This window comes from Candidatus Hydrogenedentota bacterium, from assembly GCA_013359265.1.
Classification (GTDB): Bacteria; Hydrogenedentota; Hydrogenedentia; order Hydrogenedentales; family SLHB01; genus JABWCD01.
On record JABWCD010000010.1, the window covers coordinates 1 to 57,671 of the forward strand.

The following is a 57,671-nucleotide window of genomic DNA, read 5'->3' on the forward strand; positions in this document are numbered from 1 at the left end:
GGGCCGCAGGAGCCGCCGGCGCAGCGGGTGCCGGGTCCTGTGCCCAAGCCGCGCCCGCGAGCAACAGCAACGCCGTTATGGTTCTGCCTGCGTTCATTTTTTCCTCGGGCTGCCACCCAGTTCGGACTCGATCCCCCTGCCGTCCGGTCCTTCCCCGATCTCGGCAATACCTTCAGGAATGCTGGTGATGCCGCCGATGACATTCTCGATTATGTCAGTTGGACGCATCCCCTTCTTTTCGAGTTCCTCGTCCTCCTGCCCTTCTTCTTCGCGTACGGTGTACGCGGGCCGCCATCCCTCGACCTTCACGAAGAACACCAACTCGCGCCGTTGTTCCTCGTTGCTCTTGTTGCCAAGAACCGACGTCGCGCGCCCCCCGAGCAGATTGCCGGGTATCACGCGTTCCGCGAGGCCGACCGTCATGTCCTCGAGTTTTGAAAGCCCCGGCACCGAATCGATGCTCTTCAGCGTTCGATTGCGAAACAATCCGCCGAGAACGAGCACTTGCCCGTGCCGAATCCAGACCTGCGTGTCAACGCTTCGCGTTACGAAGGTGGGGGCAGTAATCTGATTCGCTCCGATCAATTGCTGCTGTTCGGCGACTACGATTTCTTCGCCGAGTTCCTTCACCTCCGCGCGGATGACGCAGTTGAAATAGGTGTCCTCTGTGGTCTGGTAATTCCCGTCGTCGTCGATGACATCGACTATCTGCACCTGCATGATCACGCCGGTCTTGCGGAACTCCGTCGCCGCGACAACCGTAGTACCCACAACCGTCGGGCTCTCGTACGGATTTTCCTCGACGGTTTCGATCGAGGTGGGCGTGGCCCCGCGGACAGGGACCATCGCGCCAGGCCGCGACAGGATGAACGCCTGGTTTTCCGTCTCCAACGCCTGCAGGACCAGTTCGAGTTCTCCGTCGCTCAAGTGCAATCGGTCAAGGAATACCGTAATCGTTCCTTCCGCATCCAACGGAAACGTGAGGTCAGCCGTGCTGATTGCGCCGTCACCGTCGGACACGCGCCCGTACGGTTTCGGGTTTCTGTTGCGCGCGTAGAATGCGTTCAAGCCAGTATCGCGGCCTTTGGTCGCCTGGAATTCAACCACCTTCACGGTGACGTTCGCTTGCTGCGGTGCGTCGGCAGTCAGTGGCGCGGTGCCCGGCGGCACGGGGGGGCGGGCGAATGGCGTCGGGGGTTTGTCTTGGGCCAAAGCAATCGCCGCCATCGACATCCCGATGGCGAGTGCCAATGCTGTCCGTGCTCCGCGCATTACTTTGGACCCTTACTTGCTCGCCGCCACGCACTCGTAGCGTTGTACTTCTTCGATATTGTCAAAGTTGCTGAATCGCGAACTGAACGCCCGGATTTCGCCCGGGTTCATTCGCCCGATGTGAACGGTGTTCGTGTCATACACCATATTGCCGAATCCATAGACGGTAATAATCACTTCCACGCCGTATAAGACGCTTGAACTCTGGTTCACAACCTGGCCCGTCACGGCGTAGTAGAGCGGTTCTCTCGTAAACAGGTCCTTTCCACTCTTGAAGGATGCCGTATTGAACACGAACAACGGCTGACGCTCCGTCTCGCGCCGTTGAATCTCGGACGGCGTCAGCACCACATATCCACCCTGGGGCAGCCGCGCAATGCGGTCGCGCAGCTCCACGTCATCGGCCCGCTCGGGGTGCGCCCTCAGCACGTCGTTGTAAATCCTCGCGGCGCTCTCGTAGTCGCCGCGCGTCCATAAGACGTTTGCGAGTTTCATCAGAAGCGCAACGTCCTGCGGGTTTTGCTGTAGCTGGGCGGACAATTCCTTCACGACAGCGTCCATCTCCTCGGCGGTCTGGTACTTTTCCCGGTACTCCCTTTCGAGCGCATCCATCTCGTTTCTGGCATTTGCCGCGTACCGCCCTTCGGGCGCGAGACGGAGGTACTCCTCGTACATTTCCAACGACTCGGGGTAGCTGCCGACCTTGGCATATGCCACAGCCAGCCAGTACCGCGCATCGAAGGCGGGCTTCGACGTGGGTGCACTGCTGATCACGTGCAACAACTGGGGAATAGCCGCGGTCGTATCGCCGGCTTGGATGCGTCTACGGGCCTGGTCAACGTTTCCGGCGTTTGAGCTGGTGCCGGTCGTGGGACCATTAAGGCCGTGATTGTTGGGTTTGCCCCCGGTGTAGCCCGGCGTCGACTGGCACCCGGAGAAGACCAAGACCATCGCTCCCATCGCGCCGACTAGACCCAGTTGGAGCACCCGCCAGCCCTGTGGCGTTGCGTAAGGCATTCGCTTCCCCCGGATCTGGCTAATTGCCGGCCGAATCAGACTTGGGCTGCTTCTCGGCCTTCTTTTCGGCCTTTGGTTCGGCCTTCGCCGTGCGGCTGTCGCCTTCATCCGACTTTTCGTTCTTGCCGGACTTCTTGGCCTTGGCGATCTTGGATCCGCCTTCAATCTTGGAAACGACCAAAGGAGTGACGTCGTCCGCCGGAATAGCAGGTGTAAGCGACGCCAAGTAACCACGTTGCGCAATCAGGTCATACTCGGTGTCCTGGCCTACTTCCGTAATTGCGCGCGTAGACCGGTCCGTCGCCTGGTTCAAAAGAATCCAGTACTTGCCCGTGCCGCGCTCGACACGGTCCTTCTTCATCTGCCTGTATTCGGGCGTGACCTTGAGTACGGCGTCGTAATCGACTTCCGCCGGTTTCTCAAAGCCCGCGGTGGATCCCCAAAAGACCTTCTTCGAGTCCACCTGGTCTGCCGGAATGGAGCAGAGCTGGGCAAACGCCGCGGTGGCAGTCATGACAACTACCAACGCCACCCTCGCGTTAATCGTGCTCTTCATGGCTCAGTACCTCATGGCGCTACCGACGAGTGATACGCCTGACTGCCGGAAAACTTTCCCATCCCTTCCGGATAGCCTAACGTTCTGGATGTGACCTTGTCAACCCTTGTCAAGAGTTGACTCGGCGTCTCCCTACTTCCGCATCACGGGTCGGAGTGGCGCGTTCCGTACGCCTTTTTCGTCCCTTTTCCCCTGCAAATGGCCCATAAACCCAATGGTTTATTGCCAAGTCTTAAAGGCTGTATACCTCGTTCCGCGGCAGAGTTTCACGATTTCTGAAATAAAACTTGGCATTCGGCTGCGTCGCGCCGTATGTATGTACCGACAAAAGACATAGGCATCACACGGGCGATATGCGAAAATTGCTAATGAGCGGACTTTTTTTCCTATTCGGTTCATTCTCCGGCCAGTCGAAAGCAGTCAATCGTAACTAATTATAAACAATTAACTTACAAAGATTTGCGCGTACGATGCAATATCGGCGACCTCGTCAGTAGCGCTTGTTCAGTCAACAACTTATGCAAGTCAACCGTTATGGCTTTGACAGCAGTCGAACTTCACTCTACAATGCGGGGTACTATGCATCCCTTGCGGGGAAGGATACTCAAGATGGTGCGCAGTTCGGTCTCCATGGCACTGCTGCTGGTGTATCCGGGCCTTCTCGCTGCAAACGAGGCAACGCTCAGGACCGACCAACAGCGGCTCTGGATAGCGCGAAAGCCGACCCCGGAATCGCGTCACGCGAACCTCCAGTGCAGTTTCGCGCCGCAGCACGAGTTGCCGGCCGAAATCTCATTCGAGTGCCAGATCTCTGCGCCGCAAGCCATCGACGAAACGCATCTGGTACTCACGATTCGTGACCCCGCGGGAAAACCCATCCACATTGGGGAGATTCGTCGTGACTTGGCCAAGAAGACGGCCCTGGCAAAATTCACTTGGGAGCCAACGGGGCTGCCGGATGGCGAATATACAGCGGAATTCGATCTCCATACGCGTCCGGGCGGCGAACTGGCGAAAGCTGCGCTTTCCTTGTCATTTCTGACGGGTTCGAGTATTCAATCCCGGATCGGCGCCGTGAAAGCTGAAGCGCACAAGGTCCGTCAGGCCCTGGACGCCCTCGCGAGGACCGGCACGCGCCCGGCATATGCGACGCTGCATACCACCATTTTGGAGGATTACGTAGCGCATGCCGAATCCGCGTTGGCAGCGGGCGACTGGCCGCGCGCTCACGAGTTTGCCGCATACCTAGGCGAGTTGGGCACGACCGCGCGACTGGAATTGAGCTTGGTTACGCCGAGTACAGCGGCGACATGGCCGGGCGGGTCTTCCCCCGCGTCGAGAATGAGCCTGGCAGAGGGAGCGCTGCTCTCGAATGGTATGCCGGAGTACTTGTTTGGTGCGTCCGCGCGCGACAAGGCATCGAATGCGCCAGCACTGTTGGAGCGATATGGACTCGGTCTGTCGGTACTTCCCGTTTCCCCCGCTGACACCCTGGCCGATTCGTCGGAGCTGACTGCATTTGCGGGCGCGTTGAGTGAGTACTTGGACGAGGCCGAACGGCGTGGCATCCGGGTAATTTTGGATTTGGCGCTCGAGAATCTGCCGGCATGGGCCCAATCGCCCGCAATGGATGCGCCGGAGAATAGCAGTTTCAGCTACGACCTGATGGCCGACGAGGCCCGTGCGCTGCTGTCCCGACATATCCGAGCAGCGTTGGCGGCGGCCCAGGACCATCCTAACGTGCTGAGCGTGTTGCTCGCGCGGGACCCCGCGTTACGGCTTCGCGAAACTACGCTGCGCGAGGGACTGATTGACCTCGCCCGGGCGCGGTACCGCGAGTACGATTTGATGAATCGCCGTTGGCGCACCAGGTACATGAGCTTTGACGAGATTCAGATCGATTGGGCGTCGCGCCACACCGCGTATCTGTACGATCTGCAGACGTATCACCAGGAGTTGGGGACGCAGTTTTTTGCCTGGCTCGCCGCGCAAGCGCGCGACGCCGCTCCCGGGCTGCCGGTCGAAGTGCGATTTGCCGATACGGTGTTCGAACCGGGCGAGTCTACGCGCGGCATCGACCGCGAATCGATACTCCAACTGCTCGACATCGGCGGCAGCTCTCCGTCCCAGGATCTTGCGGGGAACGGACTGGCGCTCGGGCCGCCGCGCCAAGCGGCCTGCTACGCGCTGCTGCGCTCATTGCGGCCGGCGGCGCCGATCGTCAACAGCGACGATCGCTTCACGTTACCCGATGGCGTTGTCGGACGGTCGGCTTACGGCCGTGTCCGCGCCATGATGTGGGAAGCAATAATCGCGGGCCTTGACGCATCCGCGATCCAGTTGGGCACGCCAGGCCAGGGTCGTGACGGCATATTGGCCCGCCCCGAATTGCTGGACGCATATGCAACCACGAATTTGGACATCAACCGGCTCGCGCCAATTGTCAGGGCGCTTCAAGACGCGCAGGCCCCCGTCCGAATTTTATGGAGTACCTCGTCGAAGATGTTCGCGCAGGGCGAGCCGTACGTCGCGTCCGCGTTGCGGGCATACGAGGGCTGTTCGAATTTTGGCGCGCACACGCTGTTTATCAGCGAGCGCGAGTGTGAGCGCAACGGGTTGGACGGCGTACAAGTACTGGTCGTCCCGAAGGCGCTTGCGTTGTCGGATGACGCCTTCCACGCAATAGACCGCTATATCGAGCGCGGGGGCGTCATCGTTCGCCAGGGAAACCCCTTCCCGTACGACCAACAGGGTATTTCCCGGACAGATACGGTGACCGTTTCCAAGCGCACAATCCTGATGCGCAGCGAAGATACAGCGCGCGCCTATCTCGATGCGCTTGATGCGGCATACGCGTTGGACGGGATGGGATCGCCGCCGCGGCCCGTGAACGATTTCGGTTATCCCATCGACGGCATGAAGTCGCGCTTCGCGGTGTACGAACGCGTACCGTACCTGTATCTGATTAACCTGCGCGAAACGCCCGTGCGCGTGAAACTGCACGGTCCGTATGCCGCCGGCGCCGATCTCGTTTCAGGCAATCGCGTTGAGTTTCCCGACGCCATCGAACCGTTGACGCCGATGCTCATTCAATTGGATGGAGATACGGCGCCCGCCAAAGTCGCCAGTAATGAGGCCGACGAAACCACGCCGTCCGTCGAACTGAAACCAGTCGTCGACGAATCCGAACGCGAAGTCGTTACGGTGCGTCCCGCGATGCGGCACGGGCGCTGATACGACTTTTCCCTCAGCCTGAACAGGCCCGCAGAACCCGGTTCCGAGCCGTCATGGGCTGACCTCAATCGCCGTTTGCTTGTTGCCGTTGTTGTGCGGGCGCCGAGCATTGTGCTTTCCTACTCGATAGCCACCTTCGAGGAAACCATGACCAAGAAAGCTGTTGCTGCCGTCTTAGAAGAGATTGCGGTCCTACTCGAGTTGTCCGGGGAGAATCCGTTCAAGGCTCGGTCGTATACGAATGTCGCGCGGGCGCTCGAGCAACACGAGGAGGATATCGACACACTCGTGCGCGAGAAGCGATTGCGCCAGATTAAGGGAGTTGGCGACGCGCTGGAGCAGAAGATTGAGGAGTTGGTCACGACCGGGAAACTTGGTTACCACGAGGAACTGCGCGCGCGGTTTCCCGAGTCCTTATTCGAATTGTTCAAGATTCCCGGGCTGGGCGCGAAGCGAATCAAGACGCTTTACGAGGACATGAAGATTGAGACGCTCGTCCAACTTGAAAACGCCTGCACGCGCGGGACCATCGCCGAATTGAAAGGGTTCGGCGACAAGATGCAGCAGAAGATCCTCGATGGCATCACGTTTGCCCGGCGGCATCAGGGAATGTTTCACGTGCACAAAGCCCTTGCCGAAGCGACCCGGTTGCGCGATTGGCTCACGAAAGAAACATCGGTAATCCGAATCGAAATCGCCGGGAGCCTGCGCCGGCGCAAGGAAGTGATCAAGGACATTGATATTGTCGCGTCTTCAAAGAAGCCGGAAGCATTAATGAAGCGGTTCGTCGAGGCGGAGGGCGTCGACCATATCACTGGCCACGGCGAAACGAAATCGAGCGTAGTCCTTAAATCGGGGATTGCCGCCGATCTGCGCGTGGTGACCGACGAGGAATTTCCGTACGCGCTGCACCACTTCACCGGCAGCAAGGACCACAACGTGGCAATGCGTCAACGCGCGAAAGACCGCCACCTCAAGATGAACGAGTACGGGCTGTTTAGCGGCGACACGCTGGTCAAGTGCAAAGACGAAACGGCCATTTTCAAAAAGCTCGGATTGCCGTACATACCACCCGAGCTGCGTGAGGATTTGGGCGAACTGGAACTGGAGCAGACACCGCGCCTAGTGGAGCAGGGCGATCTAGTCGGCCTGATCCATTGCCACTCGACGTACAGCGACGGGACGGCGACGATCGAGCAAATGGCCCGCGCCGCAAAGGACCGCGGATATAAATACATGGTGCTGGCGGACCACAGTCAAACGGCTGCGTACGCGGGCGGGCTTGTTCCGGCGGCCGTGAGGAAGCAGCACAAGGAAATCGATTCGATCAACGACAAACTGAAAGGGTTTCGCGTTTTCAAATGCATTGAGTCGGATATTCGCGCGGACGGATCGCTTGACTACGACGATGACCTGCTCAAGAGTTTTGAGTTGATCATCGCCTCCGTGCACAGCGGGTTGACGATGACCGAGGCCGAAGCGACGAAGCGCGTGGTCAAGGCCATCGAGAATCCGTACTCGGCAATCTTGGGCCATTTGACGGGCCGACTGCTGCTCGCGCGCGAAGGGTATCCGCTCGACATGGAGAAGGTCGTTGACGCATGCGTGCGAAACCGCGTTGCCATAGAAATCAACGCCAATCCGCACCGGCTCGATATGGACTGGCGGCACATCAGGCGCGCGCGCGACCAGGGCGCGATGTTCAGCATCGGTCCGGACGCGCACAGCATCGAAGGGATCGACGACGTGCAGTACGGTGTTGGAATTGCCCGGAAGGGATGGCTAGGTCCGGAACATCTCATCAACTGTATGAGCGCGGAAAGGCTCATCGCTTGGCGCAAAGGAAACTAGCGTGCCGTCGTTCAAGCAGACACAATCCGCCAATCGCGAACGCGCCGCGCAAGTGCTCGAACGATTGCGCCTGCAATACCCCGATGCGACGTGCTCGCTCGACTTCAAGGAACCTCTACAACTGATGATCGCGACCATCCTGGCCGCGCAATGCACCGACGAACGTGTCAACATCGTCACCAAATCGCTCTTCAAACGGTTCAAGAAACCGCAAGACTACCTGAACGCGAACGACGGCGAATTGGAGGAGGCGATTCATTCGTGCGGGTTCTATCGCCAAAAGGCGAAAAGCATACGCAGCGCGTGCGCGAAGATCATCGAGAATTACGGGGGGAAAGTCCCGGGCACGATGGAAGAATTGCTTACACTGGACGGCGTGGGACGCAAGACCGCAAACGTGATTCTCGGCGAATGTTTCGGTGTCCCCGGCGTCATCGTTGATACCCACTGCACGCGCTTGACGAACCGCCTGGGCTTTACCAAGAGCGACGATCCGAAAGTGATCGAACAAGACATTATGAAGATCGTTCCGCGGGACGAGTGGAACACATTCTCCCACTGCATGGTATTCCACGGCCGCGCCATCTGCAGCGCTCGCGCGCCCCTCTGTTCGCAATGCCCTGTGAAGGACCTCTGCCCGTTCCCGAGCACCGCGCAAGGGAAGAAGATTGCGAGATAGGCGGCAATGGCCGGGCCAAGTACAAACAAGAAAATCGCGGGGGTTGGCGCGTACGTCTTCGTCGTGCTGCTCGTCGACGCGCTCGCGGCGACTGGGGCGCGCTGGCGACTGGATGTCGGCGTTGTGGACTTTACCGTCAACTGGTCAGTCTTCTTGTGGCGCGGCGATGGATCATTGTCACAGTTTGATTTCTTCAAGTTTGTTTTTTGGCTTGTGATTCCGGCCACGTTCAGTTTTCGCACGCTGGATTGGGGCTATTTCGGGTTCGCGCGATGGAAGCGTGCCGACGTGCCCCTCCTCATCGCAATGGGTGCGGTGGGCTTAGCATGCGTACTCGCCATTCTATTCATTCCGCAATTGCGTGAATACTATCACTCACGCGCTGACGCATCGTGGAGCGAAAAACTCGCCGCACTGCGCCAGATGGCGCTGTGGAACATCTCGTGGCTGCCGGGTTGGGAGTTCTTGCATCGGTACTTCCTGTTGCGACCGTTCGTAGAGCGTTGGCCGAAATGGGGGTGGGTTGTCGTCCCGGTTTCGGAAGCGCTCTACCATCTTCAGAAGGACCCCATCGAAATGGCGGCCATGTTTGTCGCGGGCATCGTATTCACGCTGTGGACCGTTGCGCGCAAGAACCTCATGCTTCCGTTGATCGTGCACGCCGCGGTGGAGGTGGGGCTTGCGGTGTTCCTTGTGTTGGTCTAACCTTCCGCCTCTGCCGTTTCGGCATTTCGCACGTGCACATTGTCCGGTAACGGGAACCCGGCCGGGCCTTTGACGGATATCAGGATCGCATGGAGAAGCGAGGCTGCCCAAGCGAAGGTAATCGCGTGGATGCTGATGTATTCCATGACAACCCTCGCCTCCGGTATGCTTATCGCGATCATTCCGGACACACCAGCAAGCGCGTACGCGGCGGGTATCAAGAGCGTCGGAATGCGCCGGAAATACGACGCGTATCCGGCGCTCAGCATGATGCACACGGCGAAGATTGCCCCCCATTTCACGCGCGTCCAGTAGATAAGGCTCGACATCGTCGATTCCTGGATGTCGTCTGCGTTTGCGACCCTGGTGAGTTCGAGCAACTGCACATTCTCGACAATGTCGCCAACCAGCATTGCGATCGAAAGCAGAATGCCCAAGGCCAGGAAAACGCGAAGTTTGAGCAACGACCTGAGCCGGTAAACGTTGAGATGCGTGACGAGATAAACCAGAGATGCGTTGTACATGCTGTAGCACACCATGAACGCAAAGTCGTACTTGTTTGTAATGTCCAGTTGCAGGCGGCGCGCTCGACCCTCCTCGGAGTTGGTGGGGCCCAGGTTTTCAAAGATTTCCCTGGGTGTGAGCGCCAACTCGAACCACAGCATCGTTGACGAGAAACCACCGGAGTTCGGCTTCGTATGCGGCGCCACCTCCGGCCCTGCCATCGTGCTCATTACGATGACCGAAGCGATCGTCGCGATACCGGTCACTACAACCAAATACCCCGTGCGCCGCGCACCCTTCATCGAAATCTCCCCGACGTATCCAAACCGCCCAACACACCCAGTATACCCCACCTACCCGATATGGGCATCCCGCCGGAATATCGCGCGGTAAAAAGAAACGGGCCCGTGCATGTTTCAGCACGGGCCCTGCATCTAAACCAATGAACGCTATTGCGGCTGACGGTTACCAGTCGCGGCCGCGGCCACCGCCGCCACCGCCGCCACGATATCCGCCACGGCCACCACCGCCGCCGCCTTCCGTCTTGGGGCGCGCTTCGTTCACGCGAAGCGGGCGACCATCGAGGTCCTTGCCGTCAAGGCCTTCGATCGCTGCCTTGGCTTCGGCGGCGTTAGGCATCTCGACGAAAGCGAAACCCTTCGACTTGTCCGTCATCTTGTCGATGATGATTCGGGCGGAGTCGACCGCGCCAAACGCTTCAAACGCTTTGCGGAGCGACGATTCTGTCGTGTTATAAGACAGATTTCCGACGTACAGGTTCATGGAGCGATTCCTTTGTGTTGCCTTTGTGAAACCGAAACGATGCGTTCAAGGACAAGGGCCAGGCAACCAAGGAACGGCGCGCACACGAGGCGGGATCAATGGAAGCGAAGGGAACCAACTGTCTCGAACTCCGGACGCCAACTGGGCGTCCCATCGGCAAGGTTATAGCACAGTTGTAAAGAATTGCGCAATAGGGTCTTGAGCCCCCGTGCCCCCCGCGCGGGGTGGACTGCCGGGAGGTCCAGCGATTACGATACCGTTACAGGCGCGGAACGGGGGCCGCCGCACGTATGGCGCAACCCTCCAAATTCGGGAGGCCAGATGGCTGTAAATCCTGCGGTAACGCAACACGGCGAACTCGAATTGGCCCAGGAATTCGCACGTAAAGTGCACGAACTTCAGGCCGAACTGCACACAGTCATCGTAGGCCAGGACCGAATCCTGCGCGAAGTGCTGACAACGCTTTTCGCGCGGGGCCACGGCCTCATCATCGGCGTCCCCGGTTTGGCGAAGACGCTGCTCGTGAAGACGTTGGCCCAGGCGCTGGGCTGGGAGTTCAAGCGCATCCAGTTCACCCCGGATTTGATGCCGTCGGACATCACCGGAACTGAGATTCTTCAGACCGATCCGGCGACGGGCCAGCGAGTTATGACATTCGTGAAAGGCCCGCTCTTCGCGAATCTCATCCTTGCCGACGAAATAAATCGCACTCCGCCAAAGACCCAGGCGGCGCTGCTCGAAGCCATGCAGGAATTGACGGTGACTGCGGCAGGCACGACGTACCGGCTCGATCCGCCCTTCTTCGTATTGGCCACGCAGAATCCAATCGAGCATGAAGGGACCTACCCGTTGCCGGAGGCACAACTGGATCGATTCATGTTCAGCATCAACATTTCGTATCCCAACCGCGATGAGGAACTGCAAATCGTGAATGAAACGACGACAGCGGACTTACCTGTCGTTCGCGCGATGTTCACGAAGGACGAGGTTTTGCGGTATCAGGCGCTCGTACGGCGCGTTCCGGTCTCCTCGCACGTACTGGAATACGCCGTGGACCTCGCGCGCATGTCACGGCCAAGCGAGAGCAAGCAGAACGCGTTTGTAAACGAGTATGTCGAATGGGGCGCAGGGCCGCGCGCATCGCAGTACCTCGTGCTCGGCGCCAAGGCGCTCGCGCTGCTCGATGGCCGGCCGTCTCCGTCGTGCGACGATGTGCGGGAAATAGCGGGGCCCGTACTCCAGCATCGTGTACTTCCGAACTACAAAGCCGCGGGCGAGGGAATCACTCCAGCGCAGATAATCGAATCGTTACTGAAAAGCGTGAAGGAACCGGACTACCGGGGGCGGTAGGTCAGCATGGCCCTCAGCAGGACCAGCACGAAGCGATCCTCGCCGCCGCCGCTTCCCGCACAGCCAACCTCGGCAAACCGCCCGGGGACCTCGGGATGGAAGTACTTAAGTCCCGCCGAACTCACCGGACTGAAGAACATGCTCTTCGCCGCGCGCATCATCGTGGAAGGCGCGTATGCCGGGCGCCATCGCTCGCCGTACAAGGGGTCCGCGGCGGAGTTCATCGATTACCGCGAGTACTATCCCGGCGACGAAATCCGCACGATCGATTGGAAGGCGTTTGCGCGGACCGATCGGCACTTCGTGAAGCTTTTCCAGCGCGAAACGGACATGGCGTGCCATATTGTGCTGGACCGGAGCGCTTCGATGGGGTATGGCGGCAAGGCGTTTCGGTCGTACTTTCCCACACTGGAAGTCTCCAAACTCGAATACGGATCGTACCTCGCGGCGGCGCTTGCGTATTTGCTTGTTAAGCAAGGCGACCGGGTGGGCTTAACGTTATTCGACGAGAAAGTTACCGCCCATGTGCCGGCGGGCAGCACGTTTCCGCATCTGTACGCGATTCTCAATACGTTGGAGAAGCAAAAGCCCGGCAAGAAGACATCCGTGTCCCGAGCGCTTCAGGATACGTTTGCGCTGCACAAGCGGCGCGGCATGCTAATCGTTATCAGCGATCTGCTTGACGATCCCGTCAGCGTCTTTCGCGCACTGGACATGTTCCGGCACCGGCGCTTCGAGGTTGTTCTGTTTCACGTCCTGCACCGGTACGAATTGACGCTTCCACCATTGGACAGCGTGAACTTCGTCGATGCTGAAAGCAGCGAAACGCTGACGGCGCGACCGGGCGACATTGCGGAGTCGTACGAAAGGGAGCTTGGGAACTACCTGAGCCACGTCGCCAACGGAGCGCGCGCGCGAGGCATCGATTACAACCTCGTTAACACATCGACGCCGCATGCCGTCGCCCTGCAGAAGTATCTGCTCTACCGGAGCGCGCAGTAGCCGTGGGCGGCTGGACCATTGCGTGGACGAATCCCGCGCTGATCGCCGGCGCGCTGGCTGTTCTCGTCCCGTACCTCGTCCACCTGCTCACCAAGCGCACGCCGCGCACGCTCGTCTTCCCGACGATTCAATTCCTCAGGCGCGCGCATGCCAACCAGTCGGCGCTCTTTCGCATGCGTGACGTTGTTCTCTTGCTCGTGCGTACCGCGTTTGTCTCGTTACTCCTGCTTGCTTTTCTCAAACCCGTGCTCCGCGCGCGCGCGATGGTGGGAGACGATAACAAACGCCAGGCCGCGGTGGTCGTCCTCGATGCGTCGATGAGCATGCGGTACATGGGCGGTACGCCATTCGCCCGCGCGCAGCAGGCGGCGGAAAAAGTCTTGGATCATCTCGATCGCGGCGGCGTCGTCAATGTGATCCTTGCCGGAGCGTCACCGGCCGCGTCGCTTGACGCGCCAGGCGAAAACACGGCCCCGTTGCGGCGAGACTTACTTTCGATGACAACGGCGCCCGAGCGTGCGGACGTTGACTCGGCGCTGGCGGAAGCCGTCCGGCAATTGCAGCCGTTCTCCGATCACGTTCAGACGATATATCTCGTTTCAGACTTCCAGCGTTCGAACTGGTCCTCCGCCAAATTCGATTCAGTCCCCGAAGACATCAAACTTGTTTTTCTGCCCGTCGGCGACTCGGTCACCGCAAATTGGGCAATAACGGATGTCTTGGTGCGGCCGCGTTCGCCGGTACTTTCGGAAACGGTGGAGATTGTATGTACGGTCGCAAACTATAGCAGCCAACCTGTCGACGTGCCGGTGCGGCTTTCGTTGCGCGAAATCGCGCCGCAATCGCCGGACAACCCGGAGCGTACAGAATTTGAAAAGCCCGTCAGTCTCGCGCCCGGCTCGTCGGGCACGGCCAGTTTTCGGTTTCGGGCGGCGCATACAGGCGCTTTCGAAGGGACAGCGCAGGTACCCGACGATGCATTGGACGACGACAATGCGCGCTACTTTACGGTGCACGTGGACGAACAGATCGACGTTCTTGTCGTAAGCGATGCGGCGAACGAAACCCGGTCCAGCGCGCATTTCGTTTGGCGCGCGCTCGACCCGCACGCGGGTGCGGCGAACGGTCAACCCGCACGGCGCGCGTCGGCTATGCGCACCCGGGTGGTTCGCGCCCGGGACCTCGACCTTCGCGCCGACCCACCGCACGTGCTGGTGTTGGATGGGGCAGGGCCGCTGTCCGAAAGCGCAGTCGCCGAGCTTCATTCGTATCTCGCCGGCGGCGGCGCGGCGATCTACTTCTTGTCCGACGTGCTGGACAAAGGAAATCTCGAATCGCTCGCACTTGTTGCGAAAGACGGTTATGTGGCGCCGCTTGCCCTCGCGGCGATGATTGATCGCGCGGACGTCCCGGATTCACCGGGGAAGCTCACTGAAGTAAAACGCGAGGACCCCATCTTCCGACGGTTCCAGGATACAGAGGAGATTTCCCAACTTGCTTTTTACCGCTACTTCACGACGGAGCGATTGGAAGGCCGGGGCGAAGTTCTCGCGCGCTATGACGACGGGAACATCGCGTTGGGAAAAGGGACCGCAGGCGCCGGCGCTCTGCTCTTGTGCAACTTCTCCGCAGGTCGCGATGCGAGCACGCTCGCGCAGACGCCTGCATTCGTGCCGTTGCTGCACGAGATGGTCAAGAGTGCGCGGCCCAGCGAGAGCGTAGCCGGAGGCGCAACCGTTGGCTTCACTGCGGCCGGCAGCGTTTCGGTCATGGAGGCGGATACCGGGCTGCTCATATTAGCGCCATCCGGGAAAACGGTAAACGCGTCCACCGAACGCCGCGGAGAAAGCCTTTCCGTCCTATTGCAGGCGGCGCACGAACGCGGGTTCTATCGAATCAACGACGGTTCACTGCACCTGGGTTCGATTGCGGTGAATGTCGATGCGCGCGAAAGCGATTTGCTGCCGTTGAACGAGGCGCAGTTGCGGGAACTTTCGGCGTCGCCGGGACGGAAAATAGCAAGCATGGCAGCGCAATCGGCACGCCCGATTGACGCGCTTCTGGAAGGTGTTCCGATCTGGCCGTATTTGTTGGTCGCAGCGCTCGGACTTCTCGGCGTTGAACAACTTTTCTTGATTGTGCTCAAGAGATAAACACGCACGGCGTAACGCGAAATGGGAGCTTTGTCCGAAATATCCGTTCATCCGCCGTTCCCTTCGGCGGCCGTTTTGGGTCTTGGCGTACTCGTCGCCGCGCTGGTTGCGACCGCGTATTGGCGATCCCGCGCGAATGCGCGCCTGACGCGCAGGCTGGTGCTCGCATTGCTGCGTTGCGTAGCGGTTGTCGCGCTCGTTCTTGTGCTTCTGCGCCCGATGCGCGCCGAGCCCAATGTGCGCGAAGGGGAACGGCCAATATTCGCGGTTGTTGTCGATCAATCCGCGAGCATGAAAACCGAGGATGCAGACGGAACGTCACGAGACGCCGCCGTGCGCGCGGCGCTGGCCGGTTCTCGCGGCGTATTCGAGCAGGCGTTGACGGCGGACTACGATGTTCGCTATTTCACGTTTGCACACGAATCGCAACCCGCGGTACTCGACGAAATCGTGGGGGGCCGTGCGCCCACCGGCACGACGACGGATTTGTCTGCCGCGCTGCTGCAATCCTCAAGCACGCTAACAAACCGCGCGCTTGCCGGAGTGCTTCTCATTTCCGATGGACGGGACAACGCGGGCGGGGACGTACGGCGCGCCGCCACGTTTGTAAAGGGCGCGAACGCCGGGGTGTGGACGGTGCCGGTCGGCAGCGAAACCGAATCGCACGATGTGTACGTGACCGCTCGATTGAAGCAAAGCTATCTCTACGTGGACCAGCCCGGGTCCATCACGGTCACCGTTTCGCAGGCGGGCTTCGCGGGCCAGTACATCGACGTAGTGCTGCTCCGGGAGGGGGCGCCAGTTGCAACCGAGCGCGTGGCCCTGACGGAACGAGGGGCGTCGATCGAGTTTCCCGTCACGGAAAAAGCGAAGGGCGTAGTCAAGTACGCGGTCGAAGTTTCGCCGTTGCCGGGCGAAGCCGACTCCGCAAACAACAAACGGACGGTTTTCGTGCGGGCCGTGGACGAGCGCACAAAAGTACTCTTCGTTGAGGCGCGCCCATACTGGGACAGCAAGTTTTTGTTGCGCGCGCTCCAGCGCGACCAGAATGTGGAGGTGACGTCGCTCTTCCAAATCAAAGAGGACAAGATTGTCGCAATCGCCGAAAGCTCTGCAAAGGATGCGCCCGAGAAGTCGAGCATTACGCAAGGTATATCGTTGCCAAAAAGCAAGGAAGACTTGTTCAGGTTCGATTGTCTGATACTCGGCAAGGGCGTCGACGTCCTGTTGACCGCCGAGCAATTGGCGTTGGTGCGCGATTTTGTCCGCGAGCGCGGAGGCGGCGTGGTCTTTTCCCGCGCACGATCGTACGGCTTTGACAACGAAGCGCTCGCTGCGCTCGAACCGCTCGTGTGGGAACGAGACTCGGTGCATGGAAAGCGGTTCGAACTGACGCCCGAAGGCAAGACGAGCCCCGTGTTCTCGTTTGGAAAATCGATCCCGTCCGATACGGTCATTCGCGAATTGCCGGAAATGGTTAGTGTCACCAAAGTAGCGCAGGAGAAATCGCTTTCCGTTGTTTTGGCGCGTAGCAAGGAAGACGACTCCGGACTCGAAATGGCGACGATCGCCTACCAGCGGTATGGAAAAGGCAAGGTGATGAGCGTCGGCGCAACCGGGTTGTGGCGCTGGGCGATTACACCACCGGAACTGGCGGCGTACGACGATGTATTCGAACGGTTCTGGGGGCAGATGATTCGCTGGCTGGTTTCCGACTCCGACTTTTTGCCCGGCCAGGAGATTTCGTTTCGGACGGACCGGTACACCTACAATCTGGGCGAGATGGTCCAGCTTGCCGTCCGCACCAAATTCGTCGACGGGCAGTCCTTTTCGCCTTCTGCAACGGTGGTTGCGCCGTCGGGCAAGTTCGTCGAATTACCGTTGGACGCCGATCCGCAGTCCCCGGGCGTTTACACCGCGCGATTCCTGCCCGAGGAGGAAGGCGAATTTGTCGCAACCCTGAGCGACTCTGCCCCCGAATCGACGTTGAATATCGCGGAATCCGCGCCGTTCACCGTTTATTCGGATAACACCGAGACACGCTTTGTCTCCGCCGATAGGGCGTTGATGGCAGATATCGCCCGCGTGACCGGCGGGGAAGCGCTTTCACTGGACCAGTTGAACACTCTGCCCGAACGAATGCGCGCGTTCGAGCGCAAGACCGCAACCGATACGAAGTTTGTCGATATTTGGGACAAGCTCGGCGTGTTTGCCGCGCTCTTGTCGTTTCTCACGGTCGAGTGGTTCGCGCGCCGCCGCAGCGGATTGGTGTGATACGATGAATTCGGTCACTCAAAGCGCCGTTGTTTTCATCGTGCAACTGCCATGGCAAGCGAAACGCTAACCCTCGCCCGATCGATGCGCCGATTCGCCGTGTCCCGGCGAAAACGAATTGCCGCGCTTTCCCTTGTGCGCGCGGCGGGCATCGCCCTTGTCTTTGGATTCGCGCTCGCCTACTTCGATGTGTTGATGCAGTTGAATGGAGACGCGCGGCTTGCGCTGGTTTGCGGCGCGGGCGTGCTCACACTTGCGGGCGCGGCGTTCACGTACTACCGCTACACGCGCGCAGCATCCGAGGCGCGGCTCGTTGCACGTCTCGTCGAGTTAGACGACCCGTCACTCCACAATGACCTGATCAACGCGCTCGAATTCGAACAGGTCCTTGCGGACGAAACGCCCGTGGCGGTGTCGCGTCCGCTTATGCAGCACGAAGTTGATATCGCGTCGGTCCGTTCGGCGAAGCTTGAACGCGTGAAAACGCTCACACCTCCGTCGCTTCGCAAGGAACTGTATTCCCTCCTCGGCGGTCTGCTCGTATCGGTGCTGCTCGTGCTGCTGTTTTCGGACGCGATCGCGGCGGTGCTTCCGCGTTACATCGATCCGTATGGGGATCATCCGCCGTACAGTCCGACGCGGCTCACAGTGAATCCGGCCGGAATCACTGTTGACTACGGAGAGAATGTCACCATCAGCGCGACCGCGTCGGGTGTGACTCCCGAAGAAGTGACCTTGGTGCTTGAGGTCTCGAACGGCCAAACGGTTGCGGAGTTGCCGATGCTCCGCTCGTCGGAGGGCGATTACCGGCAGACGATCGAACGCGCGACACAGGATTTGACCTACCACGCCCGCATCGAGCGCGGGCGCAGCAAACGATATGCTCTCTCCATCGGAAAGACGCCGCGGATTGGCGCGGTGAACGTTTCCTACGCCCATCCTGCGTACACCAAACTGCCGCCGCAGACGCGGCAACTTGGCGCGGACGCGATCATTCGCGCCTATGAGGGAACTGACGTCGAATTGACTATCGCATCCAACCGACCGCTGCGTGGCGGGGCAATGCGGCTGGGTGATAGCGATGTAGAGATGACGCCGGGAGGCGACGCGCAAACCGCAACCGGTAGTTTTACCGTTGGCACGCCTGTAATGCTGGAGGCGCGAATCACGGACGTCGAGAACAACGTCAGTAACGATATCCTCCGCGCACGGATTGAAGTCCTGCCCGACACCAAACCTCGCATCGCTATCGTTTCCCCCGGACGGCAGGCGTTCGCCATTCCCACGGCGGAGGTTCCTATAGAGATTGAAACACAGGATGATCTTGGGGTCGCAAACATCACACTCTTCCGTGGACTGAACGGTTCGGGCGATCTATCGAAAACGCTTTTCGCCAGCGAAGGCGGAGAAACCCAGGTGAACAGCGTCGAGGTATTGGACCTGCCCGATCTTGGCCTGCGTCCGGGTGACGTTATCGACTTCTACGCGACGGTGGCGGACACGTACCCAAAGGGCCCACAAACGGAAGCCACCCCGTCGCATCAAATCACGATCATTTCCGAGGAGCAATACCGTTCGTTCTTGCAGCAGGAGACGACAGCCGAAGGCCTTCGGGACCAGTACTACGAGGTCAACAAGCGCCTTGAGGATTTGATCGCGGCGCAGGAAGAGATTGAGGCCCAAACACAGGCCCTTCTGAATACATTGGAGTCGGGGGCGCAACTGGGTCCCGAAGACAAGCAGAAACTGCTTCGGCTTTCAGAACAACAACAGAAGTTGGCGCAAGAAACACAGGACGCCGCGAAATCGTTGCGAGACGAGGCTGCCTCGCCGTCGACGTTCGATATCGAAAAGGATTTCAAGAAATCGCTCGGGCAAATGGCAGAGCGGCTCGATCGCGCCCGCAATGCGATGGACAAAAGCGCGACACAACTGAATCAGGCCGCGGTGGGTTCCGAAGGTGGATTGTCGGAGGGCCTCGCCGGAGCGCAGAAAGACCAACAGACGGCGCTTGGCGAACTCGGCCAGAATAAGCAACAGTTTGCCGAACAGATCGGCAAGCCGTTGGACGAAGTCGGCAAGATGTATAAATTGCTGGAGGACGTGGAGACCTTCAAGGCGATCTACGCGGCACAGGTCGATCTGGAAAGGCAGGCGCGGTCCTATCGCGATGTCAATGCACCGTCACTGGACCAGTTGGTTCGCCTTAAGGAACTGGGCCAGGCCCAGAACGAAATTCGAAATGCGACGATCGACCTGCGCAACAATTTCGAGAAGCACGCTGCCGAGATTGAACCCACTCTCCCAAATATTGCGCGCGACGCGAGGGAAATCGCGGAAGGAATCGACGGACGGAACATCCCGACTGTGATGGAACAGGCAATGAATGGCCTAGCCTCGGGCGACGGGGCGAACGGCCACCACGACGCGGAGGAAGCCGCACGGCTTATGGACCAAATGATCGAACGCGTTGCCGCCGCCTCGGGCGGAGGATCGGAGATGGCACAATCGTTGAGAATTACGATGGGAATGAACCCGGGCGATACGATGTCTCAGATGCAGAACAGCGTGCGATCCGCCTTTCAGCCTGGCCAACAACCTGGTGCAGGCAGCGGCGGCACGCAAACAAGCAACGCCTTCGACATGTTCGGGCCGCAAGGCAATCAGAAGAAGGCGGACAAGGAAAGCCGTATGTCGCGGCGCCGGATGCCGGCAAGCGCCGAAGAGGCGCGCGATGAATCCGAGTTTGCGGGCGCATTCGAGGAATTGGATACGGACGAGAGCCACGGTCCCATGATCGACGCTCCGGCCTCGCAACCCATAACCGAAGAGTACCGCCCAATCATCGAGGCATATTTTCAACGATTGGCGGAAGAAAAATCATGACCTGCACGGGACGAACCATATGCGTGGCCCTTGCCACGTTGATGACGCTCACGGTTACTCCATCCACGTCGCGGGCGGGCGCAGCCAATCCGTCCGACAACGAAGCCCGCCTGGAACTGGTGCAGTGCGCGAACTTGATCTACGCGGGGTCGAAAACTTCGCACTGTTTCAGCGACAAGTTCCTGCGCGAGCTTGGCGACATCTCGTTTATTGTTGCCGATCGTCAGTTTACGCCGGCGAAACTAAGCACCGAGGAAGTGTTCAATTTCCCGTTCGCGATTATGACCGGCGAGGGCGCGTTCTCCCTGTTCGAGGAGGAACGAAAACATCTCAAGTCCTATCTCGAGCGTGGAGGTTTTCTACTCGCCTCGGCGGGATGCTCTTCCCCGGATTGGGACCGGTCGTTCCGGCGCGAATTCAAGTTGCTGTTTCCCGATCAGGAACTCACGAAGATACAGATGGATCATCCCATCTTTCATCTCATCTACGACATCAAGCGCGTGAATCTCAAGAACGGTGGCACGACACTTCTCGAGGGACTTGAATTGGGCGGCAAGATAGTTTTGATCTACTCGTCCGAAGGTCTCAACGACGTTGCCAGCGTGCAGGGCTGCTGCTGCTGCGGTGGAAATGAAATCCGCAACGCCAAGGAAGTGAATACAAACATCATCGCGTATGCACTCACGCACTGACGCGCGCGAACACAACGGGCCCATGAAGAGAACAGTTGGCATAGTGATCACCGTCCTGGCGTTCGCCGCCGCGCTCGCGGCAGCTTCGCTGTTCATGCCGTTCTTTCCTGCTGCGCCGGCATCGTCCGGCGGGCAGCCAAGAGCGGCGGCAACCCCACCCGACACCATTACCATTCTGTATACGTCCGACACGCGGGGCCACATGAATCCCTGCGATTGCACCGCGGGCGTCGCGGGAGGCCTTCCGCGACGGAAGTCGTTCATCGCTCAACGGCAGTCCGGTGACACGCTTATCGTGGATGCGGGAAACATCACCGCGGGAGGGCGGCCTTGGGAACTGTTGGAACTCGAACACATCCTGCGCGGGTACGAACACATTGGATACGACGCAATAAACATTGGCAAGCGCGAGGCCGGTTTGCCGGCCGTGGCGCTGGCCAAGTTGATGTCGACGTATCCAGCCCTCGTGTCGGCAAATGTGCTGGACGCGAGCGGCGAATTGATCTTCTCCCCGTTTCGGCTCGCCACGTTGACAAGTGGATACAAGGTGGCAATTATTGGAGTAACGGACAGCGATGTATCGCCCGAGGAACTTGGGGAAGGAGTCAAGGTTTCTTCCCCGGAAGAAGCGATTGCCAGAGTTCTCCCTCGTGCCACGGTCGAAGCCGACTTCATTGTCTTGCTTGCCTTCGTCGGCGAGCAAAAGCTGAAAGAACTCGCCGAGCGCTTTTTCGAGATCGATGTGATCGTGGGAGGCGACGTGAAGCAGCCGTCCGGCAATGCCGTCGCAGCAAACAAATCTACGATTGTTTACATAACGGACAAGGGTAAGTCCGTCGGAGAACTGAACCTGCTGTATGTTGGCGGACAGTACATCGCCGAGAAGAACACGATTACGATGCTCATGGAAAACGTCCCCGACGATCCAGGCATTGCTGCCCTGGCCGCTGAATTGCATCGGAAGCTGGTTGAGAATAGTTATCCAACGAAGAAGGACGACGAAGATGGACTCTCAGCCCTCTGATGCGAGACAAGAGCGGGCGGCGGTCCCGCCGATAACCACTGCGAGGTCACGAGCCTCACGCTGTGGTGCGTGTGCAATTGCCTTGTTTGTCGCCGCTTTTGCGCCTGCAGGGCTCGCGCAGACTATCCCTTGGTCGTCCGACTACGTAGCGTCCATTGAAAAAGCGGGTACCGGCGGCAAGCCGGTGCTTATCGATTTCACGGCAGTATGGTGCGGCTGGTGCAAGCGTCTCGATGAAGAAGTGTATGCCGACGCGTCAGCCGTCAACGCGCTGAAAGACTTCGTTTGTCTCAAGATCGATGTGAATGAACAGAAGAACCTTGCGCTCGCATACAATGTTCAGTCCATGCCGCGCACAATTGTGCTAAACGTACACGGCGAAATCGTTGGCGACCTCACCGGATACGTGCCGCTTGGGACGTTTCTGGAATTCATCGAGGGACTCAAGGACGACTTGACCCGTAAGACCGGGGGGACCATGAAACCGGACGTGCGTGTGCCGGTCACACCGCTGGAAAAGGCGCAACCTGCAATTATGCCCGATACTCCTGTAGACGAAATGCTTCAATTGCTCGGCGATCGCGATCCGAAAGTCCGCGCCGAAGCGATAAAGGTGATAGACGAAAAGCCCGAGCGACTCCAAATTTTGGTGTCCGCACTGGCAAGTGACGCGCTCGGTACGCGGATTACGGCATACGAAACGATCCGAAAATTTGGTGGTTCTGAACTGAAGTTTGATCCCTGGGCGCCAAAGGCCGAGCGAGTTGAGGCGCTAACTGCGTGGCAACGATGGGCCGAGCAAGCCACGGAAGACCGGGCGGAGGAAGTAGCCCCGTAACACATGTCTCCCATCGCTTGAATCGCTACGTCCAGGTCCATACAGTTCCGCATGCAGGTTTCACACTGAACACTGGGAGCAATCAATCCAATGTCAAACCACGAGTCGAACGAATTGCATGCTCAACCGGAATTGGAGAATGTCTCCCGGCGCGAGTTCCTCGCTCAAAGCGGCGTAAGCATCTCCGCCGCGGCGCTTGCATCCCAATACGCTTTTGCCGTTGACACCGCACCGAGGAAAGTTCGTATCGGCGTTGTCGGTGGCGGATTTGGCTGTTCGTTTCAATGGCACGAACATCCCGACTGTGAAGTTGTCGCGGTCAGCGATCTCCGCGAAGATCGGCGTAAGCGCCTGACGGAAACCTACAAATGTGCGACGACGTACGACTCGCTCGAAGAGTTGGTCAAGGCGCCAAATATCGACGCGGTCGCGATCTTCACGGATGGCCCGTTGCATGTGCAGCATGTTGTCGAATCTATGTCCCACGGAAAACACTGCATCTCCGCCGTTCCGGCGGCGTTCGGCACCATGGAGCAGGCGCACGCCTTGAGCGATACGGTGAAGCAATATGGTCTGACCTACATGATGGCGGAGACCGGGTATTACCAGCAGGCGACGATCAGCGCGCGCAAATTCCACGCGGATGGAAAGTTTGGCGACCTGTATTACTGCGAGTCCGAGTATCAACATCCTGGTTTGGAGGTGCTTTACACGGAAAACGGTAAGCGCACCTGGCGGCACGGCATGGCGCCGATGCACTACCCAACGCACACGACCGCGCATATCATCGGCGTTACGGGCGAGCGCCTTGCGAAGGTCACGTGCATCGGCTGGGGGGATGACGATCCAATCCTCAAGGACAATGCCTACAACAACCCGTTTTGGAATGGCTCGGCCATGTTCACCACAGACCGCGGGCACGCGTTCCGCATGAACGTGTGGTGGCGGGGCGCGCACCGCGGCTGCGAGCGCGCACAGTGGATAGGGACCAAAATGAGCTTTTACATGGAAGGGCCGACAACCGCGCCCTCGTGTATCGTCCGTTGGGGAAAACAGACGGAAAAAGACGACGCGGGGTTCGAGCGTACGCTTCCCGAATACGAAGAGTACAAGACGCCGAACTATTGGGCGACAGATATGTTGCCCGAACCGTTGCGGCACGATTCAGGCCATCAGGGATCGCACACGTTTCTCACGCACGAGTTCGTCGATGCGCTAGCGCATGATCGCTTGCCCGCTGTCAACGTGTACGAGGCGCTTGCCTACACCGTGCCCGGAATTATTGCGCACGAATCCGCCCTCAAGGGCGGCGAATCGATGGCAATTCCCAACTTCGATCCCGACGGGTATAAATGGCCCGGAGCAACATCCTGACGCCGCTTCATTACCGCCCGATCGTTGAATTGTTTTGTTCGCTTAAGTCTGCTGCATCTTTTTCGATAGTGGCGATCGCACGAAACACGTCGTCAATATCTGGCCACTGTCCGTCTCCGGACACTACCGCAACGTTCTCCCCGCGCGGCGCCCAGACGCGTGGATCGGTCGGGCCAAATATAGCAACCGTCCCGCAGCCGCACGCAGCCGCGAGATGGGTGACGCCGCTGTCGTTCCCGATATAGGTGCGCGTACCGGTCAGATGCCGGGCCAACGTCACGATACTCGGGACTTTCAGTACGCTTGCCCTGTCCGGTGTTGTGAGTCGTTCATCGGCGGGCCCGCATATCCATTCGACGTTACGGCCCCGCTCCTGCATGGCGCGGTCGACGTTCGAGAATCGTTCAATCGGCCAGTTCTTGCGCGCGGCCCCGCTGCCGGGATGGATCAATACATCGTGTTGTTGATCGCCGGACTCGATGGGTAGCAGCAGCGGTGGCAAGCTTTCGTATCCCAGACATTCCGAATAGTAGTCGCTTGCGTGGCGGTTCCAGCCCGCACCGGGCGGTAATCCGGGAAACGCGAGCACGTCGCGCACGCCAGCCTGCTCGAACGCGGATTGAATTGTGCCGTCGTCTTTCATCCACACGATCGCACGATCGAACCGGCCGGCAAACGACTCGAAAGGCGCAGATGTCCGGTTGAAAACGCTTGCAAAGTCGAAGTCGTCCAACAAATGGGCCGTTCTCGCGATGCCGGAAACGACGGCGAGGTTGAGGCGGTCGCGATCCAGTCCTGCCAGTTCGACCGGACCGTCCTCTGCCAGACGCTTCAGACACGGGCAGAAGAGCAGAAAGTCGCCTATGCCCCCCGTGTGAATGACAAGCGTGCGTACCTCTCGACGTGATCGATAGGCTTTCATGGCGCCAAAGAGCCGCCTACTACTTCGTAAATTACGATGCGTGCGTCGGGATAGGGTGACAAGTCGGACTTCAACAAACGCAACCACCGCGGCGCATTTTCGGGATCGAGCAGCGGTGTCAGGGCGGGAATCATCTGCGTCGAGTAGCGCTCGTCAACCACGACATACCGCATGTCGGCGTCGGCGACGCGCGCCCGGATGTCTTCGATCGAGTCCTCCGGCGCGGGCCCGCTGGTGGGCATGTGCGCGTAGTACCCTACTTGCGGCTTGCGCGACAGGATGAGGCCCGGCTCGAGGTTCGATGCCATCCACCTTCCCGCAAACTTGTATTCGAGCGGTTTGTACGACTTCTTGCCCAGCATCGACGGGACCACATTGGGCCAGATTCCCGCGACCATCATCACAGTGATGACGGTCACGGGGCCATGTTGCAGCCAGCGGTACTGCGGAGACGTGCTTGCCGCACGAGACAGCAATGCGGCGCCGCGCGCTGACCACATCGCGATAACGATAACGGTCGCCATCACGTACCGCGGTTCGGGATAGGTGCTCAAGGCCGCCGCAACGAATTGTGTTACGGCGGCAAGTACGACGGCCAACTCGGCCCGCCGGTCTCGTTCATGGCCGCGCCAGCCCACACCCCCCGCGATCGCCAAGACACCGAGCACCGGACCAACCATGACAGGAATGGTTCTCATGCCAAGGTGTGCGGCGGTACGAACTGTCTCTTCACCGCGAGAGATGAATGAGTATTCGACAGACGATGTCGAGAAGCGCGGAGCGATGCCGGCGTGAACCGACATCGAATGCATGAGCCACATGTGGGCGGGAATCGCAACAACCAACGCGATGACGCTCGGAGCGAGCCGCCGTACCGCCGTGCGCCGGTCTTTCGCTGTGCTCGCGACACCTGCAATTATCGCACAGACGAGAAGCACTCCTTCGGGGCGCGCCAGGTAGAGCGCAAACAGTGTAAGTGGAAGCAGAACGGTATACGCACGGCCGGCGCGAACGGCCCCAAGTCCGATGGCGAGTCCGCCGAACCACAGCGTTGTATAAAGCGCCTCCGGCGCGACACGGCACGAGTAATCGATCAACCACGGCCAGAGGACGACGAGCAATGCAGATATCCGCGCGGCCGCGCGGCCGTGGAGCGTGTACGACAACGCAACGACGGGCCAGACAAGCATGGTTCCCGCGGCGAGCGAAACAACGAGCGCGGCCGTTTCTACATCGGTGAATACCTGCGCGGCAAGCGCCGCCAACGCCGGGTAGAGCAAGGGAATCCGCGGATATACCTCCGCGAAACGGCCGTCCGCGATGCGTTCGGCAGCTTCTAAATAAAGAATTGAATCGGCCGAATCGATGACATGCGGCGTGATCGAGAAGAAGGCGATCCGCGCGACGAACGCAGCGGCCACCCACAAGCCGATTTCGCGCGCCGAAGAGCCGATGCCTGTTGAAGTCGTTTCCACGAAGCAGATGCTACGGTCAGCGGCCGCGGCATGTAAAGATGCCGGCCTAGCGGTTGACCGCCAACAGTACCTTCAATACGCCGGGACGCTGCGCCTGTTCGATCGCCCTCGGCGCGTCAGAAAGTCCGTACGTCGCGTGGATGAGCGGTCGTACGTCGATATCTCCATTTGCGAGCGCTTCCAACGCGGGAGGAAACGGACCGCAGCGCGAACCGATGATTCTCACTTCGTTGATGACCGGCAAACTGAAATCGAGGGTCGTTTCGTGCGCGACCGTGGTCTTCAGGATTATGGTGCCCTCCGGCCGCACAAGCTCGAGCGCGCGGCGCAGACCGTCCGCAGACCCTGTTGCCTCGACGACGACGTCCGCGCCGCCGGCCGGCGTGTCGTAAGGACGTGCTGTGGGTATCCCGGCTGACGCGAGGATAGCCAACTTCTCTTCGTGCTTGCCGACACAAATCAAGTTCTTGGTCTTCAGCCACATGACCTGCGCGATGAGCAGCCCCAACTTTCCGTCACCCAGCACAATTACGTGGTCGTTTGGCCCGATCGCTGCTTGTTCGTGGATTCGAAATGCCGCGGCAACGGGCTCGGTGAATACGGCGACTTCATCCGGCATCGAGTCCGAAACAATGTGCAGGTTTCGTTCCGGCAGCGCCACATATTCGGCGAACGCCCCCGCGCGATTCAGAATTCCCAGGACCGTGCGATTCGCGCAATGATGTGGCATGCCGTGATCGCAGTATGCGCACGCGCCGCACACGCAGTTAATCTCGCCAACCACGCGCCTGCCGCGCAAGTGTTCGCTCTCACACTCCTCGACCACGCCAACGAATTCGTGACCGGGAATGCCGCGAAACCCCATGTACCCGCGCGAGAGTTCAATGTCGGTATTGCAGATGCCGGCCGTCGAAACGCGGATCAACGCTTCGCCGGGCGCCGCCGGCGGACGCGGCACATCCAGAACGCGAATGCCATCGCTAAAGTGGACCGCTTTCATCAAACTGGTTCTTCGTTTGCCTGCGATTGCGAGACGCAAATTGCGGACGTGGCGCCTATCTGCGTTCGGCGTCACATCTCTTTCAGCAATCGGTCGAAATACTCGATTGTATGCCGCAATCCCTCGTGTAGCGGAATGGCCGGTTGCCAGTTCAGTTTCGACTTGGCCAGCGAGATGTCGGGCTGGCGCCGGACGGGATCGTCCGACGGGAGCGGGCGGTAATCAAGCTTCGATTGGCTCCCGGTGAGCGAGACTACCTCGTTCGCGAGTTCGGCAATCGTAAACTCGCCGGGGTTGCCGAGGTTCACCGGGCCTGTGAAATTGTCGCAGTCCATCAGCGCGATGAGACCCGTGACCAGATCGTCGACATAGCAGAAGCTGCGCGTCTGCTTGCCTTCTCCGTAAATCGTAATCGGCTCGCCGCGCAGTGCCTGCACGATGAAGTTGCTCACCACGCGACCATCGTCGGGCGACATGCGCGGTCCATAGGTATTGAAAATGCGCGCGACGCGGATGTCTACCCCATTTTGCCGATGGTAGTCGAAGAACAAGGTCTCGGCGACGCGCTTGCCCTCGTCGTAGCAACTGCGGAGGCCAATCGTGTTTACGTTGCCCCAGTACGCTTCGACTTGTGGGTGCACATGCGGATCTCCGTATACCTCCGACGTAGACGCCTGAAGAATGCGCGCCTTCACGCGCCGCGCCAACCCGAGCATGTTCATCGCGCCCATGACGTTTGTCTTAACGGTCTTAATGGGGTTGTACTGGTAATGGACGGGAGATGCCGGGCACGCCATGTTGTAGATGCGGTCGACCTCGAGCAGGATGGGTTCCGTCACGTCGTGGCGGATGAGTTCGAAGCGCGGGTGCTGGAGCAGATGCTCCACGTTGCGTTTGTCGCCGGTAAAGAAATTGTCCATGCAAAGGACTTCTTCCCCCCGATCGAGAAGCCGTTCGCATAGATGCGAGCCGATGAAACCGGCACCGCCTGTAATGAGATTAACGTACCGAATGGTCAGACCCTCCTTCCGTGTAAACAGAAAACGGCCACAGGTCACGTGGCCGGAAAGTCAGGTCCCAAAACTCATATTCGCGGCGTACCGTTCCCCAGTCGCCGACGTCTTTAGTATTCCTTAGAACTGCACGAATTTGCAAATGCGGTTTGACCGGCGCAGCGGGAATGCTTACCATACCACTGCATTCGCAGGGGCGATTGCCGAATGGCCTGCGAAAACTGCGGAAGAGTGAGAATTTGCTCATTTCTCCGCGTCCGGGGATCAACTCACTACGTGTTGTAAGGATACGCATGGCGAAGTCTGAAAAGCGCGCGCTCATTACCGGCATCACCGGGCAGGACGGTTCGTACCTCGCCGACGTTCTGCTCGAGAAGGGGTACGACGTTTACGGCGTCGTACGCCGCGCGAGCACGGAAACATTCGAGCGCATCAAAGGCATCAAACACCGGGTCACACTCGTGCAGGCCGACTTGACCGACCAGGTCTCCATTATTGACGCGATGCGCGAAGTCCGGCCGCACGAGGTGTACAACCTTGCCGCGCAGTCCTTCGTGCCCACGTCGTGGAAGCAGCCGATCCTGACCGGCGATGTCACGGCGCTCGGCGTGACCCGATGTCTCGAAGCGATCCGCGTGTTAGACAAGTCGATCCGCTTTTATCAGGCATCCTCCAGCGAAATGTATGGCGATGTGCGCGAAACGCCGCAGACGGAGACCACGCCGTTCTATCCGCGCAGTCCCTACGGTGTCGCAAAGGCGTACGGTCACTGGATTACCGTCAACTACCGAGAGAGCTACGACATGTTCGCCGTGTCCGGCATCCTGTTCAACCACGAATCACCGCGTCGCGGCCTTGAATTCGTGACGCGCAAAGTGACGGACGGCGTCGCGCGAATCAAGTTGGGCGTCGCGAAGGAGCTTCGCCTGGGCAATCTGGAAGCCAAGCGTGACTGGGGATATGCCCGCGACTACGTCAAAGCGATGTGGTTGATGCTGCAGCAGGACAGGCCGGACGACTACGTCATCGCGACGGGCCAGCAACATACGGTACAGGAGATGTGCGAGATCGCGTTCTCGCACGTCGATCTGGATTGGAAGAAGTACGTGGTTACCGACCCGAATTTCTACCGTCCGGCGGAAGTCCATACGCTGCTCGGCGATTGCGCCAAGGCCAAGAAGGACCTCGGCTGGGAGCCGGAAACGTCGTTCACGCAATTGATCGAGATGATGGTCGATGCCGACATGGCGCGCGTAAAAAACGAAATCGCCCGGGCGAATGATTAGGCCATCGGCCGCGTTCCCTTCGTGCTCGTGCTCGTGCTCGTGCTCGTGCTCGTGCTCGTGCTCGTAATCGATCCCATAGAATACCTGGGTGTGGCTAAATCGCGTTCACGATGAAAGTGTCCATCGTTATCCCCGCGCACAACGCCGCCGCAACGCTCCGCGAATGTCTCGCAGCCTGCACCGCCCAACGATACACGGATTGCGAAATTGTCGTTGTCGACGACGGTTCCACCGACGCCACACCGGAGATCGCGCGCGAGTTTCCCGTCACGCTCATTCGGCAGCCCAAGCGAGGTCCAGCCGCGGCGCGAAACGTCGGTGCGCGCGCCGCGACCGGCGCGATTGTGGCGTTTACGGATTCCGATTGCCGCCCGCATCCCAATTGGGTCGAACGTCTTGTATCGGGAATCGACGACCGGTTCTGCGCGGCAGGCGGGTCCTACGGCATTGCCAATCGAGACGAGCCGCTGGCGCGGATCATTCATGCCGAGATCGCGGCGCGCCATTCGTCATTCAAAGAAAGTATCGATTTTGCGGGCTCCTACAATTTTGCCGTGCGGCGTACGGTGTTTGAGAGCTTGCACGGCTTCGACGAAGAATTCACCGCGGCGTCCGGCGAGGACAACGACTTTTGTTGCCGATTGATCGATGAAGGGCACGCGATAGCCTACGTGGCGGACGCGTGCGTCGACCACTACCACCCGGCGCGTCTTTGGCCATATCTCCGGACACAGGCGCGTCATGGGTTCTGGCGGATGAAGCTGTACCGCAAGCATCCCCGCCGCAGCCGTGGCGATCAGTACGCCGGCCCGTTCGACCTCGTTGCGCCGGCATTCGCGCTGCTTCTCGTTGTCCAACCGGTGCTCTGGCTATTTCCTTACATTATAGTAGTGCAAGTTGTTGCACTCCTGGGTGCGCTGCTGCTGGCGGGGTTTCGCCTGGGGACAGCGTGGAACATCCGCAAACAGGAACGCGGACTGCCGTTCGGCTATTGTTTCGCCATGTTGATCTTGCGAGACTGCGCGCGTGGGCTTGGCATGGTGCGTGGATTGTGGCACTTCGTCGCACGTCGAAGGACGACTGCGTGATGCCGCGCGTGCTCGTCATTATTCCGGCGTACAATGAAGAGGAGACGATCGCAGGAGTGTTGGCGTCGCTGCGCGAGCATACGCCGGACTACGATGTCGTCGTGATCGACGACGGATCGCGCGACAACACGCGGTCCATCGCGCGCGCCGCGGGCGCGGAAGTGATTCGGCTCCCGGTAAATCTCGGCATCGGCGGCGCCGTGCAGACCGGTTTCAAGTATGCGTGGCGCAACGGATACGACGTCGCCGTGCAGTGCGACGCGGACGGCCAACACCCCGTCGCGCAGATTCCGGAACTGGTGGACCGCGTCATAAAGGGCGACGCAGATTTGGTCATTGGTTCCCGTTATGTTTCCAGTACTACGTACATTCCATCGTTCTTCCGGCGCGTCGGCAAATCGATCCTGTCGCGCGTCGTCGATTTCTTCATTGGCGGTGGGATCACCGATACCACCAGCGGGTTTCGCGCGATCAACCGGCGCGCGCTGTCGGTGCTGGCGCGGCACTATCCCGAGGATTATCCCGAGGCCGAGGCGCTCGTGATACTCCATCGCTCCGGACTCAAGGCGATCGAGATTCCGGTGCACATGTTTTCGCGGCAGGGCGGCGAGTCCTCCATCCGCGCACGGCAGGCGGTGTACTATATGTCGAAGGTTGTGCTGGCTATTTTTATCGATATGTTTCGCAAGTTTACGCGCACCCAGGGAGACGAGTGATCATGGAAGGTTACATCCAGGTCGAAATCCAACTCGTGCACCGCATCGGTATCCTGGGCATGAGTCTGTCGCTCATGCTCCTGGTCCTCGAACTCGTGCGGCGCGGATGGTTGAAGGAGAAGTACGCGCTGTTGTGGCTCGGCACGGCCGGCGTAAGCGTGCTTGTCGGCGTCTTTCCGAACATCATTGTGGCCGCTGCAAACCTGTTTCACTTCCAGTACCTGACCGTTCTGTTTACGGTTTACTTCCTCTTCACACTTGGGCTCGTGATGAGTTTCAGCGTGGTGATCTCGCAACTCGCCGAACGTAACCGCGAGCTTACCCAAGAACTTGCACTGCTCGCGCACACCGTCGAGCGGATGGAGCGGCGCCTTGCGACCAAAGGCTAAGGCGGCGCTCCACATTTGCGCGGCGGTTTGGATCGTCGCGGGGATGTTGTGCTACTGCTACACGTTCACGCGCGACTTCTATGTCGCCAACAGGCACGCGATACACGCGCTGCTGGAGCGCATTGGACGGTAGCGCGTGACCAACTACCATTCACGTTCAACGTGCCTCAATACATTGCCCAACGTGTTGCATTCACCCCGTCGAACTGTCGTGTCGATTCAAGGGTGATTCAGTTGACAAACGGGCATTCGGCCCCCTGTCCTGTGCGAAACGACCCGTGTTTGCTTGACGAAATCGCGGCGAAAATTGTGGGAAGTGTGGATTATTGGAGAGCGCTGGGAGGGACACTGGGAAGAGACGCACACCGGAATTCGCTTCTTCCGATTCCACGAGTTTTCGCAAAATGTGGCGCCGGTCCCTAACGAAGCACGGCCCGGACGCCACATCCTGCGAGGTTAATTGTTCGTTGGCGGCGACGTTAGGCGAGGTCGAACAGCATGACCTCTGCGTCGGTCGACGCGACTACGCGCACGGCGCTTTCGTTTGAAAGGGCCGCCGCATCGGATTTGCTCAAGTCGACATCATTGACGGATACCTCGCCGCGCACAACCTGCACCCAGGCATGCCGTCCGGGGTCGAGCGGGTATTCGAGCTTCGATCCGGCGTCGAGCGCCGCGAGCGACAGCCTCACGTCCTGATGGATTCGCATCGAGCCGGCCCGTGCGTCGCTTGACGCCACGGTCTGCCAGCGGTCGCGTCGTCCGTTCGGATCGAACGTGCGTTCTTCGTAACTCGGCTCGATCCCCTTCCTTTCGGGCATCAGCCAAATCTGATAGAGATGGACCGGTTCGTCCTTGGATGCATTGAATTCGCTGTGTGTGATCCCCGTGCCCGCGGACATGCGCTGAAGTTCGCCGGCCTTCAAAACCGAACCGTTGCCCATGCTGTCCTTGTGCTGCAATGCGCCCTTCAATACGTACGTGACGATTTCCATGTCGTTGTGCGGGTGCGTGCCGAAGCCGCGCCCGGGCGCGACCACATCTTCGTTGATGACGCGCAAGGCGCGGAAGCCCATGTGTTTTGGGTCGTAGTACGTGCCGAACGAAAACGTGTGATAGGTATCCAGCCATCCGTGGTTCGCGTGACCGCGTTCGTTCGCCTTGCGTACGGTGATCATAGCCCTCCTTTTGCGGCGGCGTTATTGCCGTGCCGATACTGGAATGTAACGCGGAGATTCGCGGAAATAGTCCTGATTTGATTGTGGCCGACTCCCACAATACCCTTACAAAAAGTCAAGCTGGGGAAACGGATATGGCACTTCGGGTTGCGTTTGTCGGCTTTCAACACGGTCACGCGTATTCGCTGTACAAAGACCTGCAGGACCACCCCGAGGTAGAGGTTGTCGCGGCATGCGAAGAGGACGAAGCGTGTCGAACAAAGACATCCGAGCGCGGGATCACGGTCACGCACACATCGTACGCGCAAATGCTGGGTGAGGTCCCGTGCGACGCCGTAGCGTGCTGCGATTGGTACGGCATCCGGGGCCGGCGGCTGATTGACGCGCTGAATGCGGGAAAGCACGTCATTTCCGACAAGCCCATATGCACGCGGCTTTCGGAGATCGACGAGATCGAGCGGGTCGCCCACGCGAAACACCTGAAGGTGGGGTGCCAATTGCCGGTGCAGTACCATCCGCCATTCGTGACGGCGCAGAAGCTGATTCGCGGGGGAGCAATCGGCGAGGTACACAGCGTTACGTTCAACGGAGCGCATTCGTTGAACTACGATGGGCGTCCGGCGTGGATGTTCGACTCGGAGCGGTACGGCGGCTCGATCAACGATATCGCGATTCATGGTATCGATGCGTTGCCGTGGCTGACGGGCCGCACCTTTGCGTCGGTCACCGTTGCGCGGGAATGGAACGCGCGGGTAAAGGAGCACCCAACGTTTCGCGACGGCGCGGTGGTTTTGTTCAAACTCGATAACGGCGCGGCGGCATACGGTGACGTGTCGTGGCTGAGTCCCGACGCGGCGGGATTCAAGGCGCCGTTCTATTGGCGGTTCACGATTCTCGGGTCTGACGGGACGATCGAGACGTCCTGGCATGCGGAGAATGTGCTCGTGATGAAAAAGGGCGCGAAGGAGATCGCCCAGGAGCAGCTAATTACGGCGGACGGGCATGGTTACGTTGGCGACTGGTTATTGGATATCGGCAACGCGCCGGCGAGCGATCGCCTGCATACGGAGCGCATTGTGCGCAGCAGCCGGATTACGTTGGCCGCGCAACAGGCTGCGAACGGTGCGGTAAATGAAGTGACGCTATAGAGATCGGTCGTGAATGAGGGGACGGGGCGAAAAGTCCCAGCGGACGAAAGCGCTGTAAATGAGATGAATAGCGCGACCGTGGCCAATATCATTTGCGGCGGTCGCAGCAATAAATCGGCCCGCGCATTGTTCGATGCGCGGGCCGCGAAGTTTGTTGCCGATCGAGATTAGTGGCCGTGGCCGGCGTGGGGGTCCGGGGCGGCCGGTTTCTTCTTTTCGGGAATGTCGGTGACGAGGCATTCGGTCGTGATGAACACACCCGCGACGCTCACCGCGTTGCGCAGCGCGGCGCAAATGACCTTCGCCGGGTCAATAACTCCTGCCTTCACGAGGTCGACGAATTCGCCGGTCGCCGCGTTCAGACCGACGCCGCCTTTGGACTCGATGACCTTGCGCACAACGACGCTGCCTTCCATGCCGGCGTTCTCGGCGATTTGGGCAAGCGGCGAACCCAGGGCGTGGGCGACGATTTGCGCGCCGATGGCTTCGTCGCCGTCGAGCTTCATCGCTTTTACTTTGTCGCGCGCGCTCAGCAGCGCGACGCCGCCGCCCGGCACGACGCCTTCTTCGATTGCCGCGCGGGTGGCATTTAGCGCGTCATCGGTACGCGCCTTCTTCTCTTTCAACGCGATTTCCGTCGGCGCGCCAACCTTGATGACCGCGACACCGCCGGCAAGCTTCGCAAGGCGCTCCTGCAGCTTCTCGCGGTCATAATCCGACGTTGTCGTTTCGATGGCCTTTCGGATTTGCTCGCAACGGCCGAGGATATCCTTCTTGCTGCCGCCGCCTTCGACAACGGTGGTATTGTCCTTCGTCACGGAGACGCGCTTGGCCTTGCCGAGGTCCTTCAGCGTGACGTTCTCGAGCTTGGTGCCGAGGTCTTCGCTGATATACTGGCCGCCCGTGATGATCGAGATGTCGCGAAGGATTTCCTTGCGGCGGTCGCCGAACGCCGGGGCCTTCACGGCGCACACGTTCAAGGTGCCGCGCAGGCGGTTGACGACAAGCGTCGCCAACGCTTCGCCCTCGACATCTTCCGCGATGATAAGCAGGGGCTTGCCGCTCTGGGCGATGCCCTGCAGAATCGGGATAATCTCCTGGATGGAGCTGATTTTTTTCTCGTACGCGAGGATATAGCAGTCCTCGAGTTCCGCGGTCATATTCTCGGGCTTCGTCACGAAGTAGGGGGAGAGGAAACCGCGATCGAACTGCATGCCGTCGACAACATCAAGCTCGCTGTTGAGGCCCTTGCCTTCTTCAATTGTCACGACGCCATCTTCGCCGACTTCCGCGATCGCCTTCGCGATCATCTCGCCGATTTCCTTGTCGCCGTTCGCGGAGATGGTCGCGACGTGCACAATGTCGTCGTTGTTGCGGATTTTCTTGCTTGACGCCTGGATGGCCTCCGTAACGACCTTCAGCGCCTTTTCCATTCCGCGCTTCAAGTACATCGGGTTCGAGCCGGCGGTTACGTGCTTCATGCCCTCGTGGATCATGTCTTGCACGAGCACCGTCGCGGTTGTCGTGCCGTCTCCCGCGGTGTCCTGCGTCTTGCTGGCCGCTTCGCGGACCATACGCGCCCCCATATTTTCGTAGGGGTTCTTCAGTTCAACTTCCTTCGCCACCGTTACGCCGTCCTTGGTGATATTCGGCGCACCAAAAGACTTCTCGATAACGACGTTTCTGCCCTTAGGTCCGAGGGTCGCCTTGACGGCATTTGAGAGCATGTCGGCGCCGCGAAGCAGGGCATTGCGCGCTTCCTGGTCGAAGACGAGTTGTTTTGGCATGAGTCATATCTCCTTTACTACTAGTAAATTGAAGGCATTTACGGGAAGCCGCGCCCGGCGGCATGAGTATTAGCACTCCCGCTAAACGAGTGCTAACAGGACACCATGCTATCAAATAGTCGTTACCCTGTCAAGATAGGGCACAATCAAGGCGAAAGCTTACTTCTTCTTATTCTTATTGGGAGGACCGCCAGAGGGGAGCTGCTTCAAATACCCCGCAGCCGCTGCGTGCTCGGTCTGCTTGGGGGTACCCGAATACGTTTTGAGATCGGAGTCGGTCGACGCGCGTGCGCCGGTGAACGACACGATGGCGATTTCCAGCGACTCCTTCGAGCCGCCCGGTGTCGTTTCCACCTGCCAAAGTTTCGGAGCGGGGCCGGCGATGTCGAGTGGACGGGCGAAGAAATCCCGCTTGGAGACGGCTTCCGCGATGGTGGAGCGGACGCTGGGGGAAGGATTGCCCACGACTTCGATCGGCGCTCCGCAAAACGCGACGGCGAGCGCGGTTTCATCGTCAATGTTTTTCGCGGCCGATCCGTCGAGACGAACCGGACCGCTGGGCACGCCATATTCCGCGAGTCGGGCAGTTGCGGCGGCGGCCTCGAGCCACTCGTCGCGCTTGTCGCTTAACGCTCCGTTGGCTGATGCGAACACTGGAGCGCCTCCAGCGGCCTTCAGCATCATGTCGAATGCAAGCGCGTTTGCGCGTGCGCGCGGAATGTTGAAGTGCTTCAAGACCTCGTTTGGAATGCGCGAAGGTGCGACAACGTAGAAGTCGAACCCCCAGCCGGCGACCTTCTTCATGTTCGTGATGCCGAACTCCATGCCTTCGGCGCTCGCGGGGTTTACCCATATGCGGCCATCTTCGGACTTCGCGGTGAAGGCGTCGTTGCCGCTGGACACGACGAGTGGATCGACGGTGATACCTGCGGCGCCGTTTCCTTGCTTCAGTTGCGATGCGGCGCTCTTCATGTCGCGCGGCCAATCGGGGGAGGCGCCTTCGAGCGAGCCGGGCCGTCCTTCCCACGTTACAGGAACGAGCGCGGCGTCGATGCCATGCCAATTGGCTCGCGCGGATTGAAGCGCCGACAACGATTCGCCGTCCTTCACGGTGACCCAGGCGTTCGGTACGGCCTTTGGATTGGAGGGCTTCGGGAAATTGAGGTGGGCCTGCGCGTAATACAGATCGACATCGGACGGGACCTGCATGATGTAACAAATCCACGCGGGGTCGGCATCGAGCGTCTGCCCAGGTTCAACACGCACGGGCGGGTCGAAAGTACTTGTGACGCCGCCTTGCCACGCGCCCGAGAAGGCCTGCATATCTACGGTCGTGTCCGCGCGTCCGTTTGTAAGCGAGCCGAACGCAATCGTCTCGTTGACCGCCGGATCATGCATGAATACTGCGTACGGAGCGGAATCGGGCGCAAACGCCGGACACGGCCCCTGCATGGCGAACCGGCGATAGTTCGCCGTTGTCTGTGCGCTCAGGACTTTGAAGCTGCCCGGCTGGATAACGATGGGACTGATCTTGCTGATTTCTACCGGCGCGGCCCCTTCATTTTTGATTTGCGTGCGGACGACGTAGAACGGGTGCGCGTTATGGTACATCACCGAATGGCGCATCGAGATGCCGTCCTTCGCCGGAATGTTCACGATGTACTCGATACCCTCACCGAGTTCGGCGGTCAGTTTTTGGCGGTTGGTGACGCCAACGCCGAGCGTCACGCCGTCGACAACTCTGCCGTCCGCGAACGTTACCGATGCGTTCACTTTGTCGAGCAGTTCGCCCTTGCCTTTCAAGGTCAGCGACCACTGCCCATTGTCGCCCCCGTAGATGAATTCGTACCGCTCGGGCGTGAACGTGTAGTGGTCGCGAAGGTTCCATGGCAGGTCCTTTGGTTCCGGCATGGGCGCGTCTTTGGATTTGGCGCCGGCAAAAGCGGGAATCGAAGCCGCGCCAACGATGATCACGAGGACAAACAATGCAAGACGGACGAAGTGTCGGGGCATGCGAAATCTCCACTATGAAACGAGGGGGAACGTCAAACCGGCGGGGAGTATAGCAAATCGCACGGGGCCACGCGCTCGCGCGAACGAGCAGCGCGGCGACTCGCGAAGAATGGCGCGAGTCGCCGCGCATCGCCTGTTACGTTCTGAAACGTTCCGAAACGACGATGCGCGCGTTAGCGCGGGCTACGACAGGTCAACGGCGCGCTGTTTCATCCAGTTACGGCGCGCACAGACCATTGCGATCGTCAACGCGCAGGCCAGTGCCAGCCCAACACCGCTTACCGCCGGCATCGAGGCGGAACCGTTCGCGCTTACGACGTAGTTGTCGAGCGAATACGTGGCCGCGTTGCTTGGGCACAGGATTGTTGGATTGTACGGGCCGGCCGTCCCGGCAATTCCCACCGAAAGCGTATCGGTCAGACCGGCGAAGAGATCGGAGCCGGGTCCGGCTATCGCTTCGAGGGAAACTTCGACGTCCGTGGTGGATCCGTTCGGCGTGAAGGACGCAGTTACGCGATAGGTCGTGCCGAGCACCAGCGTGTCGGCCGTGCCAAACTGCTGCAGATCGAGGCTCGAATTGTCCCGCGCTGCCGCGGCAACCGGCGGAATGCCCGACATCATGTAGAGCGAAACCTGATAGAGCGGGGCGCCGGTTTCGTTCGGCGAGACAACGATTAGATTGACGATGGAACCGGAATTCAGCGTCGTAACGGTCACGTCGCCCTGTATGGTGACGGTGTCGGTCGTGTGGTCAAGTGCGAGATCGGTGCCCTCGTCGATCATTACCGAAAGCGACGGCCCGCCGATCATGGCGTTGCCGCTCAGTTCGGCGGTACCCGTTGTAACAGTCCACGTGTTGTCCGCGTTGATGACGCTCGACGACGATTGGTTTGCCGCGGTGAATGTTTCGGTGTAAATGACTGCGGCGTACGATGGGGCATTCAGGAAGACTGCTGCGAAACAAGTCGAACCAAGGACAAAAAAGACACGTAGGCACATTTGTCTGTTACGCATAAGACCCACCCTCTCCTGTTAAATAAGTCGACTGCAACCCAGACCTTGGTGGCACTGTAAAGCGGGGAGGTTCCGTTGGTCAAGGGAAAATATGCGAAATGCGATAATCACGTTTTTCTTGTTCACGGAAGCATGGGGGACGATGCGAGTCCCTGTGCGCGCGGCGAACAGCGTCGGCAATTCTTGACGGTTGACGGTGCTCGTTTTACAATTGACGACCGGTACGCAAACGGCGCACGCGAGAACGCGGATTTCGCCGAGTTGCGCGGAGGACGGTATGGCACAGACGGCAGATGCGTTGTTCGAGCGGCTCGAATCCGCCTTATCCGATTGGGCATCAGACGTCGAGTCTACGCACGAGCATCTTGCCGGCCGTCTCGCCTCGGCGCGGGAGCGAGCCGGTTCGGCGCCGGAGCGCGAGGCCGAACTCGACCAGGTGGTGACGGCGCTTCAGTCCAATAAGGCGCAGTTCTCGTCGCTCCAGGAAGCGTTGCGACAGTGTACCGATGCCGTAAAACAGGCGCTTGAGCGCACGGAAGAACTCGATAAGGCGTATGCGCTTTTGGAAGAGGATGTTCGCGGGCTCAAGCATATCGCCATCCACACCGGCGGCACGCAGGCGGACTTCGAGGGTATCGTTCCGGACACCTCGGCTGACACAGTACACGAATTGCGCGTCCTTCTCGAGGAACAGCGCGACCGCGTGGTTCGTCTCGAGCAGCACGTCGCCAACGCGGAGCCTTCTGGGGGACCCACCCAACAGCAGTGGTCCCGGCTCGAGCGTGACTTTGCGCGCCTGCGCGGGGAAGTGAACCGGTTGCGCAGCGCGGAGCCAGGTACCCCGGATCGTTCGGGCGGGTACGCCGCGGTGTTTGACGAGGTTGCCGAACCGGATGTCATCGATCTGGATTTGACCGGCTTCGATAAGGCAGGGCGCCGCAGGCGCATGGGAGAGATGCTAATCGAGGCGGACGTCCTGAGCGAGGCGCAGCTTGATCGCGCGCTGGCAATTCAGCAGGAGCAACCGCAGCGCAGGCTGGGTTCGATTCTCATCGAATTGGGATACACCGAGGCGGATGTTATCGCGCAGGTGCTCGCGTCGCAGGCGCGCGTGCCGTTTGTGCGACTGGAAAAGGACGAACCCGATCCGGCGGCGGTACGCCTGGTCACCGAACGGCTTGCCGCCCACCATGTGTGCATTCCGTTACGGATCGAAGAAGACCGCTTGGTCCTTGCCATGGCGAACCCTATGGACCTCATTGCCATCCAGGACATCGAACACGCGACGGGCCGCAGTGTCGATCCGGCGGCGGCAAGCGCGGACAGCATTGCGCAGGCTATCAAAGCCTACTACGGCGTCGAGGCGCGATAGGTGCTTTGGTACGGCGTATTCGCCGTGATTGCGATGGTGGCGTTGTACGCGGTGCATCGGCTTCTCCTGTGGATGGAAGAGCGCGGCTGGGTCTACTACTGGCACAAAAGCGGCACCGGAAACGCCGGGAATGTGCTGATGCCAATCCAGGCGATATATCAGCCGGAAGTGAACTACGTGCTCGAAGAGCGGGTGCGCAACCAAACTGAAGCGGAAGAGGACGAGTCTGGCGAACCGCCAAGGCTCGATGACGACCAATAATCGTAAGGGAATAGGGGCTGAAGTAATGAGTCACGGAACCGTAAATCGCAGGCAATTTCTACAATCCACCGCGGTGATTGGCGGCGCGCTCACCGCATCCGCTGCCGAGGATGCCAAGCAACCGGCGAAAGAGTATCAGGACAAATCGAGTCCGTGGCCTGTCGTGCTCAATGCGAGCACGATTCGGCCGTGCCCGTCGAAGGACAAGATTCGCATTGCCGCGGAATGCGGATACGACGGGATCGAATTGTGGATGACCGACCTCGAATCATTGGAGCAGGAGGGGCACAAGCTCGAAGACATCGCGAAGGAGATTAAGGACCGCGGGTTGTTTGTGCCGAACGTTATCGGCCTTTGGGACGGCATGCCGGCAACGCAGGAGGAGTGGGAAAAGTCCCTGGAAAAAACGCGCGACCGCATGCGCATGGCGTCCGCGGTGGGATCGATCCATGTGGCCGCGTTGCCGTTTCCCGATCGCGAAGATTTCGACATGGCGTGGGGGACAGACCGCTACCGCGATCTGCTTCATATCGGGCGGGACAACTATAATCTCGCGGTGACGATGGAGTTCATCGGCTTTGTCAAAGGCGTGCATCGCCTCGGCCAGGCGTGTTGTATCGCGGTGGACAGCAACGAACCAACCGCGACAATTCTGCCCGACACGTTTCATCTGTATCGCGGCGGTTCCGGGTTCAACGGGATCAAGCATCTTCAACCGGAATTCATCGCCGACTTCCACTGGAACGACGTGTCCGCCGCGACGCCACAGTTCGAGACGCGCGACAAGGACCGCGTCATGCCCGGCGACGGGATCCTGCCGCTGACGCAGTGTCTTAAAGACTTGCTCGAGATCGGCTATACGGGCCCGCTGTCCCTCGAAATCTTCAACGAAGAATATTGGAAGATGGACCCGAAAGTTGCCGCCACGATCGGCGTTGAGAAAATGCGCGCGAATATCGCGACGGCATTTGCGTAAATAGATTGCACGAAGGCCGGCGCATAAGACGCGCCGGCCTTCGCTTTTGTTGCACACCCTACGCGCTCGGCTTCGCGTTGGGTCAACGGGTAGCTAACGACTCGCAACATTAATTCGTGAGCCGGGACATTCCATATTCATGCGGTAAATTCCCGTGCGTGCGGTCATGTAAAGCGTGCGGCCATCTACTCCGCCCCACGCATAGTTTGCCGGCAACTCCGGACCCACAATCATTCCCAGGTGTTTGCCTTCGGGCGAGATTACCCATGTACCGCCGGGGCCGGAAACGAAAAGATTGCCCTTTGCATCGACTTCCAGCCCGTCGAGCGCCTCTTCGCCACTTCCGTGTTGCATATCGAAAAACAACTTTCCATTTCTCAACATGCCGTCCGATTGCACCTCGTAGCGCATGAGTACTTTCTTCGTTTCGTCCCAGTTCGCGACATACAGGTACTTTTCGTCGGGCGAAAACGCCACACCATTTGGCCCGCGCAAGTCACTGACCACTTCCTTCAATTCGCCATTGATAAGGCAGAACACCGGCGTATTCGGCAGCTCCTTCTTGGGGTCGTCGTAAAACTTCGGCAAACCAAACGGCGGATCCGAAAAATAAAGCGCGCCATCGCTGCGGTAGATCAAGTCGTTTGGGCTGTTCAACCGCTTGCCCTGATACCGATCCGCGAGCACCGTCAACACGCCATTCTTCTCAATCCGCGTGACGCGACGGTTGCCGTGTTCGCAGATCGTCAGCCGGCCCTGCGCATCCAATCCCAATCCGTTCGATCCAGGCTGGCGGTATGCATGGATGTCCGCACCGGTGTAACCGCTGTTCGGGCGGTACACGTTCACGTCGCCTTCGGGCGTCACGCGATAAATCACATTCATATTCGGATCGCTGCACAAGAGATACCCATCTGGATGCCAGACCGGCCCTTCGGTGAACACGAATCCGTCAGCAACCTTCTCCAGCACCGCATTCGTTGGAACTATGGAATCGATAGCAGGGTCGATCCGATTAACCGTGACATCGACCTTCTTCGCACGGCTCCACCGGCCCGGCGTGTAAAAGCTGAGCGTTGCAGACCGCATCCAGATGTACGTTTCCGGGTGCGTCGAGACGGGACCGTTCATCGCAAACACAGCAATCTGGAACTGCTCTCCTGCCCTCGCATCGCGCGTCAGCACGACGCGGTTCGGCGCGTTCCAGCCCGCGGCGACAGTCCCGCCACTTTGACCTTGCGCAAAAGGTAGTTTGCCGTCGACCCAAACCTCGGCGTAGTCGTCTACCACGGTCTCGAATACCGCGACCGAACCGGTCGGGTCGAAATCGCGCGCCGCCTGAGGAATCGTCACCTTGATTCGGTACCACGCAAAACTGAGTTTCCCGTTCCCGCGCCGGTCGTGAAGCGCCTCGGGATCGACAGTCATCCACCCACTGTCATCAAAGCCCTTGCCGTGGGCGGCCGGTGTGAAGTCATTTGTCTTGTTCGGTGCGCCGCTGGCTTTAAGGTCAGCGCCGACACCGCGATGGTCGATTTCGCCGATTGTCACGTCGCTGTAGCGCCACGCGCCTTTAACGCGATCGACGCCCGCCTTCGTCTGCAAATCAATAATGGACTCGGGTAGGTTTGCAGGGGCGTTTCCCGCGGCGTGCCCGCTGACCGTGCAGATCAGTGAAACTAGCACGGCGAGGAAGTGTTGGTTTCTTGCTTTCATTGTGTTCTGTCCTGCATGTTGGAGCGTGGTTGGAGTGCGGTAGTGCCGCTACCGCACTCCGAATTCTCGCTATTTCCCGTACTTCTGCACGAGACCCGGCCAGTTCGCCTGTGCCTTCGCGTAGTTGCCGGCCGCGTCCTGGTTGAAGAGGTCGTAGGCCTTCTTCGTGTGTTGCAGCACGAGGCGCCCATCCTGAATCTGCCAGTACTTCGGATTGATCGGCGACACCTTGTTGATCGATGCCGCGTATCCGCAAAAACCACCGAACTGCGGCACGTACTTGCTCGGGTTATCTTCAAACTTGTATCGATGATCCTGCGAAACAAAGTGGTAAAGTGCGCCGTTGTACGTAGACTCGAATTCCTTCTTGCCCTTCATCGGACTGCCTTCGAGGAAGTACGCAACCGGGTCGTATCCCTGGATGGCGACGCCTTTACGGTCCGTGTTGATTAGGTCCTTCGGGCCGATTCCGTTCTTCGCGACGAGGCCGGGCCAGTTTGTGTCGGCCTTTGCGAGATTGCCGTTGAGGTCTTCGTTCCACTTGTCGAGGGCCTTTTGGTTGTGTTGCAGCACGAGGCGGCCATCGAGCACTTGCCAGAAGTTTGGATTGATCGGCGAGATACGGTTGATGGACGCGGCGTATCCGCAGTAGCCGCCGAATTGCGGCTCGTATTTCCCGGGCGCGGCGTCGAACAGATCCTTGTGTTCCGCCGATGCGAAGTAATAGGTCGCGTGCTTATGCTCGCTCTTCCATTTCGGGTTGCCCTTCGCGGGCTTCTGATCCGTGAAGTAAGCGACGGGATCATAGCCCTGCAACGCGACGCCGCTCTTGTCGCGGCTAACGAGGAAGCGTTCATCACTCGTTGTCGTGCCCGACCTGGAGGACTCCATCGACGTCTGCGTCGGCGCGTCCGAGTCTTGCGAGCGGCCCACGCTCGGCGCGGACACGGCCTTTGCACCGACCATAGCGATCTCTTCATCTTGTTGCGCGCTGGACGCACCGCTCATTCCGATTGCACCGACAACGCGATCGCCTACCGAGATCGGCACACCGCCTTGCAGGGGCGTGAAATCCGGCAACGCAGTCATCGTGAATCGGCCGTTATTAATAATGTCTTCAAACGCCTTCGTCGGCTTCTTGAACATCGCTGCCGTTCGCGCTTTATCGATCGATACGTTCGCACCGGCTGCAAAAGTGCCGTCGATGCGCACGAAGTTCAGCAGGTTGCCGCCATCGTCCACGACGGCAATCGCGCCTCCTACACCCAATCGTTTCGCTTCCGCTTCCGCGGCTGAAATGGCCGTCTTGGCGCCTTCCAGCGTGAGGACATGCTTCTCCATAATCTGCGCACCTGCGGCGATACTTATCGTGGCGAGCGCCACCGTAAGCGACCACGTTTTAGCCTTCGATTCCATGTGCGTACCTCGTGTTGGCGACTCGGCCAGGCAGAGTTCGCCCGTTGATAGCTATGCTGCTCCACATCAGGTTCTTGCGCCGAACGTGACGAGTCGGTTGTACGGCGCTGCGGGCCGTGCGCCGCAATCCATGGCGCCGGGCCGCACTAGGGTAAGAATCGATTCAACCGTTCCAGTTCCGCCGATATATTCAGCGCGATTGAATACTTGTGTCAGATGGAAACGCGAGTTACTTCGTGTTCGCCGCTGCCTAAAACTTAGTCAATCATGACTAACCCGTAGTTGGAAGTATCCGGCCTGTTCTTCGCGGCACAATGGCGTATGTACTTATCATTCAATGCATTAGGTGTTATAAAGCACCATTGGCATACCGCCTGCTCATTACATTGCCGCTCCGGTAGCGGAGCGATGGCGCTTCGAGCGGAGGTAAGGACATGGTCAAGCAGAACGGACATCTGGTAGCGGCAAGCGCGCTCTTGTTCTTCGCATGCACGGCGGGTGCGTTAACGGCGCCGTTCGGCCTCCCAACACTACGTGTCGACGCAGTCAGCATAACTCCCGAACCCGCCTCGATGCTGATGCTGGGCATGGGTTTGGCCGCCATCTTCGTTCGCCGCATCGGAGTAATTCGAGCAGATAAACAACGCAAGTAGACCCACGAACAAGCAAGCGAGACGACAAGGTATCGCGCGGACCCGGTTGGGACCAGGTTCGCGCGATTCCTTTTTCTCGTTTGGCGAAATTGTTGTGGGCTTGAGAGCGGCAAGAAATCCGGCGCGGCCCACAGAGCTGGCACTCGACAGCGCTATATGCTAACATAATGCCAATTTGGCAGCGACATTCGTGCGCCAAACGCCGTAACGTATGCGCCGACACTGCCAAATGGGCAAAAGGGGCCGGGTCGCCGAGAATATCGCTTTGAACGTAATCCATTCAAAATAATGGTTTTATATATAGAGAAATGACGCTGGCATATGCGTTGCTACGCAGTTTACGTCACCGGGCGACTATTCCACATGCGGGTGGGCTAATCGCAAAATCGAGATGCCAAACTGGCAGCCCGGCACGGTGATCGAGAAAGACGAACAATCGGGCTTTTTTGCCCATAAACCTAGGAGGACTGATCCCAATGAAAGTGCGTCCCTTGGCAGACCGCATCCTCGTGAAGCGCGAGGAACCGAGCGAAACCGTCCGTGGCGGCATCATCATTCCCGACACGGCCAAGGAAAAACCGCAGGAAGGCAAAGTCGTCGCAGTAGGCCCCGGCCGGTTGGACGACGACGGCAAGCGCGTGCCGCTCGAAGTGAAGAAGGGCGACCGCATCCTGATGGGCAAGTACGCGGGTACGGAAGTGAAGATCGATGGCGACGAGCACATCATCATGCGTGAGGACGATGTGCTGGCGGTGATCGAGTAACAACGCAACAAACGATTCCAACTACTGGGACCTACGTAGTTGAGGAGAGGAGATTATGAGCGCAAAGCAACTTGAGTTCGGCGAAGACGCGCGCCGCCGCGTGCTTGCCGGTGTAACCAAATTGAGCAAGGCCGTGAAGGCCACGCTCGGTCCGAAGGGCCGCAACGTCGTGTTGGACAAGAAGTGGGGCGCACCCACGGTGACCAAGGACGGCGTGACGGTCGCGAAGGAAATCGAGCTTGAAGACAAGTACGAGAACATGGGCGCGCAGATGGTGAAGGAAGTCGCGTCGAAGACATCGGATGTCGCGGGCGACGGCACCACCACGGCGACCGTGTTGGCGGAAGCGATCTTCCGCGAAGGCCTGCGCAATATCACCGCGGGAGCGAACCCGATGGCGGTGAAGCGCGGCATCGACAAGGCGGTGGACGCCGTCGTCGAGGCGCTTGCCGGCATGAGCAAGAAAGTCAAGGGCGACAACGAGATTATCCGCCAGGTCGCGACCATCTCCGCGAACAGCGACAACGAGATTGGCAAGATCATCGCGCAAGCGATGGAGAAGGTCGGCAACGACGGAACCATCACGGTCGAGGAAGCGAAGGGCATCGACACGACGCTCGAAGTCGTCGAGGGTATGCAGTTCGACAAGGGCTATCTCTCGCCGTACTTCGTGACGGACAGCGAGTCGATGGAAGCGGTGCTCGAGAACGCATACGTCCTCATCCACGAAAAGAAGATTTCAACGTTGAAGGACCTCTTGCCTCTGCTCGAACAGATTGCGAAGAGCGGCAAGCCGCTGCTGATCATCGCCGAGGACGTCGAGGGCGAGGCGCTCGCGACGCTCGTCGTGAACAAGATCCGCGGCACCTTCCAGGCGTGCGCAGTGAAGGCGCCCGGTTTCGGCGATCGCCGCAAGGCCATGCTGCAGGACATCGCGGTGCTGACCGGCGGTCTGGCGATCACCGAAGACCTCGGCCGCACGCTCGAGAGCATCGCGTTGGCCGACCTTGGCCGCGCGAAGCGCGTCGTTGTCGACAAGGACAATACGACCATCGTCGAAGGCGCCGGTTCCAGCTCCGAGATCATGGGCCGCATCAATCTTATCCGCCGTCAGATCGAAGAGACGACGTCGGATTACGATCGCGAGAAATTGCAGGAACGCCTTGCGAAGCTCGCGGGCGGTGTTGCCGTCGTGAACGTCGGCGCGGCGACCGAAATCGAGATGAAGGAAAAGAAGGCGCGCGTGGAAGACGCGTTGCACGCGACCCGCGCGGCCGTCGAAGAAGGTATCGTCCCCGGCGGTGGCGTGGCGTTGATGCGTTGCCAGGACGCGATCGACAAGACCAGCCTTAGCGGTGACGAAGCCGTCGGCGCGCGCATCGTGTACCGCGCGCTCGAAGAGCCGTTGCGCCAGCTTGCGTCCAACGCGGGCGACGAAGGCGCGATGGTTGTGCAGAACGTCAAGGGTAAGAAGGGCAGCGTCGGGTACAACGCGGACACCGGCGAGTACGAAGACATGCTCAAGGCCGGCGTCATCGATCCGACCAAGGTGACCCGTACGGCGCTGCAAAACGCGGCAAGCGTCGCGGGCCTATTGCTCACCACCGAAGTGCTTATCGCCGAGATGCCGGAAGATAAACCGGCACCCGCAGCCGACCCGCACGGCGGCATGGGCGGCGGAATGTATTAACCGGTTTCCCTCGTGTATGAGTCGCGCGGCCCCGGGCTTCGGTCCGGGGCCGCGTTCTTTTTGAGCGGTTTTTAGTTTCGACTGTTACCGCCAAATCGCCCCGAGCACTCGGCGGCACGCGGAACCAGACTGGTTGTACCCGGAATTCACTCGACGGTGAACGGCTTGTCGCTTTGGTCGAATATGTTTGTGTCTCGTTTGAGCAGGGCGCGAACCTTGTAACCGCCACCCGGTTCTGCCTCCTGCGGAAATGTCAGCTTGTAGAGACCGTCGTTCGCGGTGGACTTGTCAATCACATGAATGACGTCGCCAAACCGCAAGAGTTCTATACGTACCCGCTCACTTGGATCGAGTGTCGTTGACCACGTCATCTTCTTCTTGATACCTCGTGTGTACGTTTCCCCGCCATTTGGTTTCAACACTTCGATCGGTTTTGGACCGCGGAAGTCCCGGTCTTCCATGCGCGTGAATCCCGCGGCAGATTCGGCGCGGCGTGGCTGAAAGCCGATGCACAGCATCGCAAGCAAAAGGAGCGCGATGTACAAGAGTATTCCGAACCTACCTTCGAGTTGGTTTAGAGTCCGCATGATCGATTCTCCCCGCCCCCCTTCAATGGGCGTTTACCGAAAACCAAGGCGTAGTCCGCCTCGAAACCGGAAGCTCAATCGGGTAGAGCCCCCGTTGCTTCCGTAGTCTTCCGATGCACCTAGCCTTCAAAGTATCGCTCAATAACATAGCAGTCAAGGATAAATAGTGATTGAGTCAAATCATATACATCTTCTTCGCGAAGTCAGACGCTGCGAAGTTGTTGTGGGAGGCATTCGAAACATTGATTCCGGGGGCGTCTATTCGGTAGTCTGCATTTCCTTCCGGACAGACGAACAGGGGGAGTATTCGACGCATGTACCGGCCAGAAATCAAAGTACTCGACTGCACAATCCGCGACGGCGGATTGATGAACGATTGGCGCTTCAGCAAGGACATGGTCCGGGACGTTTTTGACGGCCTCGCGAAGGCGGGCGTCGATTACATCGAGCTCGGCTACAAGGCCGACAAGAAGCAGTTCAAGGTGGAAGACTCGGGCCCCTGGCGCTTCTGCGACGAGGACGTGCTTCGCGAAGTGGCCCACGAGTGCCCGGCAAAGGTTTCGGTGATGTGCGACGTGGGCCGCACCGACTACGACTCGTTCGTCCCCGCGAAGGATTCCATCGTAAAGATGTACCGGGTCGCGACGTACGTGAAGGAGATTGACAAGGCCATCCATCTCGGCAATCACATCAAATCGCTGGGGTACGAAGTCTCGGTCAATATCATGGCGGTGTCTCACTGTCTGGAACCGGAACTCGACCAAGCTCTCGATCAACTCGCGCAAACCAATTTTGAAGTCATTTACCTTGTCGACAGCTTCGGCTATCTGTACTCCGAACAGATTCACTACCTCGCCGACAAGTACCTCTCCCGCCTCAAAGGCAAGGAAGTCGGCATTCACATGCACAACAACCAGCAACTCGGTTTTGCCAACACCATCGAAGGTATCGTCAAAGGCATTAACTACCTCGACGCCACCGTCTTTGGTATGGGCCGGGCCGCTGGGAATTGTCCGATGGAGTTGCTGCTTGGTTTCCTGCGCAACCCCAAGTTCGACGTGCGCCCGGTGCTCGACCTCATCCAGAAGTATTTCATCGGACTACAGTCCGAACTCCGTTGGGGTTACGAAATCCCGTACGCAATCACCGGGATACTTAACAAGCACCCGAGAGCCGCCATGGCCTTCATGAAAGACGGTGGCAATGGCAGCTTCAGCGCGTTCTTCGATACATTCGCGGACGCCGAAGACGCCGACTGAGGGCACCTGCCGATCGCTCCGCCGTCGATTAGCGTACTGGCAGTTTTGCGGGTAGCGACGCCGGGAGGTCTTCGGCGTTGCCAAGCGTCAACTTGAGTGGGCGTTCATCGAAAGCTCTGCGCCCTGATTCGCATCCGGACTGAGACGGCGAAGTAACCCCCATTAGTTGAAACAGCGCTTCGATCGCGCGTGTGTTCGCAGGCCGGAGCTTGTCGATGCGCAGCGAACCGGTCACTCTCGGGTCAACAGGCGGAATTCCGAAATCTTCGCCCAGTGTTCGGCGTCGCTGGGGCCTTGATAGGCTTGGATGGAAACTTTCGCGTCGCCCTTCACGGGTAGTTCGCATTCGCCGGCGGTTTTCCAGTCGTCAGCGTCTGATACGCAGTATTCGCCTTTGAGCATTGCGCCGCGCGCGGTCAGGCGGAGGCGGAGTTTGCTGATGGCGTTGCCGATGGGGGGCTTGGCGATTGTACGCGTGGAATCGTCCTGCTCCCGGCCCATGACCATGCAAACTTCGCCGTCGACGAGTTCCAGGCCTATCTTTACCATGTTGCTGTCGTCGTAATACCAGACGAGGTTCACCTGTTCGTACTGGTTGGTTGGCTTATTCTCGACCGTAACCTCGACGGACAGCGCGCCGTTTTCGATTTTGGGAAGGTCCCGCACAAGAACGTTCTTCGCGTCGTTCTTGCCGCCCCACAAATTGCCGGGCTCGACGCGAATCTCGAGTCCCGAATCCGTTACACGCCACGCGGCCGGATTCTCGCGCACCCATCGCCACCCGTCAGCGAGCTTCCCTCGGAAGTCGTCCCGAAAGATCGTGTTGTCGTTGGCGTACACTACTACGGCAGGCAACGCCGTGGCGATTGCCGCGGCAATTGTCCACCCCAGACGCCCAGTCGGAAGTACTCTCATTGGCGATTCTCCCCGGCGGAAATCCCCGCGCGATCGTGCTATAGTCCCCGTTTGAGTTGTATTGCATAGGGGGTGCCGAATGCGAATTCTCGTCGCGGACGACGACAACACGTCCCGCATTGCATTAACGGCGGTACTCAAGCGGTTGGGCCACGACGTGACGTCGGCCGCGGACGGGGACGAAGCGTGGGCCGTGTTGCAGAAGCCCGATTCGCCGAAGCTCGCGGTTTTGGATTGGATGATGCCGGGCCTGACGGGAGTCCAGGTTTGCGAGAACGTGCGCAAGGCCATCGGTATCAGCTCCAAGTACCTCATCTTGCTCACCGCGCGCGCCGACAAAGGGGACATTATCGAAGGCCTCGATTCCGGCGCGAACGATTACGTTACCAAGCCGTTCGATGAAGGCGAGTTGGTCGCCCGCATTCGCGTTGGCGAGCGCGTTCTGGACCTCGAGCAGCAGTTGCGCAACCGCGTGACCGAGCTTGAAGAGGCGATGGAGCACATCAAATTCCTTCAGGGAATTCTTCCGATTTGCATGTTTTGCCATCGCATCCGCGACGACGAGGAATCGTGGCGCCGGATCGAGGACTACTTGTCGGAACACACCGACGTGCAACTCAGCCACGGGTTGTGTCCGAGTTGTTTCGAAAAGCACTATCCCGAGCTCTATCACAAGAGCCGAGGTGAAGCAGCGTCGAACTAGCGCCCCGGGGGAGCGCGCTTCCGAAATTCAAGCCGGGACGTAGGGGGTAACCCGCATGTTGGAAACCGTAAATCTGGACGCCGCCATTCCCAAGCGGGAGTGCAAAGCGATCCTCGAACAAATCGATCTGCAACTCGCGCAACTCCAGCGCGATCTTCGCCCGTCCGGCAGCCCGCTCCTCATTGTCTTCGAGGGATGGGACGCAGCGGGCAAAGGCATGGTGTTGAACCGCATGCTCGAGCCGCTCGACCCTCGCGGTTTCAAGGTTTACAACATCAAGGCGCCAACAGAGGTCGAACGGATGTACCCGCCGCTGTGGCGCTTTTGGCAGACGGCGCCGCCACGCGGCGGCATCAGCATCTATAACCACAGTTGGTACCGCGAGGTATTGCAGGAGCGCGTGGAGGCGGGCCTCGATGCGCAGGGCCTGCAGGCCGCCTACGAGCATATCCGCACGTTCGAGCGACAGCTCGACGACGACGGCGCAGTGGTCGTGAAGTTCTTCCTGCACATCAGCAAGAAGGAACAGTCCAAGCGGTTCAGCCGTCTCGAGAAGAACGAAGCCTTCGCGTGGAAGATCGGCAAGGCTGAGAAACGCAGGCACAAGCGATACCGCGAATACTACGACGCCGCGGAGGACATGCTGCGCGAAACCTCCACGTCGTACGCGCCCTGGACCGTCGTCCCGTCCACCGACGACAACTTCGCCAAAGTGCTTGTGGCGGAGACGCTGCGCAGCGCGTTTCAAAAAGCGGTCGAACGAAAGAATGCGCCCGTGCCGACCGCCGCGCCCGTGACGCCGCGCCGGACCAGCCCCCTAGACCGAGTCGATTTGGGCCAGACGATTACGCCCGAAGAATACGACGACGTGCTGCCCAAACTGCAATCCGAATTACGGCGGTTGCAGCACGTCTGCTACTTCAAACGGCGCGCGGCATTGTTGGTGTTCGAGGGGTGGGACGCCGCGGGCAAGGGCGGCACTATCCGGCGCCTTGCACGGCAGCTCGATCCGCGCGGGTACGAGGTGAACCCGGTTGCCGCGCCGCAGGGCGACGAACGGACGCACCATTACCTCTGGCGGTTCTGGCGCGCACTGCCAAAAGCGGGGCACCTCGCGATCTTCGATCGCAGTTGGTACGGCCGCGTGCTGGTCGAGCGCGTGGAAGGTTTCGCGACGCCACAGGAGTGGCAGCGTGCGTACCGCGAAATCAACGAGTTCGAAACGCAAATCGTCGAGGCCGGCGCCGTTTTGATTAAGTTTTGGTTCCACATTTCCAAGGACGAACAATTGAACCGGTTCCAACTTCGCGAGCAGGAACCCCACAAACGCTGGAAAATCACGGACGAAGACTGGCGCAACCGCGAAAAGTGGGAAGACTACTGGGGGCCGGTGTCCGATATGCTCGAAAAGACCTCAACGGCCCATGCGCCGTGGGTCGTCGTCGAGGGCAACGACAAACGGTTCGCGCGTGTGAAGGTTTTGGAGACCGTCGCGCAACGATTGTCACAGGCCTTGGAAGGAAAACCGCTCAAGATGCCGCGGGCAGCGCGGAAGCAGAAGACACGGCAGCGGCCCCAGGGGCAGCCTGCGCCGGTCCAGCAGGCGTCATAGCGGTGTTCGCTGCGGACAGGTTCCGCTTGTCCTGCTCAAGCAGCCACTTGATGCTGTCCTTCAGGACCTGAATGGTCTGCGCCTCGTCGACGCCAACGTGGTCGGAATCATAGACCGCAAATTCCTTTGGATCGCCGGCCGCCTCGACCAGTGCCCTCGCCGCGGCGAACGGGATCAGTTGATCGTGCTCGCCATTCTGAAAAAGCAGCGGCCGCGGCGCGATCTTTCCGACATATTTGACCGGGTCCGACGGCGCGGTTACAAAAGCGACAAGCGACGTGAGCGGCCCTTTCCAGCGACCGAGTTCCTTGCGTGCAGCTTCGCTGTCCAACAACAGATCGAGATTCCCGCCGCCGTAGGTCATCACGGCCGCCGGAATACGCGGCTCGAAGGCAACGGCAGTGCAACCGGTTATCGCGCCAAAACTGGCCCCGATGAGATAGATGCGGTCTTTGGCGATGTCTTCGCGGGTCTCGAGGTAATCGACGAGCCGGCGGGTGTCGATTACGTTGAGTGAAGTCCGCTTGCGCAACCCCAATAGCTGCGACACCGGGTCTTTCGATGCAATGCGCCGTTCGCCGCGCATGTACTGATCGAACGAGACGATGGCGAACCCCGCCTGCGTGTAGTACGCCGCGATTTCGTCGAGGAAGGATTTGCTCTGTCCTATGCCATGAAGAAAGATGATGCACGGGTACGGCTTCGGCGTATCGACCGGAAGCGCAAGAATCGACGGCACGTTCGACTCGGGTTGGCTTTGGTACGTGAAATCGACTCGTGTGTACGCGTCGCGCTGCTCGGTCCCGCGCACAACGGGATTCAGCGGCAACGATGCGTCGTACCCGTCGTAATACGACTGGTCGGCGCGGTACTTCACCACGGCGCCGCCGGCCGCGGCTACAAACAGAACGATTACCCCAATCAATGAAATTTTAGCGAAGCGTTTCACGATAACCGGCACTCTACAACCTGACAATTAAGCACGCACTCGACTTAGATTATCCCAGATGATCGCCAGAAGCGCAATGCGACGCCCGTGTTCGCTATACTACACGACCATTTTAGCCATGAATACCGCCGTTACATTCGAATTGCTCGCCGAAGACCCGTCGTGTGGGGCGCGGGTCGGGCGCGTGACCACGCCGCACGGCAGCTTTGAAACGCCCGTATTCATGCCGGTCGGCACGCAGGCAAGCGTGAAAGCCCTTACCCAGGAAGACCTGCGCGACATCGACGCGTCTATCATCCTGGGCAACGCGTACCACCTCTTTCTCCGGCCAGGGACCGATGTGCTCGAGCAGGCCGGAGGGCTCCACCGTTTCATGAATTGGGACCGCCCGATACTCACCGACTCCGGCGGGTTTCAAGTGTTCAGCCTCGGGAAATTGAACAAGGTGACCGCGGACGGTGTGACGTTTCAAAGTCACATCGACGGGTCGCGTCACCACATGACCCCCGAGCGCGCGATCGATATCCAACTGTCCATCGGCGCGGACATCATCATGTGCTTCGACGAATGCACCTCGTATCCGGCTGCGCACGGCGAGGCCGCGGAGTCGATGCGCATGACCGCGGACTGGGCCGCGCGGTGCAAGGCGCATTGGCGCGGCGCGACGGTGCGAAAGCGCGACGATGCGCATAGGGAACCAAACCAGCCGATAGAACGCCATGCCGTTGACACGTGCGCGCTGTTTGGTATCGTGCAGGGAAGCACGTTCGAGGACCTCCGCCGGGAGAGCGCCGATCGGACTGTCGGGCTGGACCTTCCCGGCTATGCGATTGGCGGGGTGAGTGTGGGGGAGAGCAAAGAGGAGATGGCAGCGGTGGTCGAATGGACTGCGCCGCTCCTGCCGCGCGACAAGCCGCGCTACCTGATGGGCGTGGGTCCGCCGGAGGACTTCCTCATGGCTGTCGAACGGGGCGTGGACATGTTCGACTGCGTCATGCCGACCCGCAATGCCCGCAACGGAAGCCTGTTCACCTCGGCCGGACGCCTGAACATCAAGAACCAGCAGTACCGAACGGAGTTCGGACCGCTGGATCCGGCGTGCGACTGCGTCGCGTGTACCCGCTACAGCCGGGCCTATCTGAGCCACCTGTACCGGGCAGGGGAAATCTCGGCATTGCGGCTGAATACTTTACATAACCTTCGGTTCATGCTAAACTTGGCGGCTGCTGTGCGCTCGGCCATTCGGGCGGGGCGCTTCTTGGAGTTCAAGCGGGAATTTCTCCACGGCTACTCGAGCGCCTAGGCGCTGTTTTGTCTTTTGAGAGGTGTGTGCGTTGACGTTAGAGACTATCGCAATTTCGGCGATCTCGGCCGTGTTGGCCGCCGCCGAAGCCCCCTCGGGCGGCCAGACCGCCACGCAGTCGCAGGGCGATCCGTTCAGCATCCTGTACTTCATGCTTCCAATGATTCTCGTGATGTGGCTGTTCATGTTCCGGCCGAACCAGAAACGCGAAAAGGAACGTCAGGCCATGTTGGCGGGACTGTCCAAGGGCGACAAAGTCGTCACCGCGAGCGGTATCATTGGCAGCATCGTGGGTGTATCCGAGAAGACGGTGGTCTTGCGCGTGAGCGAAGAGCCGCCCGTGAAGATGGAGTTCTTGCGGGGTTCGGTGTCCCGCGTGGTCCCCAAGGACGAAAAAGAATCGTAGACTGCGGCGCGCGGGCGAGATTGGCGCCGTCGATCACAGTTGGAGCAAGGAATGAGAAAGCACCTTTACCGCACGCTCATCATATATGCGGTCCTGTTGATTGCAGCCATATACGTCTATCCGACGATCGGCTGGATGACGCTCACTGACGCCCAGCGCACGGAACGGCTTGAGCGTTGGAAACAAGAAGACGCCTCCACCGAGAAGCTTGGTTATTGGGCGGAGAACACGCGTCTTTTCAAGCGTTACCTCGAATACGATCGCGACTGGGTTATCAACCTGGGGCTTGACCTGCAGGGCGGCGTCGAGATGATCGTGGGCATCGACTACGAGAAGCTCGATCCCAACATCAAAAAGCACTATACGGACAGCGGGTACACGGATGCCGACATCCTGAAGGAACTTCAGGAGACAGTGAAGCAGCGCATCGAGCGCCGGGCGAACGAGTTCGGCACCAAGGAACCCATCATCCAGACGATGGGCGACCGCCAAATTCAGGTGCAGCTCGCGGGCGAGAAGGACGTCGAACGCGCGAAGGAGCTGATCCTAACAACCGCATACCTCACCTTCCAGATCGTTGCCGGACCCGAAGCGCAAAAGGAAGTTCTTAAGGCCATCGACGCCCATTTCAACGGCGATTTCACGAAGCGCCTGCAACGCCCCGGCCCCGGCGAGGAACAATTGATTCAAGTTCCGTTGGAGCAGATCGAAAAAGTCCGCGAAATGGTGAAGGAAGCCGAAAGCGTCGCGGGGCTGATCCCCGACGACGTCGTTGTCGCGTTCAGCCGTGCGCCCAAGCCCGGCGAGCCGCAGCACTACAAAATCTATGTACTCGAAAAAGAGACCATAATGACCGGCGACGGCCTGACGATGGCGTACGCGAGGCCGGACGAACAGTCCGGCGCGGGCCGCTGGCAGATCGGATTTGGCCTCAACGCCGAGGCGGGTCGCGTGTTTGGCGACAAGACGGAAGCGAACATCAACCGCGCGATGGCGATCGTCCTGGACGGCGTCGTCGAGTCCGCTCCGAATATTAACGATCGCATCAGCACGAGCGGCGTGATAACGGGCAACTTCAATCCGGAGGAAGCGCGCGACCTGGCAATCGCGCTCAATTCCGGATCGCTTCCGGTGCCGGTGATCGAGGACCGCACGGGTATCGTCGGCGCTCGATTGGGCGAGGACTCGATACGGAACGGCGTCGTATCCTGCCTCATCGGCATTGTAATCGTGTTTATCGGAATGACGGCCTACTACCATGCAGTAGGCTTCATCTCGTGCATCGCCGTGCTGTTTAATGGATTGCTGATCCTTGCGTCGATGGCGTACATGGGCGCGACGCTCACACTTCCCGGTATCGCAGGCCTTATTCTGACGTTGGGTATGGCGGTTGACGCGAACGTGCTCATATATGAGCGCATGCGTGAGGAGCTCCGGCTGGGCAAGACGCTGACCGCGGTCATCGCCGGCGGGTATTCTCACGCTTTTCCCGCGATTCTCGACGGCCACGTCACAACATTGATATCCGGAATCGTGCTGCTTCAGTTCGGCTCGGGTCCGATTCAGGGGTTTGCGGTCACCTTGACCATCGGTATCGCGGCGAGCCTGTTCACATCGCTCACCGTGACTCGAGGCATTATTGATTTCCTCGTGGCAAAAAAGTTGCTCACGAAAATTACGATGTTCAGCCTAATCCCGTCCGGCACAAAGATTCCGTTCCTCAAGCAAAGGACATGGCTGTCGCCTCTCACCGTGTTGGTGGTGCTGATTGGTTTGGGTTACTTTGCCGTTCGCGGCGAGGACAATTTTGGCGTCGAGTTCACGACCGGCACCAACGTCGTACTCAACATCGATTCGCAGGAGCAG

Annotated in this window: 49 protein-coding genes (1 of these 49 running past the window's edge); 31 read left to right on the forward strand and 18 right to left on the reverse strand. The window is 59.4% G+C overall.

Annotated elements, in window-relative coordinates; genetic code table 11:
* Window positions 1-93 precede the first annotated feature (93 nt).
* The 3 genes from HUU46_10600 to HUU46_10610 are packed head-to-tail and all read right to left on the reverse strand — an operon-like array spanning window position 94 to window position 2,845.
* A complete protein-coding gene (locus tag HUU46_10600; GenBank protein ID NUM54082.1) occupies window positions 94-1,272 on the reverse strand; it encodes a hypothetical protein in 1,179 nt (392 codons plus the stop codon).
* 12 nt (window positions 1,273-1,284) lie between these two features.
* Window positions 1,285-2,289, reverse strand: coding sequence for a tetratricopeptide repeat protein (locus tag HUU46_10605; protein NUM54083.1), 1,005 nt, complete (start codon window positions 2,287-2,289; stop codon window positions 1,285-1,287).
* A gap of 19 nt (window positions 2,290-2,308) precedes the next feature.
* Window positions 2,309-2,845: a hypothetical protein gene (locus HUU46_10610; GenBank protein ID NUM54084.1), complete on the reverse strand. Its 537-nt coding sequence runs from the start codon at window positions 2,843-2,845 to the stop codon at window positions 2,309-2,311.
* Window positions 2,846-3,454: 609 nt separating this feature from the next.
* Between HUU46_10610 and HUU46_10615 the strand changes: the two genes are divergently transcribed.
* The 4 genes from HUU46_10615 (at window position 3,455) to HUU46_10630 (ending at window position 9,314) form a co-directional block, all read left to right on the forward strand.
* Window positions 3,455-6,079: a hypothetical protein gene (locus HUU46_10615; GenBank protein NUM54085.1), complete on the forward strand. Its 2,625-nt coding sequence runs from the start codon at window positions 3,455-3,457 to the stop codon at window positions 6,077-6,079.
* A gap of 147 nt (window positions 6,080-6,226) precedes the next feature.
* Entirely contained in the window at window positions 6,227-7,930 is a 1,704-nt protein-coding gene (gene polX / locus HUU46_10620) for a DNA polymerase/3'-5' exonuclease PolX (protein ID NUM54086.1), read from the forward strand.
* Between the two features lies 1 nt (window position 7,931).
* The gene (gene nth / locus HUU46_10625; protein NUM54087.1) at window positions 7,932-8,609 is read left to right on the forward strand and encodes an endonuclease III; all 678 of its coding nucleotides are present in this window, start codon (window positions 7,932-7,934) and stop codon (window positions 8,607-8,609) included.
* A 6-nt stretch (window positions 8,610-8,615) separates the two neighbouring features.
* A complete protein-coding gene (locus HUU46_10630) occupies window positions 8,616-9,314 on the forward strand; it encodes a CPBP family intramembrane metalloprotease (protein NUM54088.1) in 699 nt (232 codons plus the stop codon).
* Here the strand turns inward: HUU46_10630 and HUU46_10635 are convergent.
* Both HUU46_10635 and HUU46_10640 read right to left on the reverse strand, forming a co-directional pair.
* A complete protein-coding gene (locus HUU46_10635) occupies window positions 9,311-10,120 on the reverse strand; it encodes a hypothetical protein (GenBank protein NUM54089.1) in 810 nt (269 codons plus the stop codon). The genes HUU46_10630 and HUU46_10635 overlap by 4 nt on opposite strands.
* A 163-nt stretch (window positions 10,121-10,283) precedes the next feature.
* A complete protein-coding gene (locus tag HUU46_10640; protein NUM54090.1) occupies window positions 10,284-10,601 on the reverse strand; it encodes an RNA-binding protein in 318 nt (105 codons plus the stop codon).
* 321 nt (window positions 10,602-10,922) lie between these two features.
* Here HUU46_10640 and HUU46_10645 point away from each other — a divergent pair, with 321 nt between their 5' ends.
* The 9 genes from HUU46_10645 to HUU46_10685 all read left to right on the forward strand — a co-directional run bounded on the left by HUU46_10645 (window position 10,923) and on the right by HUU46_10685 (window position 24,194).
* Window positions 10,923-11,951: a MoxR family ATPase gene (locus HUU46_10645; GenBank protein ID NUM54091.1), complete on the forward strand. Its 1,029-nt coding sequence runs from the start codon at window positions 10,923-10,925 to the stop codon at window positions 11,949-11,951.
* A gap of 6 nt (window positions 11,952-11,957) precedes the next feature.
* Window positions 11,958-12,953, forward strand: a complete 996-nt coding sequence (locus HUU46_10650) for a DUF58 domain-containing protein (GenBank protein NUM54092.1) — start codon at window positions 11,958-11,960, stop codon at window positions 12,951-12,953.
* 2 nt (window positions 12,954-12,955) lie between these two features.
* On the forward strand, window positions 12,956-15,106 hold the full coding sequence (locus HUU46_10655) for a BatA domain-containing protein (protein NUM54093.1): 2,151 nt from the start codon (window positions 12,956-12,958) through the stop codon (window positions 15,104-15,106).
* 21 nt (window positions 15,107-15,127) lie between these two features.
* Window positions 15,128-17,380: a hypothetical protein gene (locus HUU46_10660; protein NUM54094.1), complete on the forward strand. Its 2,253-nt coding sequence runs from the start codon at window positions 15,128-15,130 to the stop codon at window positions 17,378-17,380.
* Between the two features lie 51 nt (window positions 17,381-17,431).
* Window positions 17,432-20,266 carry a hypothetical protein gene (locus tag HUU46_10665; GenBank protein ID NUM54095.1) on the forward strand — a complete coding sequence of 945 codons (2,835 nt, stop codon included), beginning with the start codon at window positions 17,432-17,434 and terminating at the stop codon, window positions 20,264-20,266.
* 23 nt (window positions 20,267-20,289) lie between these two features.
* Entirely contained in the window at window positions 20,290-20,958 is a 669-nt protein-coding gene (locus HUU46_10670; protein NUM54096.1) for a DUF4159 domain-containing protein, read from the forward strand.
* A gap of 22 nt (window positions 20,959-20,980) precedes the next feature.
* On the forward strand, window positions 20,981-21,982 hold the full coding sequence (locus HUU46_10675; GenBank protein NUM54097.1) for a hypothetical protein: 1,002 nt from the start codon (window positions 20,981-20,983) through the stop codon (window positions 21,980-21,982).
* A gap of 82 nt (window positions 21,983-22,064) precedes the next feature.
* Window positions 22,065-22,820: a thioredoxin family protein gene (locus HUU46_10680; protein ID NUM54098.1), complete on the forward strand. Its 756-nt coding sequence runs from the start codon at window positions 22,065-22,067 to the stop codon at window positions 22,818-22,820.
* A 90-nt stretch (window positions 22,821-22,910) separates the two neighbouring features.
* Window positions 22,911-24,194, forward strand: coding sequence for a Gfo/Idh/MocA family oxidoreductase (locus tag HUU46_10685; protein NUM54099.1), 1,284 nt, complete (start codon window positions 22,911-22,913; stop codon window positions 24,192-24,194).
* A 10-nt stretch (window positions 24,195-24,204) separates the two neighbouring features.
* Here the strand turns inward: HUU46_10685 and HUU46_10690 are convergent, their stop codons facing one another.
* The 4 genes from HUU46_10690 to HUU46_10705 form a co-directional block, all read right to left on the reverse strand.
* Complete coding sequence (locus HUU46_10690) at window positions 24,205-25,116, reverse strand: glycosyltransferase family 9 protein (GenBank protein ID NUM54100.1); 912 nt, start codon at window positions 25,114-25,116, stop codon at window positions 24,205-24,207.
* Window positions 25,113-26,591 (reverse strand): glycosyltransferase family 39 protein, encoded by a 1,479-nt coding sequence (locus HUU46_10695; GenBank protein ID NUM54101.1) that lies wholly within the window; start codon window positions 26,589-26,591, stop codon window positions 25,113-25,115. The genes HUU46_10690 and HUU46_10695 overlap by 4 nt, the downstream gene beginning before the upstream one ends.
* 46 nt (window positions 26,592-26,637) lie before the next feature.
* Window positions 26,638-27,591 carry an alcohol dehydrogenase catalytic domain-containing protein gene (locus HUU46_10700; protein NUM54102.1) on the reverse strand — a complete coding sequence of 318 codons (954 nt, stop codon included), beginning with the start codon at window positions 27,589-27,591 and terminating at the stop codon, window positions 26,638-26,640.
* Between the two features lie 71 nt (window positions 27,592-27,662).
* On the reverse strand, window positions 27,663-28,604 hold the full coding sequence (locus tag HUU46_10705; GenBank protein ID NUM54103.1) for an SDR family oxidoreductase: 942 nt from the start codon (window positions 28,602-28,604) through the stop codon (window positions 27,663-27,665).
* A 293-nt stretch (window positions 28,605-28,897) separates the two neighbouring features.
* Between HUU46_10705 and gmd the strand changes: the two genes are divergently transcribed.
* The 5 genes from gmd (at window position 28,898) to HUU46_10730 (ending at window position 32,216) form a co-directional block, all read left to right on the forward strand.
* Window positions 28,898-29,890, forward strand: a complete 993-nt coding sequence (gmd, locus tag HUU46_10710; GenBank protein ID NUM54104.1) for a GDP-mannose 4,6-dehydratase — start codon at window positions 28,898-28,900, stop codon at window positions 29,888-29,890.
* A 110-nt stretch (window positions 29,891-30,000) separates the two neighbouring features.
* The gene (locus HUU46_10715) at window positions 30,001-30,978 is read left to right on the forward strand and encodes a glycosyltransferase (protein ID NUM54105.1); all 978 of its coding nucleotides are present in this window, start codon (window positions 30,001-30,003) and stop codon (window positions 30,976-30,978) included.
* Entirely contained in the window at window positions 30,978-31,694 is a 717-nt protein-coding gene (locus tag HUU46_10720; GenBank protein NUM54106.1) for a glycosyltransferase family 2 protein, read from the forward strand. The genes HUU46_10715 and HUU46_10720 overlap by 1 nt, the downstream gene beginning before the upstream one ends.
* Before the next feature lie 2 nt (window positions 31,695-31,696).
* On the forward strand, window positions 31,697-32,083 hold the full coding sequence (locus tag HUU46_10725; protein ID NUM54107.1) for a DUF2304 domain-containing protein: 387 nt from the start codon (window positions 31,697-31,699) through the stop codon (window positions 32,081-32,083).
* Entirely contained in the window at window positions 32,067-32,216 is a 150-nt protein-coding gene (locus tag HUU46_10730; GenBank protein ID NUM54108.1) for a hypothetical protein, read from the forward strand. The genes HUU46_10725 and HUU46_10730 overlap by 17 nt, the downstream gene beginning before the upstream one ends.
* 346 nt (window positions 32,217-32,562) lie before the next feature.
* Here HUU46_10730 and HUU46_10735 read toward each other — a convergent pair whose 3' ends face one another.
* Window positions 32,563-33,261: a pirin family protein gene (locus tag HUU46_10735; GenBank protein ID NUM54109.1), complete on the reverse strand. Its 699-nt coding sequence runs from the start codon at window positions 33,259-33,261 to the stop codon at window positions 32,563-32,565.
* 134 nt (window positions 33,262-33,395) lie between these two features.
* Here HUU46_10735 and HUU46_10740 point away from each other — a divergent pair, with 134 nt between their 5' ends.
* Window positions 33,396-34,409 (forward strand): Gfo/Idh/MocA family oxidoreductase, encoded by a 1,014-nt coding sequence (locus HUU46_10740; protein ID NUM54110.1) that lies wholly within the window; start codon window positions 33,396-33,398, stop codon window positions 34,407-34,409.
* A 167-nt stretch (window positions 34,410-34,576) separates the two neighbouring features.
* Here the strand turns inward: HUU46_10740 and groL (HUU46_10745) are convergent, their stop codons facing one another.
* From groL (HUU46_10745) to HUU46_10755, 3 genes are all read right to left on the reverse strand, one after another.
* Window positions 34,577-36,196, reverse strand: a complete 1,620-nt coding sequence (gene groL, locus HUU46_10745; protein NUM54111.1) for a chaperonin GroEL — start codon at window positions 36,194-36,196, stop codon at window positions 34,577-34,579.
* A gap of 159 nt (window positions 36,197-36,355) precedes the next feature.
* On the reverse strand, window positions 36,356-38,209 hold the full coding sequence (locus tag HUU46_10750) for a hypothetical protein (GenBank protein ID NUM54112.1): 1,854 nt from the start codon (window positions 38,207-38,209) through the stop codon (window positions 36,356-36,358).
* Between the two features lie 183 nt (window positions 38,210-38,392).
* Window positions 38,393-39,223 carry a hypothetical protein gene (locus HUU46_10755; protein NUM54113.1) on the reverse strand — a complete coding sequence of 277 codons (831 nt, stop codon included), beginning with the start codon at window positions 39,221-39,223 and terminating at the stop codon, window positions 38,393-38,395.
* Window positions 39,224-39,500: 277 nt separating this feature from the next.
* Between HUU46_10755 and HUU46_10760 the strand changes: the two genes are divergently transcribed.
* From HUU46_10760 to HUU46_10770, 3 genes are read left to right on the forward strand one after another with little or no spacing between them, the layout of a single operon-like run.
* The gene (locus tag HUU46_10760) at window positions 39,501-40,595 is read left to right on the forward strand and encodes a hypothetical protein (protein NUM54114.1); all 1,095 of its coding nucleotides are present in this window, start codon (window positions 39,501-39,503) and stop codon (window positions 40,593-40,595) included.
* Window positions 40,596-40,856, forward strand: coding sequence for a hypothetical protein (locus HUU46_10765; protein ID NUM54115.1), 261 nt, complete (start codon window positions 40,596-40,598; stop codon window positions 40,854-40,856). It begins immediately after the preceding gene.
* A 25-nt stretch (window positions 40,857-40,881) separates the two neighbouring features.
* Window positions 40,882-41,832 (forward strand): sugar phosphate isomerase/epimerase, encoded by a 951-nt coding sequence (locus tag HUU46_10770; protein NUM54116.1) that lies wholly within the window; start codon window positions 40,882-40,884, stop codon window positions 41,830-41,832.
* A 93-nt stretch (window positions 41,833-41,925) separates the two neighbouring features.
* Here HUU46_10770 and HUU46_10775 read toward each other — a convergent pair whose 3' ends face one another.
* Both HUU46_10775 and HUU46_10780 read right to left on the reverse strand, forming a co-directional pair.
* Entirely contained in the window at window positions 41,926-42,921 is a 996-nt protein-coding gene (locus tag HUU46_10775; protein ID NUM54117.1) for an SMP-30/gluconolactonase/LRE family protein, read from the reverse strand.
* A gap of 696 nt (window positions 42,922-43,617) precedes the next feature.
* A complete protein-coding gene (locus HUU46_10780) occupies window positions 43,618-44,964 on the reverse strand; it encodes a heme-binding protein (protein ID NUM54118.1) in 1,347 nt (448 codons plus the stop codon).
* Window positions 44,965-45,398: 434 nt separating this feature from the next.
* Between HUU46_10780 and HUU46_10785 the strand changes: the two genes are divergently transcribed.
* From HUU46_10785 to groL (HUU46_10795), 3 genes are all read left to right on the forward strand, one after another.
* Window positions 45,399-45,617 (forward strand): PEP-CTERM sorting domain-containing protein, encoded by a 219-nt coding sequence (locus tag HUU46_10785; GenBank protein ID NUM54119.1) that lies wholly within the window; start codon window positions 45,399-45,401, stop codon window positions 45,615-45,617.
* A 476-nt stretch (window positions 45,618-46,093) separates the two neighbouring features.
* Window positions 46,094-46,381 carry a co-chaperone GroES gene (gene groES / locus HUU46_10790; GenBank protein NUM54120.1) on the forward strand — a complete coding sequence of 96 codons (288 nt, stop codon included), beginning with the start codon at window positions 46,094-46,096 and terminating at the stop codon, window positions 46,379-46,381.
* Window positions 46,382-46,436: 55 nt separating this feature from the next.
* The gene (gene groL / locus HUU46_10795) at window positions 46,437-48,071 is read left to right on the forward strand and encodes a chaperonin GroEL (protein ID NUM54121.1); all 1,635 of its coding nucleotides are present in this window, start codon (window positions 46,437-46,439) and stop codon (window positions 48,069-48,071) included.
* Between the two features lie 146 nt (window positions 48,072-48,217).
* Here the strand turns inward: groL (HUU46_10795) and HUU46_10800 are convergent, their stop codons facing one another.
* The gene (locus HUU46_10800; GenBank protein ID NUM54122.1) at window positions 48,218-48,658 is read right to left on the reverse strand and encodes a hypothetical protein; all 441 of its coding nucleotides are present in this window, start codon (window positions 48,656-48,658) and stop codon (window positions 48,218-48,220) included.
* 314 nt (window positions 48,659-48,972) lie between these two features.
* Between HUU46_10800 and HUU46_10805 the strand changes: the two genes are divergently transcribed.
* On the forward strand, window positions 48,973-49,917 hold the full coding sequence (locus HUU46_10805) for a nucleoid-structuring protein H-NS (protein ID NUM54123.1): 945 nt from the start codon (window positions 48,973-48,975) through the stop codon (window positions 49,915-49,917).
* 231 nt (window positions 49,918-50,148) lie between these two features.
* On the opposite strand, the gene HUU46_10810 is transcribed toward HUU46_10805, so the two are convergent.
* Window positions 50,149-50,832: a DUF1349 domain-containing protein gene (locus tag HUU46_10810; protein ID NUM54124.1), complete on the reverse strand. Its 684-nt coding sequence runs from the start codon at window positions 50,830-50,832 to the stop codon at window positions 50,149-50,151.
* A gap of 79 nt (window positions 50,833-50,911) precedes the next feature.
* Between HUU46_10810 and HUU46_10815 the strand changes: the two genes are divergently transcribed.
* Together HUU46_10815 and pap are read left to right on the forward strand one after the other, a co-directional pair.
* Complete coding sequence (locus HUU46_10815; protein NUM54125.1) at window positions 50,912-51,535, forward strand: response regulator transcription factor; 624 nt, start codon at window positions 50,912-50,914, stop codon at window positions 51,533-51,535.
* 55 nt (window positions 51,536-51,590) lie between these two features.
* Window positions 51,591-53,147: a polyphosphate:AMP phosphotransferase gene (pap, locus tag HUU46_10820; protein NUM54126.1), complete on the forward strand. Its 1,557-nt coding sequence runs from the start codon at window positions 51,591-51,593 to the stop codon at window positions 53,145-53,147.
* Here the strand turns inward: pap and HUU46_10825 are convergent.
* Window positions 53,065-54,096: a dienelactone hydrolase family protein gene (locus HUU46_10825; GenBank protein ID NUM54127.1), complete on the reverse strand. Its 1,032-nt coding sequence runs from the start codon at window positions 54,094-54,096 to the stop codon at window positions 53,065-53,067. The two genes, pap and HUU46_10825, sit on opposite strands and share 83 nt — an antisense overlap.
* 118 nt (window positions 54,097-54,214) lie before the next feature.
* Here HUU46_10825 and tgt point away from each other — a divergent pair, with 118 nt between their 5' ends.
* The 3 genes in view from tgt to secD are tightly spaced (at most 51 nt apart) and all read left to right on the forward strand, a layout consistent with a single transcriptional unit that may run on beyond the window.
* Window positions 54,215-55,399 carry a tRNA guanosine(34) transglycosylase Tgt gene (gene tgt / locus HUU46_10830; GenBank protein ID NUM54128.1) on the forward strand — a complete coding sequence of 395 codons (1,185 nt, stop codon included), beginning with the start codon at window positions 54,215-54,217 and terminating at the stop codon, window positions 55,397-55,399.
* A 31-nt stretch (window positions 55,400-55,430) separates the two neighbouring features.
* Window positions 55,431-55,805 (forward strand): preprotein translocase subunit YajC, encoded by a 375-nt coding sequence (gene yajC / locus HUU46_10835; GenBank protein ID NUM54129.1) that lies wholly within the window; start codon window positions 55,431-55,433, stop codon window positions 55,803-55,805.
* Window positions 55,806-55,856: 51 nt separating this feature from the next.
* Window positions 55,857-57,671: the 5' portion of a protein translocase subunit SecD gene (gene secD / locus HUU46_10840; protein ID NUM54130.1), read on the forward strand. 900 nt of this gene lie beyond the right edge of the window; the window shows 1,815 of its 2,715 coding nt (coding positions 1-1,815); the start codon lies at window positions 55,857-55,859; its stop codon lies off the right edge, out of view.

Bases quoted from the DNA above. Each gene is read 5' to 3' on its own strand.
- HUU46_10600 (NUM54082.1), bottom strand. From the start codon at position 1,272: ATGCGCGGAGCACGGACAGCATTGGCACTCGCCATCGGGATGTCGATG.
- HUU46_10605 (NUM54083.1), bottom strand. From the start codon at position 2,289: ATGCCTTACGCAACGCCACAGGGCTGGCGGGTGCTCCAACTGGGTCTA.
- HUU46_10610 (NUM54084.1), bottom strand. From the start codon at position 2,845: ATGAAGAGCACGATTAACGCGAGGGTGGCGTTGGTAGTTGTCATGACT.
- HUU46_10615 (NUM54085.1), top strand. From the start codon at position 3,455: ATGGTGCGCAGTTCGGTCTCCATGGCACTGCTGCTGGTGTATCCGGGC.
- polX (NUM54086.1), top strand. From the start codon at position 6,227: ATGACCAAGAAAGCTGTTGCTGCCGTCTTAGAAGAGATTGCGGTCCTA.
- HUU46_10630 (NUM54088.1), top strand. From the start codon at position 8,616: ATGGCCGGGCCAAGTACAAACAAGAAAATCGCGGGGGTTGGCGCGTAC.
- HUU46_10635 (NUM54089.1), bottom strand. From the start codon at position 10,120: ATGAAGGGTGCGCGGCGCACGGGGTATTTGGTTGTAGTGACCGGTATC.
- HUU46_10640 (NUM54090.1), bottom strand. From the start codon at position 10,601: ATGAACCTGTACGTCGGAAATCTGTCTTATAACACGACAGAATCGTCG.
- HUU46_10645 (NUM54091.1), top strand. From the start codon at position 10,923: ATGGCTGTAAATCCTGCGGTAACGCAACACGGCGAACTCGAATTGGCC.
- HUU46_10650 (NUM54092.1), top strand. From the start codon at position 11,958: ATGGCCCTCAGCAGGACCAGCACGAAGCGATCCTCGCCGCCGCCGCTT.
- HUU46_10660 (NUM54094.1), top strand. From the start codon at position 15,128: ATGGGAGCTTTGTCCGAAATATCCGTTCATCCGCCGTTCCCTTCGGCG.
- HUU46_10665 (NUM54095.1), top strand. From the start codon at position 17,432: ATGGCAAGCGAAACGCTAACCCTCGCCCGATCGATGCGCCGATTCGCC.
- HUU46_10675 (NUM54097.1), top strand. From the start codon at position 20,981: ATGAAGAGAACAGTTGGCATAGTGATCACCGTCCTGGCGTTCGCCGCC.
- HUU46_10685 (NUM54099.1), top strand. From the start codon at position 22,911: ATGTCAAACCACGAGTCGAACGAATTGCATGCTCAACCGGAATTGGAG.
- HUU46_10690 (NUM54100.1), bottom strand. From the start codon at position 25,116: ATGAAAGCCTATCGATCACGTCGAGAGGTACGCACGCTTGTCATTCAC.
- HUU46_10700 (NUM54102.1), bottom strand. From the start codon at position 27,591: ATGAAAGCGGTCCACTTTAGCGATGGCATTCGCGTTCTGGATGTGCCG.
- gmd (NUM54104.1), top strand. From the start codon at position 28,898: ATGGCGAAGTCTGAAAAGCGCGCGCTCATTACCGGCATCACCGGGCAG.
- HUU46_10715 (NUM54105.1), top strand. From the start codon at position 30,001: ATGAAAGTGTCCATCGTTATCCCCGCGCACAACGCCGCCGCAACGCTC.
- HUU46_10720 (NUM54106.1), top strand. From the start codon at position 30,978: ATGCCGCGCGTGCTCGTCATTATTCCGGCGTACAATGAAGAGGAGACG.
- HUU46_10725 (NUM54107.1), top strand. From the start codon at position 31,697: ATGGAAGGTTACATCCAGGTCGAAATCCAACTCGTGCACCGCATCGGT.
- HUU46_10735 (NUM54109.1), bottom strand. From the start codon at position 33,261: ATGATCACCGTACGCAAGGCGAACGAACGCGGTCACGCGAACCACGGA.
- HUU46_10740 (NUM54110.1), top strand. From the start codon at position 33,396: ATGGCACTTCGGGTTGCGTTTGTCGGCTTTCAACACGGTCACGCGTAT.
- groL (NUM54111.1), bottom strand. From the start codon at position 36,196: ATGCCAAAACAACTCGTCTTCGACCAGGAAGCGCGCAATGCCCTGCTT.
- HUU46_10750 (NUM54112.1), bottom strand. From the start codon at position 38,209: ATGCCCCGACACTTCGTCCGTCTTGCATTGTTTGTCCTCGTGATCATC.
- HUU46_10755 (NUM54113.1), bottom strand. From the start codon at position 39,223: ATGCGTAACAGACAAATGTGCCTACGTGTCTTTTTTGTCCTTGGTTCG.
- HUU46_10760 (NUM54114.1), top strand. From the start codon at position 39,501: ATGGCACAGACGGCAGATGCGTTGTTCGAGCGGCTCGAATCCGCCTTA.
- HUU46_10770 (NUM54116.1), top strand. From the start codon at position 40,882: ATGAGTCACGGAACCGTAAATCGCAGGCAATTTCTACAATCCACCGCG.
- HUU46_10775 (NUM54117.1), bottom strand. From the start codon at position 42,921: ATGCGGTCTGCAACGCTCAGCTTTTACACGCCGGGCCGGTGGAGCCGT.
- HUU46_10780 (NUM54118.1), bottom strand. From the start codon at position 44,964: ATGGAATCGAAGGCTAAAACGTGGTCGCTTACGGTGGCGCTCGCCACG.
- HUU46_10785 (NUM54119.1), top strand. From the start codon at position 45,399: ATGGTCAAGCAGAACGGACATCTGGTAGCGGCAAGCGCGCTCTTGTTC.
- groES (NUM54120.1), top strand. From the start codon at position 46,094: ATGAAAGTGCGTCCCTTGGCAGACCGCATCCTCGTGAAGCGCGAGGAA.
- groL (NUM54121.1), top strand. From the start codon at position 46,437: ATGAGCGCAAAGCAACTTGAGTTCGGCGAAGACGCGCGCCGCCGCGTG.
- HUU46_10800 (NUM54122.1), bottom strand. From the start codon at position 48,658: ATGCGGACTCTAAACCAACTCGAAGGTAGGTTCGGAATACTCTTGTAC.
- HUU46_10805 (NUM54123.1), top strand. From the start codon at position 48,973: ATGTACCGGCCAGAAATCAAAGTACTCGACTGCACAATCCGCGACGGC.
- HUU46_10810 (NUM54124.1), bottom strand. From the start codon at position 50,832: ATGAGAGTACTTCCGACTGGGCGTCTGGGGTGGACAATTGCCGCGGCA.
- HUU46_10815 (NUM54125.1), top strand. From the start codon at position 50,912: ATGCGAATTCTCGTCGCGGACGACGACAACACGTCCCGCATTGCATTA.
- pap (NUM54126.1), top strand. From the start codon at position 51,591: ATGTTGGAAACCGTAAATCTGGACGCCGCCATTCCCAAGCGGGAGTGC.
- tgt (NUM54128.1), top strand. From the start codon at position 54,215: ATGAATACCGCCGTTACATTCGAATTGCTCGCCGAAGACCCGTCGTGT.